The organism is Lentibacillus sp., from assembly GCF_035301925.1.
Lineage (GTDB): Bacteria > Bacillota > Bacilli > Bacillales > Amphibacillaceae > Lentibacillus.
In genome coordinates, this window is the sequence record NZ_DATGTI010000004.1 from 1 (window position 1) to 57,671 (window position 57,671).

Annotated in this window: 48 protein-coding genes and 3 riboswitches (1 of these 51 running past the window's edge); of the genes, 8 read left to right on the top strand and 40 right to left on the bottom strand. The window is 44.9% G+C overall.

Annotation, left to right across the window (positions count from 1 at the left end):
- From rlmD to VK080_RS00210, 16 genes are all read right to left on the bottom strand, one after another.
- On the bottom strand, positions 1 to 1,054 hold a 1,054-nt coding region (rlmD, locus tag VK080_RS00135), incomplete at its 3' end, for a 23S rRNA (uracil(1939)-C(5))-methyltransferase RlmD (protein ID WP_324222771.1).
- Positions 1,055 to 1,145: 91 nt separating this feature from the next.
- Positions 1,146 to 2,057, bottom strand: coding sequence for a diacylglycerol kinase (locus tag VK080_RS00140; protein WP_324222772.1), 912 nt, complete (start codon positions 2,055 to 2,057; stop codon positions 1,146 to 1,148).
- 243 nt (positions 2,058 to 2,300) lie between these two features.
- Positions 2,301 to 3,731 (bottom strand): Asp-tRNA(Asn)/Glu-tRNA(Gln) amidotransferase subunit GatB, encoded by a 1,431-nt coding sequence (gatB, locus tag VK080_RS00145; RefSeq protein ID WP_324222773.1) that lies wholly within the window; start codon positions 3,729 to 3,731, stop codon positions 2,301 to 2,303.
- On the bottom strand, positions 3,728 to 5,197 hold the full coding sequence (gatA, locus tag VK080_RS00150; protein WP_324222774.1) for an Asp-tRNA(Asn)/Glu-tRNA(Gln) amidotransferase subunit GatA: 1,470 nt from the start codon (positions 5,195 to 5,197) through the stop codon (positions 3,728 to 3,730). The genes gatB and gatA overlap by 4 nt, the downstream gene beginning before the upstream one ends.
- Positions 5,198 to 5,209: 12 nt before the next feature.
- The gene (gene gatC, locus VK080_RS00155; protein WP_324222775.1) at positions 5,210 to 5,500 is read right to left on the bottom strand and encodes an Asp-tRNA(Asn)/Glu-tRNA(Gln) amidotransferase subunit GatC; all 291 of its coding nucleotides are present in this window, start codon (positions 5,498 to 5,500) and stop codon (positions 5,210 to 5,212) included.
- Between the two features lie 379 nt (positions 5,501 to 5,879).
- Positions 5,880 to 7,403: a sodium/proline symporter PutP gene (gene putP, locus VK080_RS00160; RefSeq protein WP_324222776.1), complete on the bottom strand. Its 1,524-nt coding sequence runs from the start codon at positions 7,401 to 7,403 to the stop codon at positions 5,880 to 5,882.
- 313 nt (positions 7,404 to 7,716) lie between these two features.
- Positions 7,717 to 7,857, bottom strand: coding sequence for a hypothetical protein (locus tag VK080_RS00165; RefSeq protein WP_324222777.1), 141 nt, complete (start codon positions 7,855 to 7,857; stop codon positions 7,717 to 7,719).
- A gap of 13 nt (positions 7,858 to 7,870) precedes the next feature.
- Entirely contained in the window at positions 7,871 to 9,145 is a 1,275-nt protein-coding gene (locus VK080_RS00170) for a helix-turn-helix domain-containing protein (protein WP_324222778.1), read from the bottom strand.
- Between the two features lie 254 nt (positions 9,146 to 9,399).
- The gene (locus VK080_RS00175) at positions 9,400 to 10,608 is read right to left on the bottom strand and encodes a CamS family sex pheromone protein (protein ID WP_324222779.1); all 1,209 of its coding nucleotides are present in this window, start codon (positions 10,606 to 10,608) and stop codon (positions 9,400 to 9,402) included.
- A gap of 12 nt (positions 10,609 to 10,620) precedes the next feature.
- The gene (gene ligA, locus VK080_RS00180; protein WP_324222780.1) at positions 10,621 to 12,624 is read right to left on the bottom strand and encodes an NAD-dependent DNA ligase LigA; all 2,004 of its coding nucleotides are present in this window, start codon (positions 12,622 to 12,624) and stop codon (positions 10,621 to 10,623) included.
- A 15-nt stretch (positions 12,625 to 12,639) separates the two neighbouring features.
- Positions 12,640 to 14,859 carry a DNA helicase PcrA gene (pcrA, locus tag VK080_RS00185; protein WP_414672195.1) on the bottom strand — a complete coding sequence of 740 codons (2,220 nt, stop codon included), beginning with the start codon at positions 14,857 to 14,859 and terminating at the stop codon, positions 12,640 to 12,642.
- A 29-nt stretch (positions 14,860 to 14,888) separates the two neighbouring features.
- On the bottom strand, positions 14,889 to 15,572 hold the full coding sequence (locus VK080_RS00190) for a heptaprenylglyceryl phosphate synthase (protein ID WP_324222842.1): 684 nt from the start codon (positions 15,570 to 15,572) through the stop codon (positions 14,889 to 14,891).
- Positions 15,573 to 15,817: 245 nt separating this feature from the next.
- On the bottom strand, positions 15,818 to 16,117 hold the full coding sequence (locus VK080_RS00195; RefSeq protein ID WP_324222781.1) for a YerC/YecD family TrpR-related protein: 300 nt from the start codon (positions 16,115 to 16,117) through the stop codon (positions 15,818 to 15,820).
- 18 nt (positions 16,118 to 16,135) lie between these two features.
- Positions 16,136 to 17,200: a DUF3048 domain-containing protein gene (locus VK080_RS00200; RefSeq protein WP_324222782.1), complete on the bottom strand. Its 1,065-nt coding sequence runs from the start codon at positions 17,198 to 17,200 to the stop codon at positions 16,136 to 16,138.
- A gap of 119 nt (positions 17,201 to 17,319) precedes the next feature.
- Positions 17,320 to 19,059: an adenine deaminase C-terminal domain-containing protein gene (locus VK080_RS00205; protein WP_324222783.1), complete on the bottom strand. Its 1,740-nt coding sequence runs from the start codon at positions 19,057 to 19,059 to the stop codon at positions 17,320 to 17,322.
- Positions 19,060 to 19,226: 167 nt separating this feature from the next.
- Positions 19,227 to 20,216 carry an iron-siderophore ABC transporter substrate-binding protein gene (locus tag VK080_RS00210; RefSeq protein WP_324222784.1) on the bottom strand — a complete coding sequence of 330 codons (990 nt, stop codon included), beginning with the start codon at positions 20,214 to 20,216 and terminating at the stop codon, positions 19,227 to 19,229.
- A gap of 255 nt (positions 20,217 to 20,471) precedes the next feature.
- Here VK080_RS00210 and VK080_RS00215 point away from each other — a divergent pair, with 255 nt between their 5' ends.
- On the top strand, positions 20,472 to 21,521 hold the full coding sequence (locus VK080_RS00215; protein ID WP_324222785.1) for an NAD(P)/FAD-dependent oxidoreductase: 1,050 nt from the start codon (positions 20,472 to 20,474) through the stop codon (positions 21,519 to 21,521).
- Positions 21,522 to 21,829: 308 nt separating this feature from the next.
- On the opposite strand, the gene purD is transcribed toward VK080_RS00215, so the two are convergent.
- The 13 genes from purD to VK080_RS00280 all read right to left on the bottom strand — a co-directional run bounded on the left by purD (position 21,830) and on the right by VK080_RS00280 (position 35,753).
- The gene (purD, locus tag VK080_RS00220) at positions 21,830 to 23,080 is read right to left on the bottom strand and encodes a phosphoribosylamine--glycine ligase (protein WP_324222786.1); all 1,251 of its coding nucleotides are present in this window, start codon (positions 23,078 to 23,080) and stop codon (positions 21,830 to 21,832) included.
- 18 nt (positions 23,081 to 23,098) lie between these two features.
- Complete coding sequence (purH, locus tag VK080_RS00225; protein WP_324222787.1) at positions 23,099 to 24,622, bottom strand: bifunctional phosphoribosylaminoimidazolecarboxamide formyltransferase/IMP cyclohydrolase; 1,524 nt, start codon at positions 24,620 to 24,622, stop codon at positions 23,099 to 23,101.
- A gap of 185 nt (positions 24,623 to 24,807) precedes the next feature.
- Positions 24,808 to 25,377 (bottom strand): phosphoribosylglycinamide formyltransferase, encoded by a 570-nt coding sequence (gene purN, locus VK080_RS00230; protein WP_324222788.1) that lies wholly within the window; start codon positions 25,375 to 25,377, stop codon positions 24,808 to 24,810.
- Complete coding sequence (purM, locus tag VK080_RS00235) at positions 25,374 to 26,393, bottom strand: phosphoribosylformylglycinamidine cyclo-ligase (protein WP_324222843.1); 1,020 nt, start codon at positions 26,391 to 26,393, stop codon at positions 25,374 to 25,376. The genes purN and purM overlap by 4 nt, the downstream gene beginning before the upstream one ends.
- Positions 26,394 to 26,447: 54 nt before the next feature.
- A complete protein-coding gene (gene purF, locus VK080_RS00240; protein ID WP_324222789.1) occupies positions 26,448 to 27,851 on the bottom strand; it encodes an amidophosphoribosyltransferase in 1,404 nt (467 codons plus the stop codon).
- On the bottom strand, positions 27,836 to 30,055 hold the full coding sequence (gene purL / locus VK080_RS00245) for a phosphoribosylformylglycinamidine synthase subunit PurL (RefSeq protein WP_324222790.1): 2,220 nt from the start codon (positions 30,053 to 30,055) through the stop codon (positions 27,836 to 27,838). The genes purF and purL overlap by 16 nt, the downstream gene beginning before the upstream one ends.
- Positions 30,039 to 30,722, bottom strand: coding sequence for a phosphoribosylformylglycinamidine synthase subunit PurQ (gene purQ, locus VK080_RS00250; protein WP_324222791.1), 684 nt, complete (start codon positions 30,720 to 30,722; stop codon positions 30,039 to 30,041). The genes purL and purQ overlap by 17 nt, the downstream gene beginning before the upstream one ends.
- Positions 30,719 to 30,970, bottom strand: a complete 252-nt coding sequence (purS, locus tag VK080_RS00255; RefSeq protein WP_324222792.1) for a phosphoribosylformylglycinamidine synthase subunit PurS — start codon at positions 30,968 to 30,970, stop codon at positions 30,719 to 30,721. Before purS ends, purQ begins: the two co-directional genes overlap by 4 nt.
- Positions 30,967 to 31,680: a phosphoribosylaminoimidazolesuccinocarboxamide synthase gene (gene purC, locus VK080_RS00260; RefSeq protein ID WP_324222793.1), complete on the bottom strand. Its 714-nt coding sequence runs from the start codon at positions 31,678 to 31,680 to the stop codon at positions 30,967 to 30,969. Before purC ends, purS begins: the two co-directional genes overlap by 4 nt.
- Positions 31,677 to 32,981, bottom strand: coding sequence for an adenylosuccinate lyase (purB, locus tag VK080_RS00265; protein WP_324222794.1), 1,305 nt, complete (start codon positions 32,979 to 32,981; stop codon positions 31,677 to 31,679). The genes purC and purB overlap by 4 nt, the downstream gene beginning before the upstream one ends.
- Positions 32,978 to 34,108, bottom strand: coding sequence for a 5-(carboxyamino)imidazole ribonucleotide synthase (purK, locus tag VK080_RS00270; RefSeq protein ID WP_324222795.1), 1,131 nt, complete (start codon positions 34,106 to 34,108; stop codon positions 32,978 to 32,980). Before purK ends, purB begins: the two co-directional genes overlap by 4 nt.
- Positions 34,095 to 34,586 (bottom strand): 5-(carboxyamino)imidazole ribonucleotide mutase, encoded by a 492-nt coding sequence (gene purE, locus VK080_RS00275; protein ID WP_324222844.1) that lies wholly within the window; start codon positions 34,584 to 34,586, stop codon positions 34,095 to 34,097. Before purE ends, purK begins: the two co-directional genes overlap by 14 nt.
- A gap of 237 nt (positions 34,587 to 34,823) precedes the next feature.
- A riboswitch (purine riboswitch) is annotated at positions 34,824 to 34,923 on the bottom strand.
- A gap of 203 nt (positions 34,924 to 35,126) precedes the next feature.
- Positions 35,127 to 35,753, bottom strand: a complete 627-nt coding sequence (locus tag VK080_RS00280) for a DUF2179 domain-containing protein (protein WP_324222796.1) — start codon at positions 35,751 to 35,753, stop codon at positions 35,127 to 35,129.
- A 119-nt stretch (positions 35,754 to 35,872) separates the two neighbouring features.
- Here VK080_RS00280 and VK080_RS00285 point away from each other — a divergent pair, with 119 nt between their 5' ends.
- A complete protein-coding gene (locus tag VK080_RS00285; protein ID WP_324222797.1) occupies positions 35,873 to 36,307 on the top strand; it encodes an Hsp20/alpha crystallin family protein in 435 nt (144 codons plus the stop codon).
- On the opposite strand, the gene VK080_RS00290 is transcribed toward VK080_RS00285, so the two are convergent.
- Positions 36,304 to 37,095 carry an MOSC domain-containing protein gene (locus tag VK080_RS00290; RefSeq protein WP_324222798.1) on the bottom strand — a complete coding sequence of 264 codons (792 nt, stop codon included), beginning with the start codon at positions 37,093 to 37,095 and terminating at the stop codon, positions 36,304 to 36,306. The two genes, VK080_RS00285 and VK080_RS00290, sit on opposite strands and share 4 nt — an antisense overlap.
- Positions 37,096 to 37,165: 70 nt before the next feature.
- Between VK080_RS00290 and VK080_RS00295 the strand changes: the two genes are divergently transcribed.
- The 3 genes from VK080_RS00295 to VK080_RS00305 all read left to right on the top strand — a co-directional run bounded on the left by VK080_RS00295 (position 37,166) and on the right by VK080_RS00305 (position 40,826).
- Positions 37,166 to 38,722, top strand: coding sequence for a hypothetical protein (locus VK080_RS00295; protein ID WP_324222799.1), 1,557 nt, complete (start codon positions 37,166 to 37,168; stop codon positions 38,720 to 38,722).
- Positions 38,723 to 38,940: 218 nt separating this feature from the next.
- The gene (gene msrA / locus VK080_RS00300) at positions 38,941 to 39,477 is read left to right on the top strand and encodes a peptide-methionine (S)-S-oxide reductase MsrA (protein ID WP_324222800.1); all 537 of its coding nucleotides are present in this window, start codon (positions 38,941 to 38,943) and stop codon (positions 39,475 to 39,477) included.
- 185 nt (positions 39,478 to 39,662) lie between these two features.
- Positions 39,663 to 40,826, top strand: a complete 1,164-nt coding sequence (locus tag VK080_RS00305) for an MFS transporter (protein WP_324222801.1) — start codon at positions 39,663 to 39,665, stop codon at positions 40,824 to 40,826.
- A 38-nt stretch (positions 40,827 to 40,864) separates the two neighbouring features.
- On the opposite strand, the gene VK080_RS00310 is transcribed toward VK080_RS00305, so the two are convergent.
- The 6 genes from VK080_RS00310 to VK080_RS00335 all read right to left on the bottom strand — a co-directional run bounded on the left by VK080_RS00310 (position 40,865) and on the right by VK080_RS00335 (position 50,566).
- Positions 40,865 to 42,199: an NCS2 family permease gene (locus VK080_RS00310; protein WP_324222802.1), complete on the bottom strand. Its 1,335-nt coding sequence runs from the start codon at positions 42,197 to 42,199 to the stop codon at positions 40,865 to 40,867.
- Positions 42,200 to 42,362: 163 nt separating this feature from the next.
- Positions 42,363 to 42,464: riboswitch (purine riboswitch) on the bottom strand.
- Positions 42,465 to 42,536: 72 nt separating this feature from the next.
- Complete coding sequence (guaA, locus tag VK080_RS00315) at positions 42,537 to 44,072, bottom strand: glutamine-hydrolyzing GMP synthase (RefSeq protein WP_324222803.1); 1,536 nt, start codon at positions 44,070 to 44,072, stop codon at positions 42,537 to 42,539.
- Positions 44,073 to 44,303: 231 nt separating this feature from the next.
- Positions 44,304 to 44,405, bottom strand: a riboswitch (purine riboswitch).
- Between the two features lie 88 nt (positions 44,406 to 44,493).
- Positions 44,494 to 46,686, bottom strand: coding sequence for a transglutaminase TgpA family protein (locus VK080_RS00320; RefSeq protein ID WP_324222804.1), 2,193 nt, complete (start codon positions 46,684 to 46,686; stop codon positions 44,494 to 44,496).
- Entirely contained in the window at positions 46,683 to 47,951 is a 1,269-nt protein-coding gene (locus VK080_RS00325; protein ID WP_324222805.1) for a DUF58 domain-containing protein, read from the bottom strand. Before VK080_RS00325 ends, VK080_RS00320 begins: the two co-directional genes overlap by 4 nt.
- On the bottom strand, positions 47,951 to 48,913 hold the full coding sequence (locus tag VK080_RS00330) for a MoxR family ATPase (protein ID WP_324222806.1): 963 nt from the start codon (positions 48,911 to 48,913) through the stop codon (positions 47,951 to 47,953). The genes VK080_RS00325 and VK080_RS00330 overlap by 1 nt, the downstream gene beginning before the upstream one ends.
- A gap of 156 nt (positions 48,914 to 49,069) precedes the next feature.
- Entirely contained in the window at positions 49,070 to 50,566 is a 1,497-nt protein-coding gene (locus VK080_RS00335; protein WP_324222845.1) for an amidase, read from the bottom strand.
- Positions 50,567 to 51,048: 482 nt separating this feature from the next.
- On the opposite strand from VK080_RS00335, the gene VK080_RS00340 reads away from it, so the two are divergent.
- The gene (locus VK080_RS00340; RefSeq protein ID WP_324222807.1) at positions 51,049 to 51,549 is read left to right on the top strand and encodes a hypothetical protein; all 501 of its coding nucleotides are present in this window, start codon (positions 51,049 to 51,051) and stop codon (positions 51,547 to 51,549) included.
- A 349-nt stretch (positions 51,550 to 51,898) separates the two neighbouring features.
- Here the strand turns inward: VK080_RS00340 and VK080_RS00345 are convergent, their stop codons facing one another.
- Positions 51,899 to 53,068 (bottom strand): D-alanyl-D-alanine carboxypeptidase family protein, encoded by a 1,170-nt coding sequence (locus VK080_RS00345; protein WP_324222808.1) that lies wholly within the window; start codon positions 53,066 to 53,068, stop codon positions 51,899 to 51,901.
- Between the two features lie 431 nt (positions 53,069 to 53,499).
- On the opposite strand from VK080_RS00345, the gene VK080_RS00350 reads away from it, so the two are divergent.
- Positions 53,500 to 54,228 (top strand): phosphate ABC transporter ATP-binding protein, encoded by a 729-nt coding sequence (locus tag VK080_RS00350; protein WP_324222809.1) that lies wholly within the window; start codon positions 53,500 to 53,502, stop codon positions 54,226 to 54,228.
- Complete coding sequence (locus tag VK080_RS00355) at positions 54,225 to 54,992, top strand: ABC transporter permease (RefSeq protein WP_324222810.1); 768 nt, start codon at positions 54,225 to 54,227, stop codon at positions 54,990 to 54,992. The genes VK080_RS00350 and VK080_RS00355 overlap by 4 nt, the downstream gene beginning before the upstream one ends.
- A 440-nt stretch (positions 54,993 to 55,432) precedes the next feature.
- Here the strand turns inward: VK080_RS00355 and VK080_RS00360 are convergent, their stop codons facing one another.
- The 3 genes from VK080_RS00360 to VK080_RS00370 form a co-directional block, all read right to left on the bottom strand.
- Positions 55,433 to 55,576 carry an FbpB family small basic protein gene (locus VK080_RS00360; protein ID WP_324222811.1) on the bottom strand — a complete coding sequence of 48 codons (144 nt, stop codon included), beginning with the start codon at positions 55,574 to 55,576 and terminating at the stop codon, positions 55,433 to 55,435.
- Positions 55,573 to 55,830 carry a YkvS family protein gene (locus VK080_RS00365; protein WP_324222812.1) on the bottom strand — a complete coding sequence of 86 codons (258 nt, stop codon included), beginning with the start codon at positions 55,828 to 55,830 and terminating at the stop codon, positions 55,573 to 55,575. Before VK080_RS00365 ends, VK080_RS00360 begins: the two co-directional genes overlap by 4 nt.
- 471 nt (positions 55,831 to 56,301) lie before the next feature.
- Positions 56,302 to 57,671, bottom strand: the 3' portion of a protein-coding gene (locus tag VK080_RS00370) for an MMPL family transporter (protein ID WP_324222813.1). Its footprint extends 736 nt past the window's final position; only the last 1,370 of its 2,106 coding nucleotides appear in the window; its start codon lies off the right edge, out of view; it ends in the stop codon at positions 56,302 to 56,304.

The following is a 57,671-nucleotide window of genomic DNA, read 5'->3' on the forward strand; positions in this document are numbered from 1 at the left end:
TCTTCGCGTCATCAACAGCTTCAGGCACAACCTCCACACCATAAACCTTTTTAGCTTCCTGTGCCATAAACAGCGATATCGTGCCAATGCCGCAATAGGCATCAACCACGGTATCATGGCTGCTGATCCGCGCATATTCCACGGCTTTATCATAGAGTTTTTTTGTTTGCGGCGGATTGACCTGATAAAAGGAACGGGCGGAAATGGCGAATTTAATATCGCCAATTTTATCGTAAATATAATCTTCGCCATATATCGCTTTTGACGTTTTGCCCCAAATCGAATTCGTTTTCCGGTCATTAACATTATGAACTATCGATTTGATATGCGGGTAAGTTTGAATCAGTTCCTTGACCAGCTCTTCCTGATGCGGCAAATCGGGTGTCCGCGTAATAATGACAATCATCGTATCCTTTGTCACCTCACCCGTTCGAATTACAATATGCCTTAACACACCGGTATCGTTCGCTTCATCATAAGCTGGAATCCCCAAGCGATCTGCTATCCGGCGTACTGCTTCCACCATGCGGTCATTGACTTCATCCTGAATATTGCACGTTTCCATTCCTTCAATAATCCGGTGACTGCGCTTTTGATAAAAACCGGTGATCAGCTCGCCGTCATCCTTTTCCCCGACAGGCATCTGCACTTTATTGCGGTAGCGCCACGGATCATCCATCCGAATGATCGGGTGGACCGGCACATGTTCCAAATGGCCGATTTTCCGCAATGCATTTTTGACCTGCACCTGTTTCATATCCAGCTGCATGTTGTAGCTCATATGCTGCAGCTGGCACCCGCCACATGTATAGAAGACATCACACGGGGGTTCGACACGTTCAGGGCTTGATTTGGTTACATTGAGCAATTTGCCGAAACCGAAATTTTTCTTAACCTTGACAACCTTTACTTCGCCTTCTTCCCCCGGCAATGCATAAGGGACAAATAACGGGTAGCCATTGATTTTCCCGACACCGTTCCCCTCATGGGTCAGGTCTTCGAATTGTAGTTTGACGGTCTGATTCTTTTTCACTGGTGCTGCTTGTTTTGCCATTTGTATCTTCCTTTTCGTGCATATGTGATGTTTATCTTATCATATTCACTATATAAAATAAAAAGACTGCCATCGAAAGCAGTCTTCCCGATTATCCTTTTTCGTCTTTTACAATAAACTCCTCCGGTACGTAGAATTCAATATGCCGCGGTAGGTTTGTAAATTCCCCTGGCAGCAGTCCGCCGTATTCGCCATCGATATTCAGCTGCATCTTTTCATCAGCTTCAACGCTAATATGTTTAGCTTGCGTATAGATGATGCGTTTATCTTCAAGATGGGCGCCTCTTAAAGCAAGACCCGCGATGCGGACAAACTCAGCCAGATTCATTTTCTTTAAAATCAACAAGTCAAAATAGCCGTCATCGAGGCGCGCGTCAGGTGCCAGTTTTTCAAAACCGCCAACTGAATTGGTATTGGATACGAGAAATAGCATAATATCTTCATCCACAATGGTTCCATCATATTCAATCCGTGTCCGTATCGGCTTCAAGGATGGGAGCATTTCAATTCCCTTGACGTAATAAGCCAAATGCCCAAGAACTGTCTTCAGCTTGCTTGGCACATCATATGTCAGCTCCGTCAGCTTGCCGCCCCCGGCGATATTCATAAAATAGTGATCATTCACACGTCCGATATCCAAAAGCATTGACCGACCTTCCAGTATAACGTCGACTGCTTTTTCAATATCACGGGGGATGTTTAATGCCCTGGCAAAATCATTGGTCGTGCCCGTCGGAATAATACCAAGCTTCGGACGGTGTTCCTGCTCTGCCAATCCGTTGATAACCTCACTGATTGTTCCGTCGCCGCCTGCAGCTACTACAAGGTCAAAGTCGCGTTCAACAGCAGTTTTGGCCGCTTCGATGGCATCACCTTCACCTGTTGTGGCATGTGCCGACGTCTCAAAACCGGCAACTTCAAACCGTTCCAGTACATTCGGCAATTCCTTTTTAAATGCTTCCCGTCCGGATGTCGGGTTATAAATAATGCGGGCTCTTTCCATATCCTTCTCTCCCCCAACACACAAATCAGTTTTTACACCTGACGTCTATCATAGCGCTTTTCATTCCAATTGAAAAGTCATTAGCTACGGGACAGAGGATCAGGTCTCGCGTCTCACTTATCTAAAATGATGGACTACTGCGATAACTGCAGTAGTCCGGAAATGTCTTTTATAGTCTTTTCATTCCTGTACGCCACGCTGCTTATCAAGCGTTTTCGCTTTAACGTCTGGTATTTATCCGACTTACCTTTTATCAATTTCGGCTTGCAAAATCTTATTGACCATTGGCGGATTAGCCTGTCCTTTAGTCGCTTTCATAACCTGGCCGACCAGATATTTGATGGCACGGTCCTTACCGTTTTTATAGTCGATAATCGATTGCTCATTTTCGTCCAGCACTTTTGTGATAATGTCAGTGAGCTGGCCTTCGTCGGAAATTTGCACAAGTCCTTTTTCCTTAACGATTTTTTCCGGATCACCGCCGTTTTCCGCCAGTTCGGCAAAAACTTTCTTGGCGATTTTGGACGAAATTGTGCCGTCCTCAATCAGCTTGATCATTTTCGCCAGTGCTTCCGGTGTCAGAGCCAGTTCGCTCAGCTCTTTGTAATGCTTGTTCATGTACGCGGAAACGTCGCCCATCAGCCAGTTGGACACCTGTTTGATGTCGCCGCCATTTTCAATCGCTTCTTCAAAGAAGTCAGCCATTTCCTTGGAACCGGTCAAAATACCTGCGTCGTATTCCGGCAGCCCCAATTCATCGATATAACGCTGTTTGCGGGCATCGGGCAATTCCGGAATCTGGCTGCGAATCCGTTCTTTCCATTCATCATCAATGTAAAGCGGTACAAGATCTGGCTCTGGGAAGTAACGATAATCGTCGGAACCTTCTTTAACACGCATCAGAATTGTTTCTTTCGTTTTTTCATCAAAACGGCGAGTTTCCGGCAAAATTTCGCCGCCTGACAACAGTACTTTTTCCTGACGCTTCTCTTCAAATTCCAAACCTTTCTGTACAAAGGAGAAGGAGTTCAAGTTTTTCAGCTCCGTTTTGACACCGAATGCCTCCTGCCCAATCGGCCGGATAGACAAGTTGGCGTCACACCGAAGTGAGCCTTCTTCCATCTTACAATCGGAAACACCGGTATATTGAATGATGTTTTTCAGTTTTTCCAGATAAGCGTACGCCTCTTCCGGTGAGCGTATATCCGGTTCAGAGACAATTTCGATGAGCGGTGTACCCTGGCGGTTAAAGTCAACGAGCGAATGACCGTCATCCTGGTGGGTCAATTTACCAGCGTCTTCCTCAAGATGCAGCCGTGTAATCCCGATTCGTTTTTTCTCACCGTTCACGTTAATCTCAATCCAGCCATTTTCACCGATTGGTTGATCGAACTGGGAAATCTGATAGGCTTTCGGGTTGTCAGGGTAAAAGTAATTTTTGCGGTCAAATTTCGTATCTGTCGCAATGTCGCAGTTTAAGGCCATAGCAGCTTTCATGGCAAAATTAACCGCTTCTTCATTTAATACCGGTAAAACCCCCGGATAGGCGAGATCGATCGGATTAACGTTCGAGTTTGGTTCATCGCCAAAAGCGTTGGGGCTTGGGCTGAAAATTTTCGAATTTGTCTTCAGTTCAACGTGTACTTCGAGTCCGATAATGGTTTCAAAGTTCATGATTCGGCACCTCCCAACTGAGGCTTTTTCAGATGATGGCCCGTTGCCTGCTCATACGCGTGTGCTGTCTGATAGACTGTTCCTTCGTCAAAAGCTCTTCCAATGATTTGCAGGCCGATCGGCAGTCCGTCTTCCGAAAAACCGCACGGCACTGAAATCCCCGGAAGTCCCGCCAGATTGACCGGTATGGTCAGGATATCATCGGTATACATCGTCAATGGATCGTCAATTTTTTCCCCGACTTTAAATGCGGGTGTCGGTGCAGTCGGTCCGATGACAACATCATACTCGTTTAAAATCTTATCAAAGTCATTTTTGATCAGTGTCCGTACTTTTTGTGCCTTTATATAATAGGCGTCATAATAACCGGAGCTTAATGCAAACGTCCCGAGCATAATCCGGCGTTTCACTTCATCACCGAAGCCCTCGCTCCGTGAATAGGTAAACATATCCATCATATTTTCCGCTTTATCGGAACGCACCCCGTAACGGATGCCGTCAAAACGGGCAAGATTGGCGGATGCCTCGGACGATGCCAGCAAATAATACGCTGCGACGGCATATTTGGAATGCGTTAGTGAAACTTCTTCCCACTCAGCTCCAAGCTGCTCATAAACTTTTAATGCGTTCAGAACCGCTTCTTTCACTTCCGGACTGACACCTTCTGAGAGGTATTCTTTCGGAACGGCAATCTTCATTCCTTTGACATCGCCTGTCAGCTTGTCCGTATAGGCAGGGACATCAACATCAGCACTGGTTGAATCCATTTTGTCATGACCGGCAATCACTTCAAGCACACGTGCATTGTCTTCAACATTCCGAGTGATCGGGCCGATTTGGTCAAGGGAGGAAGCAAACGCGACAAGCCCAAAACGTGACACGCGGCCATACGTTGGCTTCATGCCGACAACGCCACAAAATGAGGCCGGCTGTCGGATTGACCCGCCTGTATCAGAACCAAGGGAAAACAGTACCTCACCGGCTGCAACAGACGCGGCTGATCCACCGCTGGAACCGCCTGGCACATAGTCCAAATTCCATGGGTTGCGGGTAGGTGTATAACTGGAATTTTCTGTTGATGAGCCCATGGCAAATTCATCCATGTTCAGCTTACCAACCGTCACCGTTTTTTCCGTAATCAGTTTTTCAACAGCGGTTGCATTGTATAACGGATCGTCAAAGTTTTTCAGAAATTGGCTACCGCATGTCGTCCGCAAGCCTTTCGTGACAATATTGTCTTTTATGCCGTTCGGAATCGCAAATAGTCGGGCATTTTCATCAGGAGCGGCATCCAGCTGTTTTGCCTGGCTGCGGGCATTTTCTTCATCAAGTGTCAAGAATGCCTGAACCTGTTCATCCACTTCATTGATCCGGTCATATGAAGCATCAACCAGGTCTTCAGCCGATATTTCTTTTTTATGTAACATATCTTCCAATTGTTTGATGCTATGGTCAAATAGTGACATCTATTTCACTCCTTACTCCAGAATTGACGGCACGCGGAAGTACCCATCCTGTTTATCCGGTGCATTTTTCAGCGCTTCTTCTTTAGAAATCCATTCTTTCGGCTCGTCCTTGCGCAAAACATTTTTCAAATCCAGGACATGTGTCGTCGGTTCCACGTTCTCCGTATCCAGTTCATTTAATTGTTCGGCGTATTCGATAATCGAACTCAGCTGATCTGTAAACATATCGGCTTCTTCTTCGGTAATGGCAAGCCGTGCCAAATTGGCAACGTGTTTGACGTCATCTTTTGAAATATCAGCCATGGCAGACACCTCCAAAATATTATATTTGAACTTGCCCTCTTATTTTTATAATTATATTTAATTAAAAGCATTATCAATATAATTCGATTTAATCAAAGACACTATTGATAATAGCAGAAAATGCCGTCATTGAGCAAATAAAGCGAAACTGCATTCAGCGGGGGCGTTTTTTGCCCATTGATAAAGCGGAACAAAGGCTAAAAACGCCACGTCCTGTGGCAACGCCTTTGTGACCTGCGTCCTGCAGGCCCGAGCAGAATCGGGCATTTATGGACAGTTATCTCCGGTTTTTTGGGCATTAGTTTCCATTACATGCGGGATAAGCAGAAAAACCACTTTCCTCTTTACAATAGGGAAAGTGGCTTGGATCCAATGAACATCAATACGCGTTCATTTTATCCATGGCCTGATCATATTCCGCTTCCACCTCGGCTTTTGGTTTTTCCATCTGACTGACGACAATAGCAACAATCAGGTTAAGCAGGAAGCCGGGCACGATTTCATACAAATCGAAAATACCACCGGACAGGAAGCCGCCCCAGATAATAACTGTAACAGCACCAGCGAGAATACCGGCAAATGCCCCATTACGGGTGAATCCCTTCCAGAACAGGGCCAATAAAATTGTCGGACCGAAAGCGGCACCAAATCCTGCCCAGGCGTAGCTTACCAGTTCTAGTACGGTGCTTTCCGGATTCATGGCGATAATCGCGGCAATCAATGCAATGATAAGCGTGGCAATCCGGCCAACCCATACCAGTTCTTTTTCGCCTGCTTCCTTTTTGAAAAGGGCTTTATAAAAGTCTTCTGCCACAGCTGATGACGATACAAGCAGCTGGGAGTCAATTGTACTCATAATCGCCGAAAGAATCCCAGCCAGCAGGATACCGGCAATCACCGGATGGAATAACAGCTGGGAAAAGGCAATAAAAATCTTTTCCGGATCTTCTAGCATCTGAACACCATTATCCATAATGACCGAAATACCAAATTCACCTAAAACACTCACATCCTGTGTACTGATGAACGCCAGCCCGATAAAACCGGTGAAAATGGCACCATACAACCCTAGAATCATCCAGGTTGTGCCAATAAACCGTGCTTTCGGAACATCTTTTGGCGACCTTAATGCCATAAAACGTACAATGATGTGCGGCTGACCAAAATAACCAAGACCCCAGGCCAGTGATGAAATAATCGCCAGCACCCCGACACCTTCAATCATATTCAAATGACCTGGATTAATTTCTCCGACAGCCTGGACTGCAGCGTTCCATCCGCCCATTTCATTAAGTGCGACTATCGGCACAACAATCAACGCCAGAAACATGAGCGAACCCTGCAGAAAGTCCGTCCAGGCTACCGCCAGGAAACCGCCCAGCAGCGTGTATGATACGACAACAATGGTTCCGATCCATAAGGCTGCCTGATACTCAAGTCCAAATGATGCCTCAAACAGTTTTGCACCAGCTACCATTCCCGATGACGTGTAAAATGTAAAAAACAATAAAATAACAAGTGCAGAAATAACCCGAAGTATGTGGGAGTTATCTTTGAAACGATTTTCCAAAAAGTCCGGAATGGTAATCGAATTATTCGAAACTTCCGTATAAACCCGCAGACGTTTCGCAACGATTTGCCAATTTAAGTATGCTCCAATTGACAAGCCGATTGCCATCCATGCTTCCGCAAGTCCGGCAGCATAGACAGCACCCGGCAATCCGAGCAGGAGCCAGCCGCTCATGTCCGAAGCACCTGCACTGAGCGCAGCAACCCCGGGACCTAATTTACGACCACCCAGTACGTAGTCTGATAGATTGTTTGTCATGCGATACATGATGATACCAATTATCAGTATTCCAATGAGATAGACAATAAATGTTATCAGTGTCGCCTGCCCCATTTACTTGTTCCTCCCTTCCGTAAATAATGTAATAATCGAAAGCAATATCACAACAGGCATGGGAATAAACATCCACATCCATGTCGCTCCTGAAATGGCATACTCCACGCATCACCACTCCTTTCTAAATATTTGTACAGTTATTATACCATACGTTTTAACCATTAAGATGATTAGTTTTGATACACATTGCCGACTTACGCATTCGAATTGCAGCAAACAAAAAAGGCCTGAAATAGCTTTCCACACTATTTCAGGCAAAACAACATATTGTAATAGGGTAAAAAATACTGATCTTACTGTTCGAACTAGATTAAAAGAGACTAACATCTGGACCGATTGACAGAACTGTCGGCTCTACTTCGATCGCAGTATCAGATGGGTTATCCTGTACTGCTGTAATTCCTACTACAAGCAGAGTCCCAAATGTAACAGTTGCCATTAACTTTTTCATGTCATCCCCTCCTTTACAGGCTAACCAGTTCTTTATAAGTATTGTTAGCCAGTTTGTAATATTTAACAGACTCTTTATATCTGTTATTCCCTTCAAAATGTCTTGCCAACATATTGGCGTAGACTACCAAGTTAGCATAATCCTTTTGTTTCTTTAAATAAGGTATAAATTCATCAATTACCAATGATTCAAACTTGTGGCCTTCTTGATTAATCGCATAACTATAAGTATACGTCATATATTTAAACAGCTGGTATTTTTCGTCATCATTTGTTTGATCTAGTAACTCCAAACTTTTTTCAATTGTTTCTTTTGCTTTATCAATATTGTTAATGTTGTAATACTCTTTTGTCAGCGATGTAGCAGCAATTATACTTTCATATAATAATACTTCGGGATCTTGGACTATTTCTTCAAAATTTAATATAGCTTTTCTATTTTCTCCGATTGTAGAGTATAGATAACCTAAATTCTGACTGGTCAAATGAATAATTTGTTTGTTTTGTTTCAATTCCCCTAAGTGTTTAGCTAGATTATAGTTTTTAATTGCCTTGTCATGCATCCCGATTCTTCGGTAGGAAATTCCCAATACAATATGAGATTGTGCGCAGCGTAGAAAGTTGTATGTTATCCTGAAAGTTGCAATCGCTTTTTCGGCATATTCGATTGCTTCAAGCGTGTTTCTTAATTTGCTATGTGTCACCGCAATCGTATATTGCAGATCAGCTACTTCTTCTTCAGATAACTCCAGTTGGTTCAGTTTTTCCTCAGCAATTTTATACATGCGCATTGCCTGATAATTCTCGGAATTCATTGTATTATAATTTCCCTTAAACTTATACCAGTAATACTGGTGCAGGCTGTCAAAGGTACCGGTCATTTCAGACAGTTTATTAATTTGACTTAACGCTTTATCCATTTCACCTATGACCAAAAAGTACCTGATCTTATGAATCTCAAACATGACCAGACTGTCAGGAGAATAATGATTGTCATACATAACCTGATTCAATTCCTGATAGATTTGAACCATTTCATCCATATCGTGTTCTGAAGACAGCATGCCATACCATTTCTGCAGCTTTTCCCTGATCATTTCATCGTTTCCATCATCCAGCTGAATACCCAGTCTGGTGCATAATAAGCTTATCACGTTTGGGCTTGCCTCTGTTTTCTCATTTTCAATTTTGGATAAATAAGCGCTCGAGACAATCCCTTCAGCCAGTTCTGCCTGGGTCATTTCCTGTTTAATCCGGTGCAGTTTGATATAGGGTCCGATTTCCATCATTTTACCCACCCCACTAGCTGAAAATAAGAATGATTTGGTAATAATGCTATATTTATATCATAACATAAATTCCAAAAATTCATATTGGGAAAGTTGAGGGGTGAATATAGCAATAAACTCGCCTATGACTTGCCTACTTTCCTAAAACGAGGAAAGTTAGTCAAAAATAGCCCTTTTTCCGCATCTTTTTTACGAAAAAAAGGCTATTTTATCCATTTTAGGCCTATTGACTTATTTTTAATCTTCTAATTAAATTATGAATCATAAACATGAACAGTCACCTCGTCGTCACCTGCTTCACGGTAAATGAGGCCTTCCATTTTTTCATTGGATTTGATTTTCACTTCCAGCTCGTAATAATCCTGGAACATTTCTTCCACCAGACCATACGTATATTGCGTAAAGCCGATGATTTCCCCTTTGCCATAAAACTCCAGCGGGATTTCGAGCGTTAATTTTTTCAGTTCTTCATCGATGTAAAAACCTTTACCGATTACCCCTACATAATTCGGGAAATACTCTTCAATGCGCGAGGCAAAATTTTGTACTAGTTGTTGCGTATCATAGTATTTTTCCTTGCCTTCATCAGAAGGGAACAAGACGTTCTCTTCATTTACGGTTTCCCATTCATCGATTGTTGCCTTCCCTGCTTCCACACCTGTTTTGGCAACAAAATTTCCAGGCACCGGAGAACTCTGATCTTCTTCCCTGTATAATGCAATCATAATTGGGACATTGTTCAGTTCTTCAATGCTGCGAACTCGTTCCAGGACAGTCTGGGCAATCTCCTTACCTTTTTCCATCATTTCCGACTTTGATATGTCTCGATGATGGGTGTTCCCCTCAGCTTTAAATGTATATACCGATTTTAACGCAATGCCGATGGATGCCCCAGCCAGTTCCATCGTATTATCGTCATTCTTGGTGAGAAAATTTTGTTCCAGAATGTGGGTAAGATATTTCGGATTATCCTCATAATCTTCCTTGGTTGCTGTTTTTTCATTCAGCGGCGGATTCAATGCCGATTTCTCTTCTTTTACTGCTTCTTCACTAATATCTTCATTTTCTATCATCTTTTCCAATTCCTGCAGACGTTCTTCCGTCGGGTAGGTATCCAGCCAATTATACAGCATGTCGGATGTTAAATATTGGCCTTCTTCAAAAAAGTATTGTTCAGGATCAAAGTATTCTTTTGAAAGCCTTCGCAGACCTGTTTCCATTTCATCTATATCAACCCGGTTCCCCATCTGATTCGTGATTACACCCCGGGATGCGCTGGGACGATATGGCAGAATGGTCCGGTAATCCTCTTCTGATAACTGATTGCTGGAAACGATTGAATTCTGCTCTTGTTCGTTTTCATCCTCATTTTGAACAACTTCATCATCATTGTTGATCGATGGTGCACAGCTTGTCAGGATTAGAACGGCACCCGCCAGCATCATCGCTATTTTTTTAAACACGTCTTCCACTCCTTAATCGCCCAAAACTTCTCTCAGCCGCTGTTCATCCCAAATGACAACACCGAGTTTTTCGGCTTTATCCAACTTTGAACCGGCATCTTCTCCCGCAATCAAAATATCGGTATTCCGGCTCACACTGCCGGTAACTGATCCGCCAAGCTGTTCAACCAAAGCTTTTGCCTCTGACCTTGTATAATTTTCCATTTTTCCTGTCAATACGACTGTCTTGCCGGAAAATGCCCTATCTTCTTCCACATCCTGCTGTTTTGGCCCTTTGTATACCATATTGAGACCCAGATCTTTCAATTCACTGATCAGACGACGCACTTCATCGCCTTCAAAATAATGCACAATCGAGTCGGCCATTTTTTCGCCCATTTCATCAATCGCTATGATGTCATCAAATGTTGCTTCTTTCAGGTTTTCCATTGTTTCAAAATGGCTGGCGAGTGTTTTCGCAGCTTTGGAACCGACAAAGCGAATACCGAGCCCAAGCAAGAGCCGTTCCAATGAATTCTCTTTTGACGCCTCGACTGCCTGCAGCAAATTATCAGTAGATTTTTCGCCCATCCGTTCCAATTGCAATAAGTCATCACGTTCAAGGCGGTATAAATCAGCAATTGTATGCACCAGGTTTTCCCGAAACAGCTGGGTAATGACTTTCTCACCAAGCCCATCAATGTTCATCGCATCACGCGAAACAAAATGAATGAGGCCCTCTTTTAGTTGTGCAGGACAATTCGGATTAATACATCTTAGTGCGACTTCTTCCTCAAGACGGACGAGCTCACTGCCACATTCCGGACATTCTTCCGGCATAAAGAATTCCTTCTCGCTACCTGTCCGTTTTTCCGGAACAGAACGAATCACTTCCGGAATAATATCGCCCGCTTTTTTGATAATAACCTTGTCACCGATCCGGATATCCTTTTCCCGGATCAAATCTTCATTATGGAGTGAAGCACGGCCCACCGTTGTTCCGGCAACCCTGACCGGGTCCAATATAGCTGTCGGCGTGACAACACCAGTCCGGCCGACACTCAATTCGATATCGCGAAGTGTTGTCATCACTTCTTCAGCCGGAAACTTATACGCAATGGCCCAGCGTGGGTTTTTCGCGGTAAACCCTAATTCTTCCTGCTGAGCAAGGTTATCAACCTTTACAACAATCCCGTCGATTTCGTAATCCAAGTCCGGGCGCTTTTGTTCCCAGTACTTGATGTAATCAATGACGTCATCGATCGTATTGCATTTGCGCCACTCTGGATTCGTTTTGAAACCGAGCTGTTGCAAATAGTCAAGTCGCTCACTGTGTGACGATAATGTTCCGGCTTGCCACTCACCGACACCGTAAAGAAAAATGTCCAAATGACGTTTAGCGGCAATCTTCGGGTCAAGTTGACGCAATGAGCCAGCCGCTGCGTTACGCGGATTAGCAAACGGTTCATCACCGTTTGCTTCCCGTTGTTCATTCAGTTCCAAAAATGATTTATGTGGCATAAACGCCTCACCGCGGACTTCAAGCGTGTTTTCTTCCTGGATGGACAACGGGATGCTGCGGATTGTCCGTAAGTTGCTTGTGATATCTTCACCAGTCGTACCGTCACCCCTGGTCGCACCGCGTACAAATTTGCCGTTTTCATATGTGAGGGATACCGCCAGACCATCAATTTTCAGTTCACAGACAAAAGAAATCGGATCATCGGTTCCCTGGCTGGCACGCCGAGCAAAATCACGGAGATCTCCTTCGTTGAAAGCATTGCCAAGACTAAGCATCGGTACATTGTGCTGCACCTTTTGAAATGCATCCAACGGTTCCCCGCCAACACGCTGTGACGGTGAATCAGCTGTGATAAGTTCCGGAAATGCTTCCTCCAGTTTGATGAGTTCTTGCATTTTCCGGTCATATTCCGCATCCGGTACGCTCGGATTATCGAGGACGTAATACTCATGATTGTAATGGTTCAATAATTCTCTCAGTTCCGCAATTTGTTGTTGTGCCTGCTGTTTATCCAACCTTCCAAGCACCTCCTATTGTTTCGTGATGGGTGCGAATTTGGCCAGCAGCCGTTTAATGCCTGTCGGTGCAGGAAAGGCAATGTCCAGCTCCATCGACTCACCTTCTCCCTGGACTTTGACGACCGTACCAACGCCCCATTTTTTATGCTCTGCCTTATCACCTGGGCTCCATGTCTGTGACTCTGCACCCGTTGTCTGCTGCATTCTTCCGGCACGGCGTTTTGGCTGCGATGATCTATCGGCCGTTTTTTCAATCGAGCCATACATCGTCGCACGCGCTTGTTCGATTCCATCAACCAGTTCTTCCGGAATTTCATTAATAAAGCGGCTGATCGGATTCATATTGGTCCGGCCGTAAAGGGTACGCATTTTAGCATGGGTCAGGTAAAGTTCCTGCTCAGCCCTGGTAATCCCTACATAGGCCAGTCGTCGTTCTTCCTCCATCTCTTCATCATCAAACATGGACCGGCTGTGCGGAAAAACATTCTCCTCCATACCGACCAAAAAAATGACTGGAAATTCAAGCCCTTTTGCAGCATGCAGGGTCATAAGCGTCACTTTTGGCTCACTATCCGCTTCCTCTTCATCAACCCGGTCAATATCAGCGATGAGCGCCAAATCAGTCAGAAAAGCAATTAATGTTTTATCCTCGGCATCTTTCTCAAAATCCTTGGTGACAGTCTTGAACTCCTCAAGGTTTTCCAGACGGCTTTGTGATTCAAGTGACCGTTCATTTTTCAGCATTTCTTCATAGCCTGTCCGTTCGAGGATGGCTTCAACCATATCGGTTGCGGTCAAAAATTCCTGCTGTTGTGAGAGAGTTTGGATCAGATTGCCGAATCCCGCTAATGCATTCGCTGCCTTTTTCGTGACACCGATGAAATCGACTTCTTGAACAGCCTGGTAAAACGAGATCCCATTTTCAGTTGCATATGCACGCAGTTTGTCCACTGATGTCTTGCCGATGCCGCGTTTCGGTACATTCACGATCCGTTCGAAGCTGATATCGTCATCAGGATTGGTGATCAGGCGCAAATAAGCAGTCAAGTCCTTAATTTCTTTCCGGTCATAGAATTTTGTGCCGCCTATCATCTGATAAGCAATATCCGATTTCACCAATGTATCCTCAATCGCCCGGGACTGGGCATTTGTCCGGTACAGGATGGCAATATCGTTTGGTGAATAGCCTTCCTCACCTGTCAGTTCCTGAATTTTATCGGTCACAAATAACGCTTCTTCTTGCTCGGTTGCTCCCTGGAAATAATGTATTTTTTTCCCTTCATCATTTTCCGTCCAAAGGTTCTTTGGTTTGCGGCCGGAATTGTTTTGAATGACATTGTTGGCTGCATCCAAAATCGATTTGGTTGAACGATAATTTTGCTCAAGGTAAATCACCCGTGCCGACGGATAATCTTCTTCAAATGACAGGATATTCGCAATATCCGCACCCCGCCAGCGATAAATTGACTGGTCCGAATCTCCCACAACACACAGGTTCTGATATCGGTTTGCCAGCTGCTTCACCAGATAGTATTGGGCATGGTTGGTATCCTGATACTCATCCACATGAATATACTGGAACCGTTGCTGGTAATATTCAAGTACTTCAGGAACACGTTTGAATAAATGAACCGTCTGCATAATCAGGTCGTCAAAATCGAGTGCCTGGTTCTTCTGCAATGTTTTCTGATAGCGTTCATACACCTGCGAAACCTGGCGTTGGAAAAAGTTCCCAACGTTTTTGCTGAATTGTTCTGGTGTGATCAATTCATTTTTCGCACCGCTGATTTGTCCGAGCATCGCCCGCGGATCAAACTTTTTCGGATCGATATTCAAATCTTTCAGAATCTGTTTGATGACGGATAACTGATCACCGCTGTCCAGTATCGTAAAATTTTGGTTATAGCCGATCCGATCAATGTCACGGCGCAAAATACGCACACACATCGAATGGAAGGTGGAAACCCAAATCTGTCCACTCCCCGCTCCAACCAGTTTGTTGACACGCTCTTTCATTTCCCGTGCAGCCTTGTTTGTGAATGTAATGGCCAGCATATTTCTTGGTGGTACACCCTTTTCGCCAAGCAAATAAGCAATCCGGTGTGTCAGGACACGTGTTTTGCCGCTTCCTGCCCCAGCCATGATCAGTAATGGCCCCTCCGTATGCTTGACTGCCTCTTGCTGTTCTTTATTTAATCCGTTCAGTAATTCGTGCATTGTCTGACTCACCATGACACACCACCTTTAAATGTTAACGTTTCTTAATCCATATCTTTAACTGCTTTGACTGTTTTCAAGGCTTTGTTGATATTCGAATAAATGAGATTACCGACAACGATTGTATCGGCTTGCGCCTTCATTTCGCGAGCCTGGAAATTATTTTCAATTCCCCCACCGTAAATCAGCTTTGTATCATGAAGCTGCTCTTTGACGTCTTTAACAAGTTCAGGATTGCCATACGTGCCGCTGTACTCCATGTAAAAAACCGGCAATTTAAAAATATGCTCCGCCATATAGGCATATGCCACGACATCATCATCATCCGGCATGTCACATTTTGTTTCCTTAAACGCTTTGGCCTCCTCATTTAAAATACAATAGCCTTCCATAAAGATCTCATCCCAGTTCATTGAATCCCGATATTCCTTGATTGCCTCATGCTGAAGATCCATCATCCATTTTTTCTCCGTACTGTTCATCACCATCGGGATAAAATAATAATCAAAACCGGGTGTAATCGACGCCATATTGGATATCTCCAAAATACATGGGACAGTATGCTGGCGGATGCGTGAGAGCAGATCAAGCACCCCATCAAGCGTCACATCATCCGTCCCGCCGACAATCACAGCATCGGTCCCTGATTCACAAATCGCATCAAGATTCTCGTCTGAAATTTCCTTCGCAGGGTCCAGTTTAAATAAATGGTTCCAATTTGTTAATATATCACGCACTGTAAAGTCCCCCATATAAAAAATTGATTTCAATCAATCTGGTTTATCACTAAACGATTTTACAGGAAACGCAATTCACCTTCTTAAAGTATACCAAAAATTGCGCTATGAATTTAGGATTAAACAGTATTAAATTGAGGAATTTTATAAAGCTGAAAAATTCAGGGTATAAACTTTGTGATGTCGGCTGCCCGTCAGCAAAAAAGCTATCCCCAAATTGGAGATAGCGGCTCTGTTTACTGATGATCATCGAACAAGCGATCCAGAACGATTTTATAGCCATCACTGCCGTAGTTCAGGCAGCGGCGCACACGTGAAATGGTTGCGGTTGATGCACTTGTTTTCTCTTCTATAACGTTGTATGTATACCCATCCGTCAGCATTTTGGCAACCTGCAGCCGCTGAGAGATCGCATGGATCTCGGACATCGTTGCAATATCATCAAAAAATTTATAGCACTCCTCCCGATCCTTTAACGAAAGAATTGCATCAAACAGTTGATCCAGCTGTTCCCCGCGCAGTTTATCAATCTGCATGATGACATCACCTGCCTTTTAATCGTTTGAAACCGTGACCGATTGCGTTAACCCCGGGGTTGACGGCACAATGTTTATCCAGGTTTTGCCCGGGACAAATTTCACCGGCTTGCCATCCTTGACCGGAATGATTCTGCCATCACGGTTTTCCCACTGGACGTGGCGGATTTTACCTTTTTGTATCAGATAGGCATCACCGCCCGATGTCAGGTCAATTTTACGCCGGCCTGCATCATCAATGACCTGGTGTGGCGTTTCCACAATAAAAATATTGTCGGCTGTTATCGATTGCCCCGAATTCAGCTCGGTGGATTTTTCCCCGTCACTGTATCGGGTATATGTACCGTTATTTTCATCATACACGTATTCGACCACATACCTCAGGCTGCTTCCGGAATAATCAATTTCAACATTTGCTGCGGGATCACCGGAGACGTTATCTGCCTCTTCTTCTGTTGTAAATGGCAGTGGCTCGTATTCCTGCCTAACATCATATCCCTTTTCTTCTGCCACATCATATACTGCCCCAAACTGCAGATAGGAATTGTGTGGTGCATTCCTGAAAGATTCGCGTTTGAACAGACGTCCATTATTATCATAAACGGCACCGTCTAAATGTTCAGTTCCAAGGTTGCGGATCATGTCATTCACGAAATCGGCTGCCCCATGATAGATATAAAGGGAATCATAGCCATTTGCCAATTCAAAGTAATACTCCCTTGCACTCCGGACCGGACCGGCAACATCAGGCAGTTCACTCTGATAGATGGCCAATAGCCGTGTGATTTGTCCCTCCGCTAAAATTTCAAAAACGATATCCGCCTTGCTGAGACCTGATTGTGGCCGGGCCTTACGGTGATTATTGACCATCACACTGACAATCCGATTATCGACGTGCTGATCGGTATGAATACCTGTCAGCGGGAAAGTGTTCTTATGATTCGATGATTCAGGTGCTTTTTCCTTTTCTTCGATTGAATTATCTTTTGACCCGTTGTCTTGTGCATTTTTCTCCTGGTCATCTGAACATGCCGCCAGAATCAGCAGTATGAAGAAAGACAAGAAAACAATCAACTTTTTCAAAAACCCACCCCTTTAAAAAACGCAAGCCTTTCTGTTTTTTTCCTCTGACCGATTTTGGAAGCCTGAAAATAGAAATCGGCAATTCAGCCGATTTCCAGATACTTTAATGTCATTATACGTTATCGCATCGTCGCTGGAAAGAGCACTTCGCGTTTTTTCACATCGACAACCCCTTTTTGTGTAATTCTGATGTAAGGCAGATGGGTTGCTGATAAAAACAGAATGGCGTACACCGGGTCACCAAATGGATAGCCAAAATCCGTCAGCAATGTCCTTAAGTCGCTTTCCTTTTCCATCAATTCACGCATCGTCCCGGCAAACATGCTTCCGCCCAATTTCAGGGGCAGTTCAAATAAAATGTCTCCCTCATGTGCGAGCACGATGCCACCGCCCAGTTCTTTCAGGCGCTTCCAGGCAAGCAGCATATCCTGTTTGCTTTTACCAATGAAAACAAGGTCACCGGTCGTCGAAAATGAGCTTGCCACTGCGCCCAAACGGTTCGTGAAGCCTTTGATCGCTGTATTGACACGCCAATTGCCATTCCGGTCAATCAGCATGAGAAATGCATCATCAGTATTATCCGGAATCACATTAAGCGTCACATCCGTCTTAATCGCATACGGCTGTATAATCACATCATTGACCATGTTCAGCCCGATCGGAACAGAAAATTGCATGTCTTCCAATGTTAGGTCCCAATCGAATGTAATCGGCTCAATATCATATTGTTGCCAGTCGATCGCTGTCGGAAAGTTTTGCACCTGATGATTTTTGGTCATCCATGCTCCTTTTGCCAAAACACTCACCGGATGCGGATTATCTTTTTCCTGTAGTATATTTATATTCGCTATCCGGCCCGGTGCAATGCATCCGATATCCGCAATCAGTCCGTAATGGTTGGCGGTGTTATGGGAAGCCATCCGGTAAGCATCCGCCAGTGGTACGCCTTTTTCAATCGCAATCTCAACACATACGTTCATAATGCCATTTTTGTAGAAGGGAGGTGTTGCCCCATCTGTGTTCATAGTGACATGGTCAAATGTGCACACACCTTCTGCCAGCATTTCTTCCAGTAAAAGCGGAAGATCAGGGCGGATTGATGAATAACGCAGTCCAACCTGATAGCCAAGCTGCAGACGTTTAATCGCTTCTTTTCCGGTCATGGCTTCATGATCCGCGGCCACACCCAGCAGTTTCATCTTCGTTAACGTTTTTTCGGATGCACCGGGCAAATGGCCTTCCACCGGTTTTCCAAGCCGGTTCGATTCCTGAATCCAATAGAGCAGACGGTCATCACCGTCAAGCAGGCGCGGCCATGCTGTCAGCTCGCCGCCCTGAATGACAGATGGATGTTCAAGCCACGACAATACTTTATTCGTGCTGAAATATTCCGCTGGATGCTGCAGTGCCGTCTGTGAATCAAACCTTGCCCACCAGTACATCGACACCGGCAATCGTTCAAATTCTTCCAACAACGTAAACGCTTTCTTTCTCTCCAATAAAAAATTCCACATTAAATTATCATTAATGAATGCTGTCGTTCCAAACTCGGCGCCATACATGGCAAGTTGCTCGGGATTATATAGCTGAAATGGATGTGCATGCGGCTCGATATACCCCGGTACCAGATATTTACCGTCGCAATCGACTATTTCGGTTGATTGACTGTTTTCCGGCAGTTTATCCCCAACATAGACAATTCGATCATTAAAAATCCATATATTTGCACGCAGCCATTGTTTTGTATACGTGTTTAAATAAGTGCCGTTTTTTAATACAATTGTCGGTGCTTCTTCACCATCAATGACGGCTACATGCTCCCTTAATTCACGGTTTCTCCAATAGATGCTTTCTGGCATAACATCAACGCTCCAATATATGTTTTATCTATCGTAACATATATATCGCTTTCATACGCTATAGTTTTAAATGATGAAATCGACTTTTTTGTGACAAACGACAGACAAATGCACAAGCACCCTATTACATTAAAAAACGGGAGGAAATTCGATCCCTCCCTGACAAGTCACTCGTTCAGCATTGTATCTACTATCTGCTCAGCCAATGCCTTCGCGGATGATACACCACCAATTACCGGTGTATCACCAGGCAAGTAATGTGTATTCCCTTCTTTAACAAAACTTAAATTTTCCCAGACTGCGTTACCTTCCAGCTGGTTTTCAAAAATATTATCATCCTCTTGAACAACAGCAAAGAACTGCAGATTGTCTTCCTGGAAATTTTGCAATGTTTCCAAGCCAACTTCAGTGAATCCGTACTGCTCAACTTCATCTGTATGATAGGCATTCTCAAAGCCAAGCTTTTCCATGACCGCTGCCGGGTATGAATTATCGGAATAAAGCCGCAGTACCGGCGAATTTTGAGAAGAAAAAGCCATCGTTGCGATATATTTCGTACCTTCCAGACCTGCGTCAGCTAAGCGCTGTCGTTGTTCGTCGTAAAAATCATTTAAATCATCTATAGCCTGCTCAGCTTCCTGTTCCTTATCTGTGATTTTAGCGATTGTTTCAAATTCATTCATCAGCTCTTCATACAAGTCGGCTGATCCCGCTTCACTGTAAGGCGCAAACGTTACAACAGGTGCAATGTCCTCCAATCTGTCTAATATCTGCTCATGTCTGAACTGTGCCGCTATAATCAAATCAGGATCCATTCGTGATATGGCCTCCAGATTTGGCTCTTGACGTGTTCCGACGTCCTCAACACGATCAGCCAAATCTTCCTCAATATTCATCCAGTTGTTGAATCCATCGATATTCGGTATACCAGCAGGCTGAATACCCAGTGAAAGCAACTGCTCCGCGTTATACCACTCAAGGGCAACAATATCTTCTGGAATTCCTTCAATTGTCTTTTCACCCGTAGCATCTTCAATGGTAACAGTACGCTCAGCAGTACTTTCATCACGACCTGTATCCGTTTCATCACCATTTGATCCACATGCCGCTAACATTGTCAGCACCAAAACACTAAGTATCAGCAACCATCTCTGCATATCAGCCACTCCTCACCATGTCCAGTTATCGGTTTTAAAAGTACCCATTAGCTATTTTAAGCCGATCGTTCAATCGTTTATGTATGATGTCAAATCACAGTTCCAATCAATTGATAATGATTATCATTATTGACAGCAATTAAACTTTATCGTGTATTTGAATGAATGTCAATCTTTTCATCCATGCTTAAATCGTGTATGATTGAATGAGAATGAGAATGAGAATCAGTTAATGATGCTGAGGAGTGAAGAGACGTGACCAACGATGACCTGTTTGATGTGACCATTATAGGCGGTGGGCCTGCCGGGCTTTTTTCAGCCTTTTACAGCGGACTAAGAGAAATGAAAACAAAAATAATCGAATATCAGCCTCATTTAGGCGGTAAAGTTCATGTCTACCCGGAAAAAATGATTTGGGATGTTGGCGGATTGCCACCACTCACCGGTGCAAAGTTTATTGATCAGATGGTTGAACAAGGCTTAACGTTTCAGCCTGAAGTGGTGCTGAATGAAAGAATCGAATCAATCACCCGTAACAAACAGGGTATTTATGAACTGCATGCCAGTTCGGGACAAATTCATTACGCAAAAACTGTCATTGTGGCAGTTGGCAGCGGCATACTAAATCCAAAAAAATTAGATATAGAAGGTGCCGAACAATTTGAAGAATCAAATCTGCATTACTCCGTCAAGTCTTTACAACGTTTCAAAGATAAGACGGTGATGATCTCAGGTGGTGGCAGTTCAGCAACAGATTGGGCAAACGAACTGGAGTCTGTCGCCGAACGTGTTTTTATTACTTGCAGAAAAAATAATTTTGACTGTCATGAATCACAGGCAACCCAACTGAAAAACAGCTCTGTCGTCTGTTTCTTCCATACTTCAATTACCGATCTGATAGCCGGCGATGACGGTGAAACGATTAAGGAAGTTGAACTGAGCAATCATGAAACCGGTGCCGTCAATTATTTGCCTGTTGATGATGTGATTGTCAATCATGGCTATGAACGCGATACATCACTGCTGGAAAATAGTGAACTGGACATCGCCATCGCCGATAATTATTTCATTTCAGGCAATGCCAATAGTGAATCGTCACTGGAGGGATTATATGCTGCCGGTGACATTCTGATGCATGAAGGTAAATTAAACTTGATAGCAGGCGCCTTCCAGGACGCTGCCAATGCCGTCAATCAAGCAAAGCAGTTTAACCAGCCCGGTGCTGAAAAAGCTGCAATGGTCTCCTCACATAACGATGTATTTACAAAACGTAATGAAGCATTGAAAAAACAAATGATAAAGTGAAACTTCATTCCGTGGCGTGTATTTCTCCACGGAATGTTAGTTGAACAGATTCGGGCATTTAGGGACAGTTAACCGCCGTCTTTTGGCGGATTACTGTCCATTAGATGCGGGGAAAAGTGAAACGTCATTCAGCATGGTGTTTTTACCTGCTGAAGAAGAGGAACAAAGACTAAAACCTCGGGTGTCGTGTTGCAACGCCTTTGTGGTCTGCTTCGTGCGACTCGAACAGAATCCGACATTCCTTGACATATAAGGGGGAGCTTGTAACCTTTAAGGTGGGACAAAATAGCCACGTCCAATAGTGATACTCATTGATATCTAGCAATATCTTTCCGATAAAAAAATTCCTTCGAGTCTATATTTTGAGCCAGCCAATTATATGCGCATTCAGTGGCTTCTGAGAGATTGGCTCCCTTTGCCCCCGCCAGAAGCACCCTTCCCCCATCGGAAACAATTCCGTGTTTCGTTTTCCGCGTTCCGGCATGAACAACAAACGAGCTCCCCTCCATGTGCATTTCAGGCAGTTTAACACCATTTTGATAGCTGCCGGGGTACCCTTTCGAGGCAAGCACTACGCCTGTACAACTTTGATCCTTCCATTGCAAGCAGGGGTCTTTTCCATCGAGAACATCGAGGAAGACTTGCAGCAAATCATTCTCCAAAAGCGGCAGAACAACCTGGGTTTCCGGATCCCCGAAACGAGCGTTAAACTCGATCACTTTCGGTCCATCGTTTGTCATGATCATGCCAGCGTATAAAATGCCTGTAAACGGCCGACCTGATTCGGCCATTCCATCGGCGGCTTTTTGCAACACGTGTTCAGTTACAAATGACAATGTTTCCGGGGAGACATCCCTGGCTGGCGCATATGCTCCCATCCCGCCGGTGTTCGGTCCACAGTCCTCGTCATAGGCGCGTTTATGATCACGAGCCGGTATCATTGGAAAAACATTCGTTCCATGAACAAACGCCATCAGGGAAAATTCCTCCCCATTGAGACATTCTTCAATGACAACAGACCTGCCAGCTTCGGAAAAAGCATTTTTTACAAGCATGTTATCGACGGCACTTATCGCCTCTTGGACTGTCTGTGCAACAATCACACCTTTGCCGGCAGCAAGCCCATCAGCTTTGACGACAATCGGAGCACCCTGTTTCTTTATATAACATTTGGCTTTATCGGCGTCTGTAAAACTGGCATATGCGGCTGTTGGCATACTATTCTCTTCCATAAAAGCTTTCGCATAACGCTTACTCCCCTCAATTAAAGCCGCATTTTTTTCCGGTGCAAAAATGGTCATTCCTGCTTCGTGAAATCGATCAGCAATGCCGGCAAGGAGCGGATTTTCCGGACCGACAATCGTCAAGTCAATTTTCTTTTTCCCGGCAAAGTCTATCAATCCATCAATATCCAGCTCATCAATACCTACACACTTTGCAATATCGCTGATCCCGCCATTTCCCGGAGCAGCATAAATATTGTCAACCTTTACACTTTCAGCCAGTTTCATAACCATGCTGTGCTCACGACCGCCGCGTCCGATGACAAATACATTCATAGGATAGCCCCTCCCAAGCTAGTGTTTGAAATGCCTGGTGCCTGTATAGACCATCGCAATGCCATAACGGTTGCACATGTCGATCGAATCCTGGTCACGTTTGGATCCGCCAGGCTGAATAATCGCTGTAATCCCTGCTTTTGCTGCTTCCTCAACGGTATCAGGCATCGGGAAAAACGCATCAGATGCAAGTACTGTCCCTTTTGTTTTTTCGCCCGCCTGTTCTATCGCGATTTTGGCCGCACCGACGCGGTTCATCTGTCCTGCACCGATACCAAGGGTCTGTCTGCCGTTTGCCAGCACAATGGCATTGGATTTAACATGTTTGACCGCTTTCCAGGCAAACCATAAATCATCCAGCTCTCCCTCCGTAGGCTTTTTCTCAGTCGGATAGGTAAGGTCGTCACGGCTAATTTCCTTATTGTCGTTGTCCTGTACAAGCACACCGCCATTAACGCTCGTTAATTTGTGGGAGTTGATTTTTGCTTCATCCATTCTCAATTCAAGCAACCGGATATGTTTCTTTTTTGTCAAAGTGGCAAAAGCTTCGTCAGTGAATGCCGGGGCGATGATGATTTCCAGAAAAATACCGCTCAATTGTTCAGCTGTATCCGCATCAATTGTCCGGTTACAGGCAACAATGCCACCAAAAATCGAAACCGAATCGGCGTCACAGGCTTTCGAAAATGCTGTGTTCAAATCCCCGGCCATCCCGATACCACATGGATTCATATGCTTTACAGCCACGGCTGCCGGTTTGTCATATTCCGCGATGATGCTGAGCGCCGCGTTCGCATCCTGAATATTGTTGTAGGATAGTTCTTTGCCATGCAGCTGTTTGGCGGATGCAAGACTCATTGGTGACTCAAATGGTGTTTTATAAAATGCCGCTTCCTGATGCGGATTTTCACCGTATCTTAATGACTGAACCTTTTCATATGTAATGGTATAGTTTTCAGGGAATACGTCATCAGTAAAATAGCCAGCAATCAGCGTATCGTATTGTGCTGTGTGGCGGAAAACTTTTGCAGCTAATTTTTTCCTTATGGTCATATCAAGCACATCGTTTTGGATGGCTTGTAAGATTTCATTATAATCATCCGGATCAACAATCGGTGTCACATCACGGAAACTTTTTGCAGCAGCCCTTAGAATTGTCGATCCACCGATATCAATATTTTCGATGATGTCAGCTTCGGTAACATTCAGTTGATCAAGCGTTTGTTTAAACGGATATAGATTCACGACAACGATATCAATCGGATTAATGCCTTTTTCTTCAAGCTGCTGTTTGTGCATATCGTTATCCCGTTTGGCCAGCAATCCTGCGTGGATCGCCGGATGAAGTGTTTTGACACGTCCCTCCAGCATTTCGGGAAACCCTGTTATGTCTTCCACAGCCGCAGCCTCGATACCAGCTTCCTGAATTGTGCGCAATGTACCCCCGGTTGAAATAATGTCATATCCCTGTTCTTTCAGCCCTTTGGCAAAGTCAGTAATACCGGTTTTGTCGGAAACACTTATCAATGCCTGCTTTTTCATGAAAAAACTCCTTGTTTTAGTGTTTTATAATGGTTATGTATCACGTGTGCGTTGGCGTGAATGTTGCACGAACTTCTCCTGATCTCGCACGTTTTGATCGAATCCCCGCACGGCTTGATCCGCTCCTCGCACGTTTGCGTTTTGACACTCGAGTTGGAATGCTTGCTATAAACGATTCACGCTTATCAGCGATTCTCCTTAACCAGCTCCTGAATCACTCGTGGATAAAATTTGTGCTCAATCTGCTGAATCCGTTCCGTCAGCTGTTGCTTCGTATCATCCGGATAAACCGGGACTTCCTGCTGTGCGATGATAGGACCTGTATCGATTCCGTCATCAATATAATGCACAGTGACTCCGGTTGTATCCGCCCCCGCTTCATAAGCCTGTCCGATGGCATCTAAACCGGGGAATTCAGGCAATAATGAAGGATGAATATTAATGATCCTGGCCGGAAATTCTGCCATAAGTGTCGGGCCAAGGATACGCATATAGCCGGCCAAAAAGATCCACGTCACACCCATTTCGCGCAATTTTTTCAGCTGGGCACCTTCGTAATCAACCTTTGAATCATATTCTTTCGGATTAAAAACAAACGTCTGCACCCCAAATTGTCCTGCTTTATCAACGACGGCAGCACCCGGTTTATCGCAAACAAGCAGCACGATATCACATAACAGATCGTCCGTCTCCATGATAGCCTGAAAATTACTGCCGGTTCCGGATGCGAAAACAGCTGCCCGTACTTTTGTCATAACGTTATATGCACTCCTTCGCATGAAACAACTTGGCCGATCACTGATGCTGTTTCACCTTGTTCTGCGAGCTTTTTTAACACGGTCTCTGCATCATCTTGTGCAACAACAAGCGCCATCCCGATCCCCATGTTAAAAATACCAAACATTTCCTTATCAGTAATATCCTCGAGTTGCTGCAAAAATGGAAATATTGCGGGGCACTTCCAGCTTGATAAATTAATTTCCACACCAAGTCCGGCCGGCATCATCCGGGGCAAATTTTCGAAAAAACCGCCACCGGTAATATGGGACATGCCTTTCACAGTTACGTCATGCATCACTGCGCCAGCCGATTTGGCATAAATTTTGGTTGGGGTTAACAGAACGTCACCAAGCCTCCCATCCAGGCCGTCATAAGTTTTTCCCAGATCCAAATCCTGTACCAGCTTACGAACCAGTGAATACCCGTTGGAATGAATACCATTTGAAGCCAGGCCAATCACAGCGTCGTCAGCTGAAATGGCCTCCCCGGTTATTAACTGGGATTTTTCTGCTATCCCGACGGTGAAACCAGCTAAATCATAATCCGGATCATCATACATGCCGGGCATTTCAGCAGTTTCCCCGCCGATCAGTGCCACCCCGGCATCTTCACATCCATCAGCGATGCCTGCTACAATTTGCTCAATTATCCCCGGATCATTTTTACCGCATACAATATAATCGAGAAAGAACAGCGGTTGTGCACCTTGGGCGACAATATCGTTGACACACATAGCCACCAGGTCAATCCCGACCGTATCGTGCTTCTCCAGTTCAATTGCCAGTTTCAGCTTTGTACCGACACCATCTGTCCCCGAAACCAGAACAGGCTCCTGATAATTTAATGATGTCAATTCAAACAGACCGCCAAATCCACCGAAACGCCCGAGCACTTCTTTGCGTCCTGTTCTGACAATATGTTTTTTCATGCGCTCAACCGCATCATAGCCTTTTTCAACATCCACTCCGGCCGATTTATAGATATTTCCCATCATATTCTCAACCTCTTTTCCCCGATGAACTGCCAGTAAATGGTCGGGTTTTGTTCAACTTCTGAAGACAACTCCATGCTCACTGTTTTTCTTCACTGGATAATTTCCAGTCATGCAAGCCATGCAAATCCCTTGATGGATCGTTTTATCTTTGACGATGGCTTTTTCCAGCCCGGCTTCTGATAAATATGCCACACTGTCCGCTCCGATCATCTCACTTATCTTATCAATCGTATAATTGGCAGCAATCAATTCATCCCGTGTTGACATATCAATCCCGTAGTAGCATGGGTGCTGAATCGATGGTGAGGCGATTCTGACATGGACTTCTGCCGCACCTGCCTGCTTCAGCATGTGGACAATCCACTTGCTGGTTGTTCCGCGGATGATGGAATCGTCAATCATAGCAATCCGTTTTCCTTCAACAATCCCACGGACCGGAGCAAGTTTTAATTTTACACCCTGTTCACGCAGTTCCTGTGAAGGCTTGATGAACGTTCTTCCGACATAACGGTTTTTGATGATGCCCATTTCATATGGTAGACCGCTCGCTTCCGCGTAACCAATGGCTGATGAAATGCTGGAATCCGGAACACCGATGACCATATCCGCGTCTGCCGGCGATTCCTCGGCCAGCTCTTTCCCCATCAGTTTGCGTGATGCATGAACATTCATCTCATTGACATCACTGTCCGGTCGTGATAAATACACGTATTCCATCGCACACATTTTCCGCTGGCCTCTCATGGCAAAACGGGTTGATGCTATCCCCTCATCACTGATTGTTACCAGTTCGCCCGGCAAAACTTCACGTTCAAACGCTGCACCGATCTGATCAAAAGCACACGTTTCAGACGCCACCACATACGCATCACCGAGCTTGCCGATCGACAACGGCCTGATTCCAATCGGATCAAGTGCTGCATACATTTTTTCTTCAGTCAAAATGACAAACGCATATGCGCCGGTAATTTGATTGATCGCGTCAGTTATGGACGTTTCATTAAGCCCCATTCCTCTGCGTTTAATCAAATGTGCCAGTACTTCTGTATCGGAAGGTGTCTGTAAAATACTGCCTTGACCTTCAAGCTCACTGCGTAGTGTTTCAGCATTCATGATGTTGCCGTTATGTGCCAGTGCCATACCCTCATTCTGTGACCGGAACACTAATGGCTGAACATTTTCCTCCGCGCTGCCGCCCTGAGTGGCATAACGGACATGGCCGATCGCTGCGTCACCTGAAAGCTTACTGAAATCGGCTTGTTTAAAAACATCGTTGACAAGACCAAGACCTTTATGAGCCTTCAGTTCCCCGTCACTGACCACGACACCTGCGCCTTCCTGGCCGCGGTGCTGCATCGAATGAAGACCGTAATACGTCAGTTCCGCTGACTTTTCGTGACCCCAAATTCCAAACACACCGCATTCTTCATTGATGCCTTTCATTTCAGCAAGCACGGAATGGCTCCCTCCCATAAATTATGCAATATTTGGACATCTTCATCGATTAAAGTCTCATCGTTCGCTCTTATAAGGAATTTACCATGGTCGGTGACGGTGCCAATCTGACAGGCTTCAGTGACTGCCGCTTCAAACTGCCGTTGCTGGTGCGGTTTCACCGTGACAAGAAATCGTGACTGGGTCTCGCTGAACAGCGCGGTCGTCGGATTGCCAAAGATATCAGCTTCCAAGCCAAGTCCTTTGTCATTGAAGACACTTTCGGCAAGGGCAACACCCAGGCCGCCTTCAGCCAAATCATGAGCTGACTGGACAAGATCTTGCCGGATGGCCGTGAACAGCTGTTTCTGGCGTTCGGCCTCCACCTGTAAATCAATGAAAGGTGCTTTCCCCTGATATGTTCCCTCAACAACATTTTGCAGCTCACTGCCGCCAAATTCGGCCTTTGTTTCCCCAATTACATAAATCAGGTCTCCCGGTGCCTGGAAAAAGTTCGGCGTCAAATGCTCGAGCGATTCAATCAGTCCGACCATACCAACGACCAGGGTTGGAAAAATCGATTTGCCGTTTGATTGGTTATATAACGAGACATTCCCGCTGACAACCGGCGTTTCCAGTATACGAGCGGCTTCACTCATGCCTTCCACACTCTGTTGCATCTGCCAAAAAACTTCCGGATTGGTCGGATTTCCAAAGTTCAGTCCATCCGTCAGTCCGAGCGGCCGTGCACCTGAGCAGACAATGTTCCGTGCTGCCTCAGCTACAGCAATCTTGCCACCGGTTTCCGGATCGATATAGATGTATCGTGAATTACAATCTGTTGTGATCGCCAGCGCTTTATCCATTCCTTTAATCCGAATAACGGCTGAATCAGACCCTGGTGGTACGATGGAATTCGTCTGCACCATTGAATCATACTGATCATAAACACATTCCTTGCTGGCGATTGTCGGCTGCTGCAGTAGCTGCTTCAGCATTGCGCCATAGTCCGCCACATACGGAATCGTATTTTCCATTTGCTGAAATGCCTTAACGTACGCTGCTTCTTTTGCCGGCATATGGTACACCGGTGCATCCTCTGCCAGTGCGTCAACCGGAAGATGGGCAACGACCTCACCATGCTGTTTTAGCAGGAATGATTTTTCTTCGGTAACTTCTCCGACAGCCACTGCCTGTAAACCATATTTTTCAAACACATCAATGATTTCCTGTTCACGCCCCTGCTTCACGACAAGCAGCATCCGCTCCTGTGATTCAGACAGCATCAGTTCATACGGATTCATATCCGCCTCGCGCTGAGGCACGAAATCCAAGTTCATGACGATTCCTGTACCGGCTTTACTGGCCATCTCACTTGCTGATGACGTCAGCCCGGCCGCTCCCATATCCTGCATTCCAACGAGCGCATCCGAATGAATGACCTCCAGGCAGGCTTCGATCAGCAGCTTTTCCATAAACGGATCACCCACCTGAACAGATGGCCGGTCCTCGCCAGATTCATCACTTAAATCGACAGACGCGAATGTTGCACCATGGATACCGTCACGACCGGTTGGGGCGCCCGCATAAATAACCGTGTTTCCGACACCGGAAGCGATACCTTTTTGGATATCTTCATGATCAATCAGGCCAACACACATCGCATTAACGAGAGGATTTTCCTCGTAACTGTCATCAAACTGCACTTCACCGCCAACTGTTGGAACACCAACACAGTTTCCATAGCCCGCAATCCCGTGAACGACTTCCTGGAACAAGTACTTTGTGCGTCCGGATGTCAGTTTGCCAAATCTTAGTGAATTCATTAAGGCAATCGGACGAGCTCCCATTGAAAATACATCACGAAGTATACCGCCAACACCTGTTGCAGCCCCATGATACGGCTCAACAGCTGATGGATGATTATGGCTTTCCACTTTGAAAACGACCGCCTGACCGTCACCAATATCAATGACGCCTGCACCTTCTCCCGGTCCCTGTAAAACATTTAGGCCATATGAAGGAAACCTTTTCAGGAGCGGTTTTGACGTTTTGTAACTGCAATGCTCCGACCACATGACCGAAAAAATCCCTGCTTCCGTAAAATTTGGACGCCGCTGCAGGATGTCTTTAATCTTTTTAAATTCGTCATCACTTAACCCCATCCCTCGATACAATTTTTCCTGTTCAACTTTTTCCGGATTAATGTCATGCGTTAACAGCATAGGCGTCCCTCCAATTTTCGATCAGTGACTGAAAAAGTCTGATGCCATCGTCACTGCCGAGCAATTTTTCCACTGCGCGTTCCGGGTGCGGCATCATGCCAAGCACATTTCCGTCGCTGTTAATGATGCCGGCGATATCAGCAGCCGATCCGTTCGGGTTATTTTCATACGTAAAGACAATTTGATTATTCTTTTTCAATGCTGACAAAGTTTCATCATCAGCGAAATAATTACCTTCACCATGTGCGATTGGCAAATGGATGACCTTGCCTTGTTCATAGTTTGTTGTGAAGGGTGTCTCATGATTGGCAACGGCCAGTGCTTCATGATGACACATGAATGACAGATGCTTGTTAGGGAGCATTACCCCGGGAAGCAATCCGGCTTCCAGCAGTATTTGAAAGCCATTGCAGACGCCCAATATCGGCTTGCCCGCCTCGGCATGTGCTCTGATTTGCTGCATTACGCCTGATGCTGACGCGATGGCTCCCGAGCGCAGGTAATCACCGTATGAAAACCCGCCGGGAAGCAGGACCGCATCATAGTTTTCGAGATTGCTATGTTCATGCCAGACCAAATCAGCTTCCATCCCGAGAACGTTTTTGACGGCATGGTACATATCACGGTCACAGTTCGAACCTGGAAAGACGATGACAGCAAACTTCATGTGCGCGCAGCCTCCTCCACTTCAAAGTGATAGTCTTCCATAACCGGATTGGCCAATAGTTTATCGCACATGTCGCCAACGCGTTTATCAATCTCCGCGTGATCTTTCACGAACAGCTCAACCAATTTGCCTGTTTGTACGTCTTCCACTTCAGAAAATCCCAGCGCGTTGAGGGATGTCTGAATGGCTTTATTCTGCGGATCGAGTACACCCTGCTTCGGCATAATATGGATGGTCACTTTTTTCATATCCTGGCCTCCAGTCGATTGAATAGTTTTTGATAGACTGCCAGCAAATCGCCGGTCCCCTGCCGGAATACATCTTTATCCAGGTTTTCATTTGTTGTGATATCCCAAAGTCTGCACGTATCCGGAGAAATTTCATCGGACAATACGATACACCCGCTCGCCAGCCGTCCAAATTCCAGTTTGAAATCAACCAGTTTGAGATTTATCGAATCGAAAATTTTAGTCAGCTGCTGATTGATATCCAGTGCTTTTGCTTTTATCTCCTGCAGTTCGGATTCGGTGACATTACTCAGGAACAAGGCATGCTCATCATTAACCAGCGGATCCCCAAGCTCATCATCTTTATAAAACAGTTCAACAAGCGGCGGATTGAATGGTGTATCTGCTTCAATCCCGAGTCGTCGTGTGATGCTGCCTGCAGCCACATTCCGGACGACAACCTCCAAAGGGATGATTTCTGTCTGATGGACAAGCTGTTCAGTTTCCGAAAGTTTTTCAACAAAGTGTGTCTGTATGCCTTGTTCATTCAGTACGTTGAAAATGTAGGCGGAGATTTCATTGTTCAGACGGCCTTTTCCGGTAAAAACAGCCTTTTTCTCCCCATTAAATGCCGTTGCATCATTTTTGTAATCAAGTACGAGCTGCCCTGTTTTATCCTTGGCCTGATAAACCCGTTTTACTTTGCCCTCGTATAACAAATCTGTTTTCATGATGACACCTCAAGTCCGATTCGGTTGAATATCGCATCCACATTTTTCAGGTGGTAAGTGTAATCAAAACAATCGTCAATCTCTGCCTGAGTCAGCTTTGCAGTGACCTGTTCATCAGCTTCGACCAGTGCTTTAAAATGTGTTCCTGTCTCCCATGCCTGCATTGCTTTCGGCTGAATCAAATCATAGGCTTCTTCACGGCTCATACCCTTGTCAACAAGTGCAAGCAGAACGCGCTGGGAAAAAATAACCCCATGTGTTTTATCAATGTTACGTCTCATGTTTTCCGGAAATACGGTCAGTTTGCTGACAATGCCGGAAAAGCGATTCAGCATGTAATTCAGTGCAATCGTTGAATCCGGCAAGATAACCCGTTCTGCCGATGAGTGAGAGATATCCCGTTCATGCCAGAGCGAAACATTTTCGTATGCGGTCACCATATGCCCTCTCAGGACACGCGCAATGCCGGTCATGTTTTCCGTACCAATCGGATTGCGCTTATGCGGCATGGCCGACGAACCTTTTTGTCCCTTTGCAAAAAACTCTTCCACTTCACGTGTCTCTGTTTTCTGAAGGCCGCGGATTTCAGTGGCGAATTTCTCAATCGACGTGGCAATCATTGACAGTACGGAAATATACGCAGCATGACGATCACGCTGCAATGTCTGTGTCGATACCGGCGCAGGCGTCAGGCCGAGTTGCTCACACACATACGCCTCAACGAAAGGATCAATGTTTGCATATGTACCGACTGCGCCTGACAGTTTGCCGAATTCGATATGGTTTGCTGCGAGCTCAAAGCGTTCGAGATGACGTTTCATTTCTTCATACCAGAGTGCCATTTTCAATCCGAATGTCGTCGGCTCGGCATGAACACCATGGGTGCGCCCCATCATGACAGTATGTTTATGTTCGTTTGCTTTATTTTTCAGGACATCGATAAAATGATGCAAATCTTTACGGATAATGTCGTTCGCCTGCTTCAGCAAATAGGATTGTGCGGTGTCGACGACGTCTGTCGAGGTGAGCCCATAATGTACCCACTTACGCTCGTCTCCCAGCGTCTCAGACACCGCTCGGGTAAAGGCGACCACATCGTGCCGTGTTTCCTCTTCAATTTCATGAATCCGTTCAATCTGGAAAGAAGCGTTCTGTCGTATTTTCTTCACATCTTCAGCCGGAATAACGCCCAGTTCACGCCAAGCTTCACATGCGAGAATTTCCACCTCCAACCATGCATTGTATTTGTTTTCCTCGCTCCAGATCGCACCCATTTCTTCCCGGGTATAGCGTTCAATCATTGCTTTACCTCCTCATATGCTGTCAGCTGTTGTTTTGCTTCATCCAATGTATTTGCAATAAAGGTGATATGTCCCATCTTCCGTTTAGGCTTGATCGTTTCTTTCCCGTACAAATGCAGAAAACCGTGCTGCATTTTCGGAAGCTCATTTAAAGCCGTTTCCATATCGTCACCAAGAATATTGACCATAACAGCAGACCTGAGCAGTTCAATTGGCATCAGCGGCAAGCCGCAAATAGCCCTGATATGCTGTTCAAATTGTGACAGGTTACAGGCCTCAATCGTATAATGGCCCGAGTTGTGCGGTCTTGGTGCCATTTCATTCAGGTAAATATCGTCACCTTTGACGAACATTTCGATCGCAAACGTTCCGGCGATGTTCATTTTGTTTGCAAGTATCCGTGCTGCATCAAGCGCTTTTTGCTGTACTGCAGCACTGATGGATGCAGGGACTGTTGTTTTATATAAAATATGATCCTTGTGCTCGTTCTCGGAAATCGGGAAGAAAGTGATCTCACCTGATTGTCCGCGCGTGAACACGACGGATATTTCCTTATCGAAAGGGATCCATTGTTCGATCATGCATACATCATTCTGATCAGTAAATTCACATGCCGTCTTAATGTCATCATTCGTGTTTATCTTTAGCTGACCTTTGCCATCATATCCCCCGCTAACTGTTTTAACAACAGCCGGGAGCTGCATATTTCCCAAAACACGCTCGCACATCTCACTGTCCCTGACAATCTTATTAGCAGGGACCGGGAGCCCCGCTTCATTCATAACCGCTTTTTCCTTCCCGCGGTTCTGGGTGATCTCCAATGCATATGCACCCTGGTGGAGTTTGCCTGTTCGTTCAATATAAGCAGCAGCATCAAGATCAACATTTTCAAATTCATATGTGACAACATCACTGATGTCAGTCAGCTTTTGTATACCGTCCATATCATCATAGGCGGCTGTGATTTGCTCATCGGCAACCTGTGCAGTCGGACAGTTTGGTATCGGATCGAGCACCGCCACCTGATAGCCCATATATTTTGCAGCGATTGCCATCATCCGTCCAAGCTGGCCGCCGCCGATAATGCCGATCATTTTCATGGGAAGTATCACGTTATTGTTCTGCAATTTCATCCCTCATTTCATTCACCGCTTGTGTCATGCTTTCCCGGTAATCTTTCAATCTATCAGCAACTTCATTGTCAAATGCACCAATCATCTGGGCCGCCAAAAGACCAGCATTTTTGGCACCTGACCTTCCAATCGCCACCGTTGCAGTTGGCACGCCACCGGGCATTTGCACGATTGAAAGCAGAGAATCGAGTCCGTTCAGTGCTTTTGACTGGACCGGGACACCAATCACCGGGAGAGTTGTTTGTGAAGCAACCATACCTGGCAAATGTGCCGCACCGCCTGCTCCTGCGATGATTACTTTCAGACCATGTTCACGTGCCATTTTGGCATATGTAAACATATCATCAGGTGTCCGGTGTGCCGATATGACATCTTTTTCATATGAAATCTTTAGTTCGTCCAATACGCTGCATGTATGTTTCATCGTTTCCCAGTCTGAGATACTTCCCATAATAACGCCGACTTGTGCCATCATATCCCTCTTTCCATGATTTATCGTATAATTGATGTCAGCTCCAGACACTCGCTTCCCACAGCACCACGATTTTCTGCTCCTCCGAAAGTTCAATCACAGCCTCATTGACAATAAAAAAGTCTATCCGTCTCCTCCATATCTATGAGAGAAGATGAATAGACTTAGCATGCTCAATACATATTACCGGCAGAAACATGGCACCGGAAAAAGCACAATTGAACAGACGTGTTGCGATTGTGTCCCATCCTCCCTCATAGTCCGGCATTTACGGTGCCGGGTAGAAACTTTCAGGCCATATCCCCGAAAATATATGAGGCAGCGTATTTATTTGATGGTGAAATCATAGCAGATGACTACTGGTATTGTCAATCAAATTCGAACAATTAAATAAAAAAACTCTTTAACGTTCGTATTTCGCTTAATTATTCCCGGCTTTTCGGATCGATCAAGCAGAAAAAGACCTTAGAAATTCATCACCCCATATTTCATTGTTCGAGACTGACCCGCCTCGTTTCTGACATAAACCTATTCTTTAACTCAATACTGACTGCGGTTATTTCCCGGCTTGGAAATTGACCGCTGCGCTGCCGACGGCGTCCCGCCTCCCTGACCTTTGTGATTGTTGTTGAACAACCTTCCCCGACGGACTTGTTTCACCCAAAAGCCGCCGTGTATCTGTTTCGGTTCATAAGCAATAATAAAAGCTTTCTCATCTATTGATTTAATCGTTTCATAAAGCCTTAATTCATATTTTCTCGGTGTCAGAATTTGCATTGCCAGCCGGTCACCTTCCATTCCATAAGCAAACCAGCTGGTCACACCATACCCCTTTTCACGGAGCTGCCGCGTAAAATCGATGTTTGGATCGGATGAAATGACATTAACAGTAATGTAGCCGAGTGCCAGCTTTTCTTCAATTTTGGTACCGATAATCACACCCAGTCCAAAACCGAGCGCATAGGCGATGATATTCTGGATTTCGTTTAAATTGTCCAATACAAGTCCAAGTCCCAGGACGTACATGACAACTTCAAACATGCTGACAAATGCAGCCATATAGCGCCGACCTTTCAGCGTCAGGATCATGCGCATCGTGGAAAGTGACACATAAACGATATTGATGATTAATATAATCGTTACCATAACAATGGCATTACTTAGCAACGTTAATACCTCCTACCGGTCACAGCGGTACAATTGATTTTTCACGAACCATGACATTCACCCAATTTTCAGCTGTGCATAAACTGTAACACCATTTTTTATCGAAAAGAGGTGTCCTTATGGATCCGTTTAAACAAATGGCCGACTGGCGGAAAAACATGGATCATTTTTTTGGTGATAACTTTTGGAATGAATTTGAAAATATTATAAAGCCAACAATTCCGCAAATCAATATTTACCAACATGAGCATGAACTGTTATGCATTGCCAGCATACCCGGATTAACCGACCTGAAAAAAATTGAAATCTTTGTAGACCACACAACACTCGAACTGAAAGGCGCCATCGACATTGGCTATTCAGATGGTACCGTCGTCAAAGAAGAAATTCTGCAAGGTGTCTTTGAACGAAGCATTACATTACCATATCCCGTACGGCAGGACAAAATAAAAGCCACCTATCAAAATGGACTGGTAATCATTCATCTGCACCGGCTAATTTCAGATGAAAGCAGCCGTAATAAAGTGAGCATCCAATTGATGGATGACAATTAAGCCTTATTCGGTCCATACACACGTTTTTCATCTGATGACTGCCTCCCGCTAAGCCGCTTATTCAGTGATCGTTTCCAATTGGGGGCAAGCAGTTCACACGATGCCAGCTGCTCAGCCAGTTGTAAATCCCGTTTTTTCACATACATGACTTCGTTGCTGGCAGCAATCGTCCATTCGGGATACGGACGGTCGATCAGTTCCATTTCCATTCCCGCTCCGGCATATCCTTCCTGCAGCACGCGATAATACCAGCCGGTCAGCCCACTGTTTTGGATCTTTAAAGCTAGATCCATCACCCGAAAACGCCGTGCAGGCTTCCAACACGGTCTGCGCGGCTGGGAAACCTGGATGATACTGTCGCCGAACCGGTATGTATCGCCTATGCAAACCGTAGATTCATCAGCACGCGCCATCGACAGATTTTCCCCAAACCCGCCAACGCCAATGTCATCTATTTGCTCAACTTCACGCCAATAAGCATAATGTTTGGCTGGGTATGCAAAAAGGGCTTTGTGCGGGCCGCCGTGACTTTTCTTGTCTGCCACTTCATCATCGGTAAAACCTTCATGTCCAACCCAGCGCTTGCCGTCCGCAACGTTTTTAAAAATGCCGCTTTCCCACGGTCTGTTCATCCGGTCTTTCGCATCCGGACGGCCCATCTGTTTCACTTTTCCCGTCAGGATTTTATTGACAATTGGTTTCGTCACGTGAGCCACTCCTTTCATCCCTATTGTATCTTTAATGCCGAAAAAACGAAAACGCCGCATCCGCTGTCGTACTTCCATCATATTTTCCCCAATTTTAATATAAAATTATGAGAAACTTGTGATAAAATTATCATAAGACAGGGGGAACGAAATGAAAAAACATCTTTTTTGGATTTTGCCAGCTATTGTGATCATCATAGGTATTTGCCTGATTTTTAATCGGAGTATTGACGATGTAACGGAACAGCCGGAAGAGGACTGGAGCAGGAGCCTAAAGATTGGGACAACAACCGTCGATAAAAAACTGCCTGTCCGTGAAAACGAAGATGGTAATGTCGTCACCCAAACGTATGAGGAAAATATGGTCCGTTTTAAAACGTTCAATGACAACTTTGAATTGATTGACGAAACGCCTTTTGATATCCCGTTTGATAAATGGACACAAGTTTTCCTCCATGACGATCAGTTGATTTATCATGATTACAGGGATATTTGCGATCAGGATGGCAATGTGATTATTCCTGATGCCAAACGGTTCTATCCATTGGATCATACCGTCCTCTACATAAAAGAAAATAGCTTATATGAACTGGATCCGGCCGACCACTCGTCCGCAAAAATAATGGAGCTTGAAGAGGGGATCGAGGACATCATACCTTTTCAAGAAGAACAGACACGCTACTTCATGACGGAAACCTCTCGTAACAACAACATCGAACTCAATGTATATGAATTGGCTGACAAAGATGCCGAGCTTGTCCATGAAGAAAAATTCCAAATCGATGCCATGCAGACAGTCGACGATATTAATTTTGCCGTTCATGACGGAAATCTGGCTTATGTAATGGAAACTGTCCAGAAACAAACCCAGGGGTCACCAGAATCCTATACGTATTTTACAGAAAAACCATTAGGCAGTGATCAGGAAACGTCACTGCAGCAAATGACATTCCATGACCCCGTCGGTAAGGGCCTTCTTAGTGAGGCAAGTAATATCACCCTATCATATCAGGATGGCAGCCCGCAGCTTTTATTCAGTGCAGGCGGTTCGACAAAAACACTATACCAGGGTGACCAGGCATTCAACATTTATTCAGCCACCATCACAGACAGCGGAAGTATTCAAACTTCACGAAAAAGCAACACGCCCAAAGTATCCGGCCATCCGCAATGGATTGATGAGTCGACAGTAATGTGGCTTGAACGGGAAGGTGACACGACAAATATTTACGTGTCATCCAGCAATCCGGCCATCATTGATAAAGCAGCAGGTCTTGCAAAGGACGATTGGCTGCACGCATTGGGTAAAACGTTGGGAATGCTGGCTAAAGTACTAATCACGCTTCTGGTTTCCACCATCTGGCTGATGTGGCCGATTTCATTTATTGTGCTCATGTATCTCATTCAAGGCCGAAAACTGGATGAGGATCAGACGTGGTTCTTCTACGCCGGGATCGCGATTTATATGCTGGCTGTCTTTATTTTCAAGGACATTATCTTTATTGATGCCATGTTCGCCAGAGCTCCGGATTATTTAACATTTACCGGAAGTTCCTACATCTATATCCTGGCCTTTGCCGTGATGGCTTTCATTGCGGCACAATCAACAAAAACGACACGCGACTGGCATGCGCCGGCAAGGATATGCTGTTTTGCTGGAGCGCACGTCCTGATGCTTTTATCATTTTTCGGACCGTATTATTTTTAGTTGCCGGCAGGTTCGGGAAAATTCAGCGATTATCCAATAAACACAGATTTATCCCGCATATAACGGTCAGTAACCCGCCAAAATACGGCGGCTAACTGACCATAAATGTCCGATTCGGTTCAACTAACATTCAGGGGAATAAAAAGCAATTCCCCTGAATGAAGTTTCACTTTATGTTACAGTGAAATAACAAACAGAATCAATTGGGGGAACCAATCATGGCAGACCAACTTAGAAAAGCAACATTTGCCGGGGGCTGTTTCTGGTGCATGGTGAAGCCATTCGACCAGTGGAACGGGATTCATGCTGTCGTTTCCGGCTACACTGGCGGGCATACAGCGAATCCGACTTATGAAGAAGTGAAGAGCGGAGCAACAGGACATTATGAAGCAGTGGAGATTACCTATGATCCCGACGTCATGTCGTATGAGGAGATTTTAAATATCTACTGGCGGCAGATCGACCCGACTGATGACGGCGGACAATTTCACGACCGTGGGGATTCATACCGGACAGCGATTTTTTATCATGACGAAGAACAAAAAGCACACGCTGAAAAATCAAGACAGTCGATTGCTGATAGTGGCAAATTCAAAGATCCGATTGTCACAAAGATTTTACCGGCACGGGCGTTTTATCCGGCTGAGGATTATCATCAGGATTACTATAAAAAGAACAAGGACCATTATCAAAAAGACCGGGCAGAATCCGGACGCGATGAATTCATAGAGAACGTATGGGGAAAGCGGGCTTAGACGCTCCCCTTTTTTGATGGTTGTTCTGTTGATATTTCCTTTCTTTTGTTGATACCCACTGCAGCCAGTACGTTTCAAATGTTTTAATTTCCCTCAGAACTTGTTTGAAAATCTACCGTGGCATATACTGGTGTTTCAGGCTTGAATTTTTGCCGATCATCATTTTCTCGTCGGGAGCGGACAACATGTCAAATCGTCAATCACTCACACCTTTAAAAATGCTGTTATTCAGTTTTCACGCTACGAATACGATCATTCTCAGTTTTTTGCCGCTTTATCTGGAATATAAAGGACTCAACGGCACAGAAATTGGCTGGGTGCTGGCGGTCGGGCCGCTCGCTGCTATCTTTGCTCAGCCATTCTGGGGGTATATGAGTGATAAATATAAAACTGTGAAGAACATTCTATTAATCTGTATCGCCGGCCTGCTCGTCAGCAGTGTCATATTTTTTCAGATGAATGGACTAATTGCCATTTTGATAGCCGGTTTTGTATTTTATTTTTTCACGTCCCCGATTGGCGGGCTTGGCGACAGCCTCGGACAGCGGCGCGCAGATGATTTGAATATCTCGTTCGGAACGATTCGTACATGGGGATCAATAGGCTTTGCGATTTCCTCACTGATTGTCGGCCAAATTCTGACAGCTGCCGGCATTCAGTATATGATCTGGCCATATCTGTTTTTTGGCACGATTGCGTTGATTGTCACCTTTCGCCTGACCGATGTGAAAGTGGAATCGGATCCGGTCCAATTACGGGATGTCCGGAAACTTATTCAAAATAAACCATTCATGCTGTTTTTGTTTTTGATCATGTTTATCACAATGACACACCGCGCGAGTGACAGTTTCATCGGATTATATATCACGCAGCTGGGCGGGAACGAAGGCCTCGTTGGCATCGGATGGTTTGTCGGAGTCGCCAGTGAGGCATTGGTCTTTGCGTTTGCCGGACGCTGGTTCCGCACGTATCATACGCTTGTTTTTGTGATTTTTGCTGGTATCGTCTACAGTCTGCGCTGGTTTCTTTATGCGGCGGCTGACGATCCGATGTATATTATTATGCTGCAATTGCTGCACGGCATTACATTTGGCGTGTTCTACCTGGCTGCACTGGACTATGTTACCAGACTGATTCCCAAACTGCTGCAGTCGACCGGTCATCTCATGTTTTATGCAGTGTTCTTCGGTATTTCCGGGATAATCGGCTCACTCCTCGGTGGGGCGCTAATTGATTCGTACGGAGGTGGCGTCTTATATGCGGTTTTGGGATTCTCGGCAGCAGCCGGCGTACTCTTCCTGAGCATTTACCATACCATGACTTCCAGAAAGCAAGTCCGGCAATTTTAAAAAAGCGGAACCACCGAATGTGTGGCGCCGCTTTTTCACTAGCTGAGGAAAATAAAATATAAAACAAATATGACAAACAAACCATACATAATCGGATTAACCTCTTTCATGCGGCCTTTCAGAATCATCGTGATTGGATAGAAAATGAACCCTATGGCAATTCCCGTTGCGATACTGTATGCTAGCGGCATCGAAATGACTGTCAAAAATGCCGGCACAGCTATTTCAAACTGATCCCAATCAATATCTTTTAACGAAGCTGACATCATGACACCGACAATAATCAATGCTGGTGCCGTCACCTCCGAGGTCACAACACTCAATAATGGCGAGAAAAACAATGCCAGAAGAAAAAATCCTGCGGTAACAACCGATGCAAATCCGGTGCGCCCACCTGCTCCTACACCTGCTGTCGACTCGATATAGGAAGTGGTCGTTGATGTCCCGATAACGGCACCAGCGACTGTTGCAGCAGAGTCCGAAAATAAAGCTTTTCCCGCACGCGGCAATTTATTATCCTTCATCAGCCCGGCCTGGTTAGCAACGGCGACAAGCGTGCCCGCTGTATCAAAGAAATCAACAAATAAAAACGTGAGAATCACGACAAGCATTTCAATCGTGAAGATGTCACCAAAATGCATAATGGCCTCACCGAATGTCGGCGCAACACTAGGCACTTCCCCGACAATCCCGCCGATTCCGGACGGCGTATCAATCAAACCGGTCAACATGCCGGCAAGCGCTGTGATGATCATGCCATAGAAAATGCCACCTTTAATGTTCAAGCTCAGTAAAATCACCGAAACCGCAATTCCAAAAATGGCCAATAGAACGGTAGGTGACGTCAGATCGCCCAATGCCACGAGTGTCGCATCATCCCCGACAATGATCCCGGCATTCTGAAAACCGATAAAAGCAATGTAAAGACCGATTCCTGCACCGACGGCCATTTTCAAATTGGAAGGAATCGCATTAATAACTTTTTCCCGCAAACCGGTCAGTGTCAAAACGATAAAAATGAGTCCGGATGCCAAAACACCAGCCAGTGCGGTTTCCCAAGGGATTCCGAATCCTAATACAACCGTGTATGAGAAAAATGCATTCAAGCCCATACCAGGAGCGAGAGCAATCGGGTATTTTGCAAGCACTCCCATGATGAATGTACCCAAAGCGGCAGCAATTGCGGTAGCCGTAAAGACCGCACCCTGATCAATCCGTGTCACCCCTTCAGGCAGTTCTTCCACTCCGACCAATGCTAGTGTTGAGGGGTTTACAAACAAAATATAGGCCATGGCCAAAAATGTCGTCAACCCTGCCATAAACTCACGCTTGTAATTCGTGCCATGTTCTTCAAAACGAAAATAATTTTTCAACGTTCTCCTCCTCACTTTTTCTTAAATGCGTGTTGAAAAAGGGCGTTTCATTTTCACCGGACTTTTTGAACATCCTCAAAAAAATAAAAAGCACTCCTGATTCACAAGAGCGCTACAAGACAGTGCAAGAAAAAGCAATCAGAAGAGACATAACCATGCTCATCATAATTACTATATCCTGCGTAGTCAGACCATTTACGGTGGTCCGGTAGAGACTCTTGGGCCATATCCCCGAAATTATACGCAAATTATTAAATTGTAACATTAGGGTACGATAAACAATCGATAATGTCAATTGAAATACGAACTTTTTGTTATAATTTATTTAAAATGTTCGTTATTCCCATTCAATCGTTGCCGGTGGTTTGCTGGTGACATCATAAACGACCCGGTTAATATGCGCGACATCATTCACCAGACGTGTTGATATCTTCTCAAGGACATCCCATGGAATGCGCGCCCAATCAGAGGTCATGCCATCAACTGATGTGACTGCCCTAATACCGATTGTATAATCATATGTGCGCGCATCTCCCATCACGCCAACACTGCGGATATCAGGCAGAACAGTGAAATATTGCCAAATGTCCCGATCCAGACCGGCAGCCGCAATTTCCTCACGTAAAATGGCGTCCGATTCGCGGACAATCTCAAGTTTTTCCTCCGTCACTTCCCCAAGCACGCGGATAGCAAGCCCCGGTCCGGGGAAAGGCTGCCGCCAGACAATGTTTTTCGGCAGACCAAGCTGCAGACCGAGCTCACGGACTTCATCTTTAAACAATGTGTTCAGCGGTTCAATCAGCTCAAATTGCATGTCTTCCGGAAGCCCGCCGACATTATGATGCGACTTAATCGTCTGAGCGGTTTCCGTACCACTTTCGATTACATCCGTATAAAGCGTCCCCTGTGCCAGAAAATCAATATCTTTTAATTTGTCTGCTTCATCATCAAAGACGTAAATGAATTCGTTTCCGATGATTTTCCGTTTCGCTTCCGGGTCATCAACTCCCTTTAGCTTTGACAAAAACCGGTCAGCCGCATCGATTTTAATGACATTCATATCAAAATCATCCTGAAAGGTTCTCGTGACCTCGTCCGCCTCATTTTTCCTAAGCAATCCATGGTCGACAAAAATACATGTCAGCTGTTTCCCGATGGCTTTATGGATCAACGCGGCGACAACCGATGAATCCACACCGCCACTGAGTGCACACAACACGTTTCGGTCGCCGACTTGTTTCCGGATATTCTCAACTTCCATGTTGATAAAATTCTCAATCGTCCAATTGCCTTCGCAGCTGCATATGTCATAAACAAAGTGTTTCAGCAGCTGATGGCCATATTCCGAATGCCGTACTTCCGGATGAAACTGCACACCATACAACCCGCGATCCGGATAGCTCATAGCTGCAATCGGCGTCGATGGACTGGTGGCATCCGTCTGAAATGCGTCCGGGGTCTTCATTACTTTATCACCATGACTCATCCAAACCGTTTGTTTAACAGGTGTATCCTTGAACAAAACCGGGTCTTGATTCAGATTAATTTCCGCCTTGCCATATTCACGGTTTGACGTTCTCGAGACGTCACCGCCAAAGTATAAAGCCATCAGCTGCATACCATAGCAAATGCCCAAAATTGGAATTCCCAGTTCAAAAATCTCGGGATCGCAGCGGAAACTTTTGTCATCATGAACACTGTGGGGACCGCCTGACAGAATGATCCCTGTTGGGTTCATTTCCCTGACCTTATCAGCTGTTATCTTATGGGAGTGCAATTCACTGTAGACACCATGTTCCCTGATACGTCTGGTAATCAGCTGGTTATACTGACTGCCAAAATCCAGCACTAAAATCATATCGTTCTGTTCCATTCACTTCCGCTCCTATCAAACACAGCATTTTTCTTATAGAGGTTGTTCAAACTCATCGAGCATGAGCTGACGCCCAGTCGCGCGCGAATTCTTGCAGGTGTCGCGCGAAATCACACCCGTGCCGCGCGAATTAACGCTTTTCCTTCCGATTATCCAATAAAATAGCCTGAACTTCTGCCATTATGCAGCCAAAGCCGCACGAAGACAGAAATCCAGGTTATCATACATCAACCTATCGAATTCCGCCTTCATAGTCAGAGCATTTACGGTGCTCCGGTAGAAACTTTCGATCCATATTATCGAGGATATACGAATGGCGTTTGAAATCATTTTTTAGTGGATGCTCAAAAAGTATGGGTATCCTCCCTGTTTGAACATGCCTGTTAGTACTCATTTATTCTACTAATCAACCAGGCATGCGTCAAGCCATGATTTGCTTCATTAAATTTTTCCATAACTGGCTTAATTCAATGGTTTCCTCACTATTCATCTCGTTTTTATACAATATTTGTTCGTAATGACGTGTCAAGTGATGCATCGCGGTAGTGCTGTAACGGAAGTCAACCCGTTTGGCGAATTCCCGCAATGTCTGGTCGGGATTTTTGAACAAGCCTTTATGCTTTAGAAGTGCGAGCAGATAGTGATAGGCTTCCTGGAACGTCTGAGCATCCTTTTTGCGCTGCAGCTTCCAGAATAAATAAGCTGTCCGCCAGCGGAATCTTGTTCTGTAGATAAAGAACACAATCAACACAGCCACTGCAACGACAATCAGCACATACCACCAATTTATGTCAATATTTTCCGTATTATCGTTATTTTGTGCTGTCGCCGCTTCTGTATCATCTTCCTCAAGTACCTCTTCCTGCTGCCCCTGAGCTATTGCTTCTTCTTCCTCGGAATCCAGTGCACTGTCCTGCTCGATATCATCCATATTCATATGAAAATCAGTCAAGTTCGAAAAACCCTGTGTCGGCTCAAAGGGTACCCAGCCTGAACCGGGAAAATATACTTCTACCCAGGAATGGGCATTGGCATTCGTGACTTCATAAATATCATAATCATCCGTTGTATCGCCGTTTTCAATCACCTTGCCACTTGTAAACCCTTTGGCCCAGCGTGCCGGGATATCAAGCGAACGCAGCATGACGACCATTGACGTGGAATAATTATCACAATACCCCACTTTTGAATCAAACAGGAACTGATCCACGTAATCCTGATCTTCCTCAGGCACCGGAACGTTATTAATCTGGTACGTAAACCCGTTTCTGCCAAAATAAGATTCAATGGAACGGGCGCTATCATAACGGTTGTCATCATCTTCCGTAATATCTGCCGCCAGCTCGCCGACACGCTCCGGCAACGATTCAGGGAGCTGTGTATAGCGCTCTTTTATGGCTTCAGGATCATCTTCAGGTCTCGCTTCACGCAGTTTATCGATGGCAAAAGACGGGGAATGATAAGTAATGGTATACTGATCAAGTTTGACACTATCCCCATCCCGTTCTGTCCCGATTTCTCCATGCTCGTAGTCTGTCCGCAAATAAAAGTCACGCTCTGAGGTCACTTGCGAAATGCCATACGGATAAACCAGTTTTTCCATATCACTGTCATCATGAAAGTCCAGCATGGTATCAAATTCTTCAGTTTCAACGCTTGGTGAAAATGTTTGCATGCCGATTCGCTCACCGCTCATCAGTTCATACTGCGGCTCAACAGATTTTTCCCAGCCTTTGCCGGTATAGACATCTTTCGTTTCCACACGCCAGTAATGCTCATCTTTCGCTGCTGCCTGAAAAACGGGCGTATAGTCCTGTAAGAATGAGCCCCCCAGCCGGCTGTCATCTTCGCCATATCCCACTTTTTGTATTCCTGATCCATTGTCCGGACCGCCGGCATTTTCAGCGGCACTTTGGATGAATGGAACTGGATCAGGCCATTGCGGATTAAATTTAGGGGCGGCATATCCGATCAAAGTCGAAAACAGGACAACCCCAACGAGTGGAATCACCCACACGGGAGTTTTCTTAAGCCATGAGAAATGAACTGACTCCCGATCGATTTCTTTGAAAAAATTCGACATACCGAGCGCAACAAACGATACAATAAACGTGCGGACAATGGCAGCATCCGCCTCATATGGTGTAAATGTATCCAATAAACATAGATAAACAAATGTCAGTAAAACGAACACAAATACTCGCTTCATGACGATAAACCAATAATGGAGCAGATAACTCAGCATCCAAATGAGCAGCAAAAATAACACACTGCGGAATAGAGGCGTGAGCTCGTACCATTGCTGGGCAAATAAAGCATTCAAGTTGAAGGCCATTTCCACCAACAATTGCTCAATCCATCTTCTGCTTAACATTGGCGCTGCCATAAACAGACTGTCAATAATCAGTATGAGCCCCAAACCTTTCAGCGGCATTGAAAGCCACCATTTCACACCAAGCATCGAAATAAAGAAGCAGAACACGGTATACAAAATGAACACTGTCATATTGGCGACATCACCGATTTGATTAACGGGATACAACCATTCCAAAAATAATATGAATGCACAAATATATAATAGAGAGGTGTATATATAAGGGATTTTTCGTTTCAAACGCTTTTCACCTCAATTATGTTACCGGCTAATTCATTTTCGGTGAGAACATTGATCACAACACCTTCTGAACGAAGTCGCCGGATCATGTTCTGTTCGTAAGTGGAAATCAGTGATGATGCCTGAATCAAAATCACTACAAGGTTCCTTGTCCGTTGTCTCATCTGCTTGATCACGTCCTGGAGCTCAGTTTCCAAATGCGTTGTGACAAGAATCATATTGGTGCCGGACGGGATTTGCATTATTTTTTCCCGTAACTTAACGGCAAACGGAATGGTGCCTCCAGGCTGAATCCTTGTCAGGTGCCTTCTTATCCAATCTTTTTTGCCCGGATCATGATGCACCGGGAAATAAACAGTGCCCTCCCCAATGGACAAAAAGCCTGTCTGTGATACCTGCTTTTGAATCGATTCAAGTAGAGACATTGTCAGTTCAATCGCCGTTTCAAATGCCAGTTCATTCAATCCCTGGTCATGACAGGCATCCAGGATGACCAGCGTATCTGTGCTTTTTTCCTGTTCAAATTCCTTTGTGATGACGGTATTCTTTCGCGCTGTCTGTTTCCAGTCGATCCAGGAGAATTTATCACCCGGCATATATTCACGAATACCTGTGGCGACATTGGTATTTTTTAAATTCACCGCGTGTGACGAAGCCGATCCCTGGTCATAACTGTTGATATTTTCGGTAATTCTGACTGACCGCTCATTTGGAAAGACGACAATCCGATCATCCACATAAAAAATATGCTCTTTTTTCACAATGCCGAATACATCACCGGTCCGAATCCGCACTGCCCGCAGCCGGTGTTCACCCCGCGGTATTTGCTCAATAGAGTAAGGCATGTCAATGTTACGCTTGAAGCCGGGAAAGACAACTTTTTTAATCTCACGGGTCATATGCCGTTTTTCCGGCTTCCTCAATAAGCGATACCGTTCAAGATAGTTATCCGCTTTCTGAAGGGTATCGGGAAATAGCTCTTCACAAATACAATAATATAATGGATATGGAATGGAACGTTTAATGCGAAGGTTTACCTGAATATGATCTCCTGCCCTGGTGACATAGCGGGAAAGGTCTCGTGTAACATGCCAGTTTTTAATGGGATAAAATAATAACCCTAGATGATACAAGAAAATCGGCAGGCTGGCAAAAAACAGAAACCAGCTGACAAATCCGCCCTGGAACATCGCAAACGAAAAAAGAAGCAGCAGCAGAAAGATAACGAAACTTAAGTTACCCGCAAACCTTAGCTTATCCTTCATCAATTAAATTCCTTTCGAATGGGAATATATGTGTTTCGTACGATTTCTTCAATAATCGAATCACTTGTCATGCCATCATATTTAGCTTCGGTGTTTAGAATGATCCGGTGAGCCAATATGAATGGCGCCAGATACTTGACATCATCCGGCAGAACATAGTCACGCCCATGAATGTAAGCATACGCCTTGGCTGCTTTCATTAAAGCGATCGAACCACGCGGGCTTACACCGAGATAGATAGCACTGTTGTTGCGTGTTCCGGTTACCAGTTTGATAATATATCGCTGCACATTCCGATCGATATAGACCTCCTTGACCGCTTCCTGCACATCCATAAGTTCGTCTTTATCCATCACGGCTGAAATCGCCTCAATCGGGTGGTTTTTGGACGTGCGTTCAAGCATACGCATTTCCTCTTCAGCTGACGGATAGCCCAGTTTCATTTTAAGGATAAACCGGTCAAGCTGTGCCTCGGGAAGCGGGTATGTTCCTTCATATTCAATTGGATTTTGTGTCGCCATGACAAAGAACGGCTTTTTCAAAGGAATCGTTTTGCCGTCAACCGTGACGTTCATTTCTTCCATGCCTTCAAGCAATGCGGATTGTGTCTTTGGTGAGGTGCGGTTAATCTCATCTGCCAATACGATATTTCCCAGAATCGGACCTGAGCGGAATTCAAATTCCAATTCCTTCGGGTTATAGATGGATACACCGGTTACATCGGCAGGCAATAAATCCGGCGTGAACTGGATACGTCTAAAATCGCAATCCAGTGATTTAGCCAAAGTTCTGACAAGCATTGTTTTGCCGACGCCCGGCACATCTTCCAGTAAAACGTGACCCTGGGCAAGAAGGGCAACAAGGCTGAGTGTTGCTTCTTCCTCTTTGCCGATCATGACTTTATTTATATTCGTTAAAACTCTCTCAATCTTTTCATTGAAAACGGCAGTATCCTCCATCATCCAGTAAACGCCTCCCAGCATTCTATTAGAGGTAATCATTCTATTCCATGTTTACTATACTAAAATGACCGTTGAAGTAAAAGCGGGACAGACGCCATGTCCCCCTCTCGTTACTCTATCAATGCTAGAATCCATTATGCATTATAATCTGACTTTTTATACATTTAGCATTGGGTTGTCTTTCATACCCACCCAAATATTGGACTGTTCCAGCTGAAATGCCAGCTTAAGCAGTTGGTTCTCTTTCCCTTTGGAAGCCATTACTTGGACGCCTAACGGAAGTCCTTCCCTTGAAACATGCACAGGCAGCGACATGGCCGGCTGACCGGTCAGATTGGCAAGCTGCGTAAATGGTGTATAAGTGAGACTTGGCAAAAAGACATCCCAAATGATGGCCTGCTGCTGTGTTTTATCTGCCTTTTCCATTTTTTGGTGCAAAGCTTCCTGATCGGCTTGCGAATGGCTCAGCTCTCCTATTTCAGGTGCCGTGTAGGCCGTGGCTGGTGTAATGAAAAAGTCATACGTCCGGTGAAAGGCTTCCATTTGTGCAGCCGCCATATCCCATGATGCAAGACTTTCTGAAAAGTCCGCTGCGGAAACCGATTTTCCCGCCTCATGCAACAGCCATGTTTCGATTTCAACATCGTCAGGCGTGAGTTCTCTGCTCAGCGAACGTTCCAACTGAGCCGTAACCGCGGAAATTTCACCGCTGTTCATCATATAGTAATCTTGCATTAACCGGATGCCGTCCACATCATGGACTTTTTCTTCCACAGTATGCCCGGCTTTCTCCACCCATTGCACTGTTTTGGCAACCGCTTCTCGTGCATCGTCTGACACAGGTGTGCCAACCGGTGATTCCGTTGTATAGGCAATCCGGAGCGGTTTCGTAAAAGGTACTTCCATATCTTCTTTATATGATCCTGAAAATGCCGGTGTCTGAAACGCCGCTTCAGGCTGAACGACCTGCAAGATATCGAGCAGTGCCGCACTGTCACGGACACTCCGGCTGAGTACAAAATCAATCGATGCCCCCTGCCATTGCCGGCCGGACCCGGGTCCGACGGGTGTACGCCCGCGTGTCGGCTTTAATCCGAACAATCCGGTGAATGAAGCCGGGATGCGAATCGAGCCGCCGCCATCACTGGCACCCGCAGCCGGAATAACGCCGGCAGCAATTGCCGCAGCAGCCCCGCCACTGGAACCCCCTGACGAATGATTCGTGTTCCACGGATTGCGTGTCGGACCATAAAGCTCAGGCTCGGTAATGTTTTTCAAGCCGAATTCCGGTGTATTGGTATGTCCCATAAATAAAAATCCGGCTTCGCGCAGTTTGCTGACAAAATTCGCATCGCGCTGACTGACCGTGTCCTTCATTAATTTTGAAGAAGATGTGAGCAATTCACCGGCAATTGACTGTGACAGGTTTTTCAATAATATCGGAACCCCCGCAAATGGCTGTTCGGTATTAATATTCTCTGCCTCGGCCATCACACGGTCTTTGCGGTCATGTACGACAGCATTCAGGGTAGGATTGACCTGTTCAAGGCGCTGGAAAGCAAGATTAAGAAATGCTTGTGGCGTGAGTTCGTTCATCCGGATAAGTTCAGCGATATCGGTTGCATCCAATTTCAAGTATGTTTGCAGGTTCATCATATTCCTCCTGTAATGTGCTACCACTTATTGTATCACGTTATCCGGTGATTGCCGATTTTTCTGATACTTAAAAATAGTATTTGCACGACACGTTATCACGTTTTTTTCGGGAAGGTCCTCTGCTTTCTGTGATTTTCAGTCACATGATAAAACCAATAACATATGACAAAACGAGCATTGCACATAGCGGCAACAACTGCAGGCAACCGTAAAATAACCTTAACTCATCCGAGCACCTCATTTATGACTGTCATCGCCGTCTGCGTTTCCTAAAATTCATTGTTTATACGGTATAAGACTTTCCATTCCAGCCAAACTAAAGTGCAGTCCGGGCTTGTTTGTCTGTGATCATGAAAGGAGAAAGAAACGATGAGAAGAAAACAGGGCATGATACGTTATGAACATAACAGGACGGCTATTTTTATCAGGGATCTCGGGAGACATAACATGCACAAACCTAACGGTAAAAGGTAAATCAAATGGCCAAGAAATATGGGAAGCACATTGACAAACTTGAAGCGCTGCTTTGGAGTATCGCCCTGCCCGGATTTGGACAACTTTTAAACCGGAAATTTTTTAAAGGTCTATTACTTATTATTTTGGAATTCGTTATAAATGTATTGGGAAACTTCAACGATATCATCATTTTAAGCTTTCATGGCAACATACAGGAAGCCATTAATCAGACAAATTACGGGTGGCTCATGTTCTATCCGTGTCTCTATTTCTTTGCCATGTGGGATGCATACAAAGACGCTGAAGGTGAAAGCAAACCATACGCCTTTGTCCCATTCGTCTTTTCAGCTTATTTCGTAACCGTGGGATTAATCTTTTCACCGATTTTTACGATATTTGGCCAGCCAATCGGGCCGATGTGGCTGCCAATGCTGGGAGGCTTGCCGGTCGGCCTTACTGTTGGCGGCATCATTCGCTGGTTGCTGCTGAAAAGACTGGAAAGGGACAGGGATATCGGTACATAGAATATTTACCAACAACGGTTGAAAGAAACTTACGCAAAAACATGATTCATTCATGTTCTAAATCGTATTTTCGAACAACTTACTTAGATGGGCGTAATAGATATGTTTGCTAAAGAACTGAGCGGGCAGTTTTCACTAATATGCCAAAAGCATAGATAAGCGTGTTCGTTATTTATAATTTTTTAACCGGAATGAAGGTATTTTTATATTTAAAAAAGTACAACAAACGAATTACCGTGCTGTTGACAGGTGGGCTACACGGAAAAAAGAAACCAAACCTCCGTACGATTTGGTCAGATAGTTGCTATATTATTTCGTATGTTTCTTCACCAAAACGGACCTGTCATGTTCACGTAAAGATCCTTTTTTCTTGTTTTCTTTTACGCCGATAAACAACACCTATGATGCCGATCATGACAACAATGATCGGAATGACAGTCATGAATAAAGTACTCCCCAGTATTGAATCTTCCTTAACGTCGTTTTCAGTTGTTTCCGATACTTTTTTCTTTCCGGGTTTTTCTAACTGAAAAGAAGAAATAACCTCACCATTTTGTTTACGGAGTTTCAGCACACCTTCATCACTGATATCCTGATGCACTTCTTCATTGATCTTATGTGTATAAGTCAGGTGGTGTGCCGTTTTATATTTTTCATTGCCGGCTTCAAAAATCGTTCCTTTATCAATAGCAGATTGCTCAAAGTTTGCAAAACCATAGTCCAATAAATCGATGGTATCCTCATAAGACGCCTTCTTTAATTTGGCGTTTAATGTAATGACAATCAGGTTTAAGTCATCCTTTTGCGCTGTTGTCGCCAGCGTATGTCCGGACTGATCAACAAACCCGGTCTTCCCGCCGGTTATATCAGGCTCCTGCCGCATTAATTTGTGATGGGACACAAGTGTCGTATCCCAGGATTCGCCGTTCCACTCAAGCTCGATGGTCCCAAAAATATCCCGGAACGTTTCATTGCGGATAGCGTACTGCGTTATTTTGGCCATGTCTTCTGCCGTTGTCATGTGGTCGGAATCAAAGAGACCGTGGGGATTTTCAAAGTGTGTGTTCTGAATACCGACTCTCTTTTGCAAGTATTCGTTCATATCAGATGCGAACTGCCCCACACTGCCGCTAACATGTTCGGCAATCACCACACCTGCATCATTACCGGAATTAATCAACAGTCCCTGGATAAGTTTTTTTAATGTGACCTGCTCACCTTCCTCCAGATAAACGCTACTTCCTCCAGTGTTCCTTGCTTTTTCACTGACCGTTACCGTATCATCAAGGTCAGCCGTTTCGATGGCAAAAATAGCTGTTGCAATTTTCGTTAAACTCGCCGGATACATCGGGGCATTTGCATTTTTTTCATAAAGGATATCACCTGTCTCCGCATCGATCATTACAGCGGCTTCACTGGCTAAGGATGGTTCTGAGCTATCCGATTCAGCATCCGAAACAGTCATGAAAAGTGGATTTAAGGCTATGATGGTTGTCAGAATTAATAATCGTTTAATCACAATAACACCTGCTTTAATCTATCGAACATTCTATTTTTTCATTTTACAATATTTTTGTCGAATTGTTGTCCACTTTGACAAATTGTTATCTACTTGTAATTGGGACATCTTGGAAACGCGACCCTATAGCGGGATAAAGTGGCGGCAATTGAGCAGAATAAGGGTGCAATGTACAAGCGTCAGCCGGAAAATGCGTAAAGGAAACGTAAATACACATTCATTGAAATATGCCCAGAAAAAGTATAGGATATAAATAATAATTATTATTTAATAACTGTTATAAAATGTCTGCAGGTAGGATTTTTTCACGACGTGCAGCATCCCATTACCGTTACTTGTCCAGATGCGGCATAACTTCGGCAGCGACAGCTCCCCTCGGTATAAAGATACTGATCCAGATTAAACTTTTAGCCGTAAAGGAAGTGACATAGATGACAAATGACGCGAATGCCATAACGTTTGAAAATGTGAATTATGGCACGGATGGCATACATATTCTGAAAAATATTACCGGGGCCATAACTGAAGGGAAAATCACGACCGTTGTCGGCCCTTCAGGCGCAGGCAAAACAACTCTGTTCAAATTATGCAACGGTTTGCAATCACCAGACTCAGGCACTATTAATATCCAGGGAAAACCAATTGACAGCTATAATCCAGTCGAATTACGCCGCAAAGTCGGTATTGCGCTGCAAAACGCAACCATGATCAGCGGGAGTATCCGGAAGAACCTCGAACTTCCGTTAAAACTGCAGGGACATGAATTGCCCGAGGAGCGTGCCGGCGAATTGCTGAATATTGTCGGGCTGCATGACGTATCATTAGAAAAGAAAACAAAGGACTTATCCGGCGGACAGCAGCAGAAGTTATCGATTGCCAGAACACTTGTGAACCAGCCGGACATTCTGCTGCTTGATGAGATCACTTCTTCATTGGATAGTGTCTCCCGCCAGGATGTCGAAGAGCTGATCACACGTATTAGCCGCGAATATGGCACAACGATTTTATGGATCACGCATAGCCTGCAGCAGGCGATCACAATCGGCGACGAGACATGGGTCATGATGGACGGTGAAGTGGTGGAAACCGGCCCTAGCAATTTTTTGAAGCATCCGCAAAATGATCGGGTAAAACAATTTGTGCGAGGTGAAATCGAATGAGCTTTCTGACATTATCCATATCTCTACTATTCGTCATCATCCCGATTGTTTTATCCAAAACGCTGAATCTTGGACTGGAAAAAGATACAATCATTGCAGCGCTACGATCGATCATCCAGCTGCTGGCTGTCGGGTATGTTCTGCAATTTGTGTTCAACTATGAAAATTTGCTTTATATCGTGCTGATGGTCATACTGATGATTGTCGCTGCCACACATAATGCACAGAGAAAAGGCGCTGCCATCAAAGGAATTATTTGGAAATTAGTCGTTACATTTATTTTTGTGGAAGTACTGACACAGGCCATTTTGCTTGGGTTAAACATCACACCCCCGACTGCGCAATACATTATTCCAATCAGCGGAATGGTTGTCGGCAACTCGATGGTGTTGGCCATCCTGTTTCTCAACCGCTTCACGTCGGAAATTGAAGCGCATCAGGACGAAACCGAGCTGATCCTATCACTCGGTGGAACACCAAAACAAGCCATTCATACACAACTTAAGTCATCGATTCAGGCAAGTACGATTCCAACGATTGAAAGCCAGAAAACAATCGGTCTCGTCCAGCTGCCGGGCATGATGAGTGGGCAAATCATTGCCGGGGCCGATCCTGTTCAGGCGGTCCTCTTTCAGCTGCTCGTTCTTTTCCTGCTGCTGACAACAGCCGTCATTACCAGCATCATGCTTGGTTATTTATCCTATCCGACCCTGTTCAACCAGCGCATGCAGCTAGTGAACACATTCGACGAAAACAACGAGTAAAGCGAAACTTCATTCAACAGGGCGTTCTATCCTGTTGAATGTTAGTTGAGCAGAATCGGACATTTACGGGCAGGTAGCCGCCGTTCTTTGGCGGGTTACTGTCCGTTACATGCGGGATAAAGCGAAACTTCATTCAACAGGGCGTTCTATCCTTCTTATAGGCGGAATATAATTTGGATTGAAAAGCTATGCAGGACAATATAGTTGAAAATACGATAGGCTGGTGAAGCGAATGACGCAAAAACCGTTATTGGGGGTACATCACCTCATCCGGGAATGGCGCCACCCTGCCGGCTGACTGTTGCAAAAACGTCCGGATAAATATGAAAATTCCATCAGTACAAAAAAATGGCATGACCCAGGAAAAAATTTCCCGTTCATGCCACTTTTCCGGTTTTGTTACAAAGGGGGGTTAATATTTATATATAAACAGAATGACACTAAGTCTTCTGTTTATCACTTGATGACGCTGCCTGTTTCTTATCCAGACGCATTTCGATTCGCGAGACGCGCTTTTCATCAGCCAGTAATTCCTGTTTATTTTCCTGTACCAGTTGTTCGAAATTCAATGGTCGTGATCTCATCCGAATACACTCCCCATTCGATTTGTATTGACATATTCACCACGTGTCTCTTCGATTACACGGTAATTTTTGTGATTAACGACGGTGTTGGGATAGCCGTGATTGATTTTTTCATAATTTTCCATACCACTTATATCAACCACAATGGTGTTTTTTGTTTTCGAAGGCAGCACTTTTCCTCTGATTAACATACCATCCTGTTCAAATTCGATGATATCGCCTTGCCTGGCTTTTTTTCGGTCAGGTCTGAACATATAGAACCTCCTCACAGAACGCAAGCCTGAGATACACCTTAGCTTGTTTCATCGTTTTGGACAGGAAAACCATTCAGCTGATTTTCCCGCTGTGTCTATCTGATTTATCGATGTTCAATTATTATCATACACAGTCATAACGGCACGATCATGGGAAAAATGTGGCATAAATATATAAAAATATGATTTTATGTTATAAATGCGTGTTATCCAATCAAGACCAGGACTTCATTGCTGTCAGACATAAAAAATCAGGGATGTTTGCAAATATCCCTGATTTTTATTCAGAATTTCACGCCTATTTCTGTTCATTGATTATTCGGGCGGACGATGATGTCACTCACATCAACATTTTGCAGCTGGTTGACAGCATAGAATACTTCTTCGGTCATATCTGTTGCCTGAAGCGTCGTGAATTAACTGCCACGTTCTGTTAAACTTCCGGATCAATCTGTTCTGCCGCAAAGTCATTCATGCACGCTCCCGATCTTTATCTTTCTCAAACAATACAAGCAATCCCGGAAGCAGCACACCCCTTATCAGGAATGTGTCCATCAAAATGCCGACTGCCACAATAAACCCGAACACGAACAGCAATTGAATTGGCTGTGTCATCAGAACACTGAATGTTGCCGCAAGAATGATACCTGCAGACGATATGACGCCGCCCGTATTGGCAACAGCCTTTTCAATCGCTTTTTTAACAGGGTGTTTCTCTCGCTCCTCCATGAATCGTGAAACGAGCATAATATTATAATCAATGCCGAGTGCCACAAGGAACACGAATGAATAAAGCGGTACACGGTTGCTGACCGTGTCAATGTCAAAGAAAAGATCTGTCAAAAATGTGCCCAATCCGAGCGCTGCCAGAAAGGAGACAAGGATGGACCCCATCATATACAACGGCATTTTGAATGATTGCGTTAGAAAGATGAGCATGCCAAATATCAATACGGTTTCCAGTATGACGATAACAATCAAATCCCGGTTGTTTAATGAACGATCATCAACTGATGTCGCCGTTTCCCCGGCAAAATACAAATCACCCTGTATATGGCTGTCCTCCAGAATGTCTTCAGAATTATTAATCATTCCTTCCAGCGCATCCATTGTTTCAGCTGAATATGGATTCGCACCAAATGTCATTTGATAGGAGATTGCTTCCTGATTATCGGTTATATTTTGAATACGGACGCTGCTGACCAGCGACTGTTCAGACAGATTATCCTTCAGCGTCTGCCGTTCTTCTTCACTGACTGCTTCGTTTGTTTCCAATAATACCGTTGCGGGTGCAAGAACACCCGGTTCAAATTTCTGTTCCAGAATCTCATAACCTTCTCTTGACGGCATATCGTCAGGAAATGACTTCATTGTATTAAACTCATATTCAAGGTTTAACACATTGCTTGCCGAAATCAGCAGAAAGATACCAATGAGGACGACGGATATAACAGGTTTTCCTGTCACGAACCGGCCAACTTTACGCCACAGTGAACCCGCCTTAACTTGATCATTACCGACACGCGGCACTTTCGGCCAGAATGATTTCCGGCCAAGCAAAGTGAACAATGCAGGAACAAGCGTCAGTGATGCCATTAAGACGATTGCAATGGCTATACCGAATATTGGTGCAAAATTACGGTATTCACCAAACTCGGCAAAGAATAAAACAAGCATGGCAGCAAGGACCGTGCCGCCTGAATAAAAGATCGGCGTTCCCGTACCTCTCATCGCAAACTTCATAGATTCGTATTTATTTTCCTGCTGTTTTAACGCTTCCCGATAGCGCGAGAACACAAAGAGTGAATAGTCAATAAGCGCGGCAAACAGCAAAATCGTCA

What these genes read in the sequence shown, in the direction of transcription:
- VK080_RS00140 (WP_324222772.1), bottom strand. Translation starts at nt 2,057, where the DNA reads ATGGAAAGAGCCCGCATTATTTATAACCCGACATCCGGACGGGAAGCA.
- gatB (WP_324222773.1), bottom strand. Translation starts at nt 3,731, where the DNA reads ATGAACTTTGAAACCATTATCGGACTCGAAGTACACGTTGAACTGAAG.
- gatA (WP_324222774.1), bottom strand. Translation starts at nt 5,197, where the DNA reads ATGTCACTATTTGACCATAGCATCAAACAATTGGAAGATATGTTACAT.
- gatC (WP_324222775.1), bottom strand. Translation starts at nt 5,500, where the DNA reads ATGGCTGATATTTCAAAAGATGACGTCAAACACGTTGCCAATTTGGCA.
- putP (WP_324222776.1), bottom strand. Translation starts at nt 7,403, where the DNA reads ATGGGGCAGGCGACACTGATAACATTTATTGTCTATCTCATTGGAATA.
- VK080_RS00165 (WP_324222777.1), bottom strand. Translation starts at nt 7,857, where the DNA reads ATGAAAAAGTTAATGGCAACTGTTACATTTGGGACTCTGCTTGTAGTA.
- VK080_RS00170 (WP_324222778.1), bottom strand. Translation starts at nt 9,145, where the DNA reads ATGATGGAAATCGGACCCTATATCAAACTGCACCGGATTAAACAGGAA.
- pcrA (WP_414672195.1), bottom strand. Translation starts at nt 14,859, where the DNA reads ATGGTGAGTCAGACAATGCACGAATTACTGAACGGATTAAATAAAGAA.
- VK080_RS00195 (WP_324222781.1), bottom strand. Translation starts at nt 16,117, where the DNA reads ATGCAGATTGATAAACTGCGCGGGGAACAGCTGGATCAACTGTTTGAT.
- VK080_RS00205 (WP_324222783.1), bottom strand. Translation starts at nt 19,059, where the DNA reads ATGCCAGAAAGCATCTATTGGAGAAACCGTGAATTAAGGGAGCATGTA.
- VK080_RS00210 (WP_324222784.1), bottom strand. Translation starts at nt 20,216, where the DNA reads ATGCAGAGATGGTTGCTGATACTTAGTGTTTTGGTGCTGACAATGTTA.
- purD (WP_324222786.1), bottom strand. Translation starts at nt 23,080, where the DNA reads ATGAATGTATTTGTCATCGGACGCGGCGGTCGTGAGCACAGCATGGTT.
- purH (WP_324222787.1), bottom strand. Translation starts at nt 24,622, where the DNA reads ATGAAAAAGCAGGCATTGATAAGTGTTTCCGACAAAACCGGTATTACT.
- purN (WP_324222788.1), bottom strand. Translation starts at nt 25,377, where the DNA reads ATGACAAAAGTACGGGCAGCTGTTTTCGCATCCGGAACCGGCAGTAAT.
- purM (WP_324222843.1), bottom strand. Translation starts at nt 26,393, where the DNA reads ATGGGAAATATCTATAAATCGGCCGGAGTGGATGTTGAAAAAGGCTAT.
- purL (WP_324222790.1), bottom strand. Translation starts at nt 30,055, where the DNA reads ATGCTGTTAACGCATGACATTAATCCGGAAAAAGTTGAACAGGAAAAA.
- purQ (WP_324222791.1), bottom strand. Translation starts at nt 30,722, where the DNA reads ATGAAGTTTGCTGTCATCGTCTTTCCAGGTTCGAACTGTGACCGTGAT.
- purS (WP_324222792.1), bottom strand. Translation starts at nt 30,970, where the DNA reads ATGAAAAAAGTGACCATCCATATTATGCCGAAGCAGGGTGTACTCGAT.
- purC (WP_324222793.1), bottom strand. Translation starts at nt 31,680, where the DNA reads ATGAAAACAGATTTGTTATACGAGGGCAAAGTAAAACGGGTTTATCAG.
- purB (WP_324222794.1), bottom strand. Translation starts at nt 32,981, where the DNA reads ATGATTGAACGCTATACCCGGGAAGAAATGGGTGCGATCTGGAGCGAG.
- purE (WP_324222844.1), bottom strand. Translation starts at nt 34,586, where the DNA reads ATGGCACAAGTCGGCGTTATTATGGGAAGTATCTCAGACTGGGAAACG.
- VK080_RS00285 (WP_324222797.1), top strand. Translation starts at nt 35,873, where the DNA reads ATGGATCCGTTTAAACAAATGGCCGACTGGCGGAAAAACATGGATCAT.
- VK080_RS00290 (WP_324222798.1), bottom strand. Translation starts at nt 37,095, where the DNA reads ATGATGGAAGTACGACAGCGGATGCGGCGTTTTCGTTTTTTCGGCATT.
- VK080_RS00295 (WP_324222799.1), top strand. Translation starts at nt 37,166, where the DNA reads ATGAAAAAACATCTTTTTTGGATTTTGCCAGCTATTGTGATCATCATA.
- msrA (WP_324222800.1), top strand. Translation starts at nt 38,941, where the DNA reads ATGGCAGACCAACTTAGAAAAGCAACATTTGCCGGGGGCTGTTTCTGG.
- VK080_RS00305 (WP_324222801.1), top strand. Translation starts at nt 39,663, where the DNA reads ATGTCAAATCGTCAATCACTCACACCTTTAAAAATGCTGTTATTCAGT.
- guaA (WP_324222803.1), bottom strand. Translation starts at nt 44,072, where the DNA reads ATGGAACAGAACGATATGATTTTAGTGCTGGATTTTGGCAGTCAGTAT.
- VK080_RS00325 (WP_324222805.1), bottom strand. Translation starts at nt 47,951, where the DNA reads ATGAAGGATAAGCTAAGGTTTGCGGGTAACTTAAGTTTCGTTATCTTT.
- VK080_RS00330 (WP_324222806.1), bottom strand. Translation starts at nt 48,913, where the DNA reads ATGATGGAGGATACTGCCGTTTTCAATGAAAAGATTGAGAGAGTTTTA.
- VK080_RS00335 (WP_324222845.1), bottom strand. Translation starts at nt 50,566, where the DNA reads ATGAACCTGCAAACATACTTGAAATTGGATGCAACCGATATCGCTGAA.
- VK080_RS00340 (WP_324222807.1), top strand. Translation starts at nt 51,049, where the DNA reads ATGGCCAAGAAATATGGGAAGCACATTGACAAACTTGAAGCGCTGCTT.
- VK080_RS00350 (WP_324222809.1), top strand. Translation starts at nt 53,500, where the DNA reads ATGACAAATGACGCGAATGCCATAACGTTTGAAAATGTGAATTATGGC.
- VK080_RS00355 (WP_324222810.1), top strand. Translation starts at nt 54,225, where the DNA reads ATGAGCTTTCTGACATTATCCATATCTCTACTATTCGTCATCATCCCG.
- VK080_RS00360 (WP_324222811.1), bottom strand. Translation starts at nt 55,576, where the DNA reads ATGAGATCACGACCATTGAATTTCGAACAACTGGTACAGGAAAATAAA.
- VK080_RS00365 (WP_324222812.1), bottom strand. Translation starts at nt 55,830, where the DNA reads ATGTTCAGACCTGACCGAAAAAAAGCCAGGCAAGGCGATATCATCGAA.